The organism is Rhizobium sp. 05L429, assembly GCF_056397645.1.
In genome coordinates this window covers 55,637-111,360 of sequence record NZ_JBFTNV010000005.1, presented here as the reverse complement: position 1 = coordinate 111,360, position 55,724 = coordinate 55,637, and the positions used below count along the sequence as shown (strand labels likewise).

The 55,724-nt window shown below is 60.3% G+C and carries 55 protein-coding genes and 1 tRNA gene (2 of these 56 running past the window's edge); 28 read left to right on the top strand and 28 right to left on the bottom strand.

All coding sequences use genetic code 11. From position 1 onward, the window contains the following. The 4 genes from fdhF to AC1DNW_RS06735 all read left to right on the top strand — a co-directional run. Positions 1-725: the final stretch of a formate dehydrogenase subunit alpha gene (gene fdhF, locus AC1DNW_RS06750; protein WP_113308249.1), read on the top strand. The gene continues 2,155 nt to the left of window position 1, outside the view; only the last 725 of its 2,880 coding nucleotides appear in the window; its start codon lies beyond the left edge, outside the window; the stop codon is at positions 723-725. After that, on the top strand, positions 725-1,552 hold the full coding sequence (fdhD, locus tag AC1DNW_RS06745) for a formate dehydrogenase accessory sulfurtransferase FdhD (RefSeq protein WP_113308248.1): 828 nt from the start codon (positions 725-727) through the stop codon (positions 1,550-1,552). The genes fdhF and fdhD overlap by 1 nt, the downstream gene beginning before the upstream one ends. Beyond that, positions 1,542-1,787 carry a formate dehydrogenase subunit delta gene (locus AC1DNW_RS06740; protein ID WP_113299133.1) on the top strand — a complete coding sequence of 82 codons (246 nt, stop codon included), beginning with the start codon at positions 1,542-1,544 and terminating at the stop codon, positions 1,785-1,787. The genes fdhD and AC1DNW_RS06740 overlap by 11 nt, the downstream gene beginning before the upstream one ends. 92 nt (positions 1,788-1,879) lie before the next feature. Beyond that, on the top strand, positions 1,880-3,538 hold the full coding sequence (locus AC1DNW_RS06735) for an OFA family MFS transporter (protein WP_113308247.1): 1,659 nt from the start codon (positions 1,880-1,882) through the stop codon (positions 3,536-3,538). A 238-nt stretch (positions 3,539-3,776) separates the two neighbouring features. Here the strand turns inward: AC1DNW_RS06735 and AC1DNW_RS06730 are convergent, their stop codons facing one another. The 5 genes from AC1DNW_RS06730 to rocF all read right to left on the bottom strand — a co-directional run bounded on the left by AC1DNW_RS06730 (position 3,777) and on the right by rocF (position 10,618). Then, positions 3,777-5,534, bottom strand: a complete 1,758-nt coding sequence (locus AC1DNW_RS06730) for a methyl-accepting chemotaxis protein (protein WP_113308246.1) — start codon at positions 5,532-5,534, stop codon at positions 3,777-3,779. A gap of 314 nt (positions 5,535-5,848) precedes the next feature. Beyond that, a complete protein-coding gene (locus tag AC1DNW_RS06725; protein WP_113299130.1) occupies positions 5,849-6,325 on the bottom strand; it encodes a chemotaxis protein CheW in 477 nt (158 codons plus the stop codon). Continuing rightward, positions 6,325-8,115 (bottom strand): methyl-accepting chemotaxis protein, encoded by a 1,791-nt coding sequence (locus tag AC1DNW_RS06720; protein WP_113308245.1) that lies wholly within the window; start codon positions 8,113-8,115, stop codon positions 6,325-6,327. Before AC1DNW_RS06720 ends, AC1DNW_RS06725 begins: the two co-directional genes overlap by 1 nt. A 354-nt stretch (positions 8,116-8,469) precedes the next feature. Then, positions 8,470-9,669, bottom strand: coding sequence for an ornithine--oxo-acid transaminase (rocD, locus tag AC1DNW_RS06715; protein ID WP_113299128.1), 1,200 nt, complete (start codon positions 9,667-9,669; stop codon positions 8,470-8,472). A gap of 13 nt (positions 9,670-9,682) precedes the next feature. After that, the gene (gene rocF, locus AC1DNW_RS06710; RefSeq protein ID WP_113308244.1) at positions 9,683-10,618 is read right to left on the bottom strand and encodes an arginase; all 936 of its coding nucleotides are present in this window, start codon (positions 10,616-10,618) and stop codon (positions 9,683-9,685) included. Between the two features lie 131 nt (positions 10,619-10,749). Here rocF and AC1DNW_RS06705 point away from each other — a divergent pair, with 131 nt between their 5' ends. After that, positions 10,750-11,178, top strand: a complete 429-nt coding sequence (locus tag AC1DNW_RS06705; RefSeq protein ID WP_113308243.1) for an Lrp/AsnC family transcriptional regulator — start codon at positions 10,750-10,752, stop codon at positions 11,176-11,178. Between the two features lie 7 nt (positions 11,179-11,185). On the opposite strand, the gene AC1DNW_RS06700 is transcribed toward AC1DNW_RS06705, so the two are convergent. The 3 genes from AC1DNW_RS06700 to AC1DNW_RS06690 all read right to left on the bottom strand — a co-directional run bounded on the left by AC1DNW_RS06700 (position 11,186) and on the right by AC1DNW_RS06690 (position 19,725). Continuing rightward, positions 11,186-17,293 (bottom strand): translocation/assembly module TamB domain-containing protein, encoded by a 6,108-nt coding sequence (locus tag AC1DNW_RS06700; protein ID WP_113308242.1) that lies wholly within the window; start codon positions 17,291-17,293, stop codon positions 11,186-11,188. Positions 17,294-17,371: 78 nt separating this feature from the next. Further along, the gene (locus AC1DNW_RS06695; RefSeq protein ID WP_477852248.1) at positions 17,372-19,297 is read right to left on the bottom strand and encodes an autotransporter assembly complex protein TamA; all 1,926 of its coding nucleotides are present in this window, start codon (positions 19,295-19,297) and stop codon (positions 17,372-17,374) included. Between the two features lie 173 nt (positions 19,298-19,470). Next, entirely contained in the window at positions 19,471-19,725 is a 255-nt protein-coding gene (locus AC1DNW_RS06690; RefSeq protein ID WP_007822262.1) for a YMGG-like glycine zipper-containing protein, read from the bottom strand. A 333-nt stretch (positions 19,726-20,058) separates the two neighbouring features. On the opposite strand from AC1DNW_RS06690, the gene hemA reads away from it, so the two are divergent. Then, positions 20,059-21,273, top strand: coding sequence for a 5-aminolevulinate synthase (gene hemA, locus AC1DNW_RS06685; RefSeq protein WP_113299123.1), 1,215 nt, complete (start codon positions 20,059-20,061; stop codon positions 21,271-21,273). Between the two features lie 33 nt (positions 21,274-21,306). On the opposite strand, the gene dxr is transcribed toward hemA, so the two are convergent. Continuing rightward, positions 21,307-22,482 carry a 1-deoxy-D-xylulose-5-phosphate reductoisomerase gene (dxr, locus tag AC1DNW_RS06680; RefSeq protein WP_113308240.1) on the bottom strand — a complete coding sequence of 392 codons (1,176 nt, stop codon included), beginning with the start codon at positions 22,480-22,482 and terminating at the stop codon, positions 21,307-21,309. 378 nt (positions 22,483-22,860) lie between these two features. Here dxr and AC1DNW_RS06675 point away from each other — a divergent pair, with 378 nt between their 5' ends. From AC1DNW_RS06675 to AC1DNW_RS06665, 3 genes are all read left to right on the top strand, one after another. Next, on the top strand, positions 22,861-23,508 hold the full coding sequence (locus AC1DNW_RS06675; protein ID WP_113308239.1) for a hypothetical protein: 648 nt from the start codon (positions 22,861-22,863) through the stop codon (positions 23,506-23,508). A gap of 56 nt (positions 23,509-23,564) precedes the next feature. Continuing rightward, a complete protein-coding gene (locus AC1DNW_RS06670; RefSeq protein ID WP_113308238.1) occupies positions 23,565-23,831 on the top strand; it encodes a BON domain-containing protein in 267 nt (88 codons plus the stop codon). Between the two features lie 129 nt (positions 23,832-23,960). Continuing rightward, the gene (locus tag AC1DNW_RS06665; RefSeq protein WP_477852246.1) at positions 23,961-24,749 is read left to right on the top strand and encodes a class I SAM-dependent methyltransferase; all 789 of its coding nucleotides are present in this window, start codon (positions 23,961-23,963) and stop codon (positions 24,747-24,749) included. Here the strand turns inward: AC1DNW_RS06665 and AC1DNW_RS06660 are convergent, their stop codons facing one another. Together AC1DNW_RS06660 and AC1DNW_RS06655 are read right to left on the bottom strand one after the other, a co-directional pair. Next, positions 24,750-24,911 (bottom strand): hypothetical protein, encoded by a 162-nt coding sequence (locus AC1DNW_RS06660; protein WP_477833731.1) that lies wholly within the window; start codon positions 24,909-24,911, stop codon positions 24,750-24,752. A 105-nt stretch (positions 24,912-25,016) separates the two neighbouring features. Then, a complete protein-coding gene (locus AC1DNW_RS06655; RefSeq protein WP_113308236.1) occupies positions 25,017-25,265 on the bottom strand; it encodes a hypothetical protein in 249 nt (82 codons plus the stop codon). 144 nt (positions 25,266-25,409) lie between these two features. On the opposite strand from AC1DNW_RS06655, the gene AC1DNW_RS06650 reads away from it, so the two are divergent. Then, positions 25,410-25,919: a DUF2937 family protein gene (locus tag AC1DNW_RS06650; protein WP_113308235.1), complete on the top strand. Its 510-nt coding sequence runs from the start codon at positions 25,410-25,412 to the stop codon at positions 25,917-25,919. Between the two features lie 5 nt (positions 25,920-25,924). On the opposite strand, the gene AC1DNW_RS06645 is transcribed toward AC1DNW_RS06650, so the two are convergent. Together AC1DNW_RS06645 and AC1DNW_RS06640 are read right to left on the bottom strand one after the other, a co-directional pair. Then, positions 25,925-26,001 (bottom strand) — tRNA-Arg (locus AC1DNW_RS06645). Between the two features lie 72 nt (positions 26,002-26,073). Next, positions 26,074-27,237 (bottom strand): M20 aminoacylase family protein, encoded by a 1,164-nt coding sequence (locus AC1DNW_RS06640; RefSeq protein WP_113308234.1) that lies wholly within the window; start codon positions 27,235-27,237, stop codon positions 26,074-26,076. Between the two features lie 153 nt (positions 27,238-27,390). Here AC1DNW_RS06640 and AC1DNW_RS06635 point away from each other — a divergent pair, with 153 nt between their 5' ends. Continuing rightward, positions 27,391-28,524: a D-alanyl-D-alanine carboxypeptidase family protein gene (locus tag AC1DNW_RS06635; RefSeq protein ID WP_113299115.1), complete on the top strand. Its 1,134-nt coding sequence runs from the start codon at positions 27,391-27,393 to the stop codon at positions 28,522-28,524. A 9-nt stretch (positions 28,525-28,533) separates the two neighbouring features. After that, positions 28,534-29,661: a CobW family GTP-binding protein gene (locus tag AC1DNW_RS06630; RefSeq protein WP_113308233.1), complete on the top strand. Its 1,128-nt coding sequence runs from the start codon at positions 28,534-28,536 to the stop codon at positions 29,659-29,661. 394 nt (positions 29,662-30,055) lie between these two features. Here AC1DNW_RS06630 and AC1DNW_RS06625 read toward each other — a convergent pair whose 3' ends face one another. The 5 genes from AC1DNW_RS06625 to AC1DNW_RS06605 all read right to left on the bottom strand — a co-directional run bounded on the left by AC1DNW_RS06625 (position 30,056) and on the right by AC1DNW_RS06605 (position 33,857). After that, positions 30,056-30,280, bottom strand: a complete 225-nt coding sequence (locus AC1DNW_RS06625) for a sulfurtransferase TusA family protein (protein ID WP_113308232.1) — start codon at positions 30,278-30,280, stop codon at positions 30,056-30,058. A 5-nt stretch (positions 30,281-30,285) separates the two neighbouring features. Then, the gene (locus tag AC1DNW_RS06620; protein WP_113299112.1) at positions 30,286-31,512 is read right to left on the bottom strand and encodes a L,D-transpeptidase family protein; all 1,227 of its coding nucleotides are present in this window, start codon (positions 31,510-31,512) and stop codon (positions 30,286-30,288) included. A gap of 194 nt (positions 31,513-31,706) precedes the next feature. After that, positions 31,707-32,660 (bottom strand): acetyl-CoA carboxylase carboxyltransferase subunit alpha, encoded by a 954-nt coding sequence (locus AC1DNW_RS06615; RefSeq protein WP_113299111.1) that lies wholly within the window; start codon positions 32,658-32,660, stop codon positions 31,707-31,709. A gap of 62 nt (positions 32,661-32,722) precedes the next feature. Further along, positions 32,723-33,676: a site-specific tyrosine recombinase XerD gene (gene xerD / locus AC1DNW_RS06610; RefSeq protein WP_113308231.1), complete on the bottom strand. Its 954-nt coding sequence runs from the start codon at positions 33,674-33,676 to the stop codon at positions 32,723-32,725. Between the two features lie 4 nt (positions 33,677-33,680). Next, complete coding sequence (locus AC1DNW_RS06605) at positions 33,681-33,857, bottom strand: hypothetical protein (RefSeq protein ID WP_477833694.1); 177 nt, start codon at positions 33,855-33,857, stop codon at positions 33,681-33,683. Positions 33,858-34,005: 148 nt separating this feature from the next. On the opposite strand from AC1DNW_RS06605, the gene AC1DNW_RS06600 reads away from it, so the two are divergent. From AC1DNW_RS06600 to AC1DNW_RS06585, 4 genes are read left to right on the top strand one after another with little or no spacing between them, the layout of a single operon-like run. Beyond that, positions 34,006-34,596 carry a shikimate kinase gene (locus AC1DNW_RS06600; protein WP_113299109.1) on the top strand — a complete coding sequence of 197 codons (591 nt, stop codon included), beginning with the start codon at positions 34,006-34,008 and terminating at the stop codon, positions 34,594-34,596. Then, entirely contained in the window at positions 34,593-35,723 is a 1,131-nt protein-coding gene (aroB, locus tag AC1DNW_RS06595; protein ID WP_113308230.1) for a 3-dehydroquinate synthase, read from the top strand. The genes AC1DNW_RS06600 and aroB overlap by 4 nt, the downstream gene beginning before the upstream one ends. Beyond that, entirely contained in the window at positions 35,723-37,033 is a 1,311-nt protein-coding gene (locus AC1DNW_RS06590) for an HlyC/CorC family transporter (protein WP_477833690.1), read from the top strand. Before aroB ends, AC1DNW_RS06590 begins: the two co-directional genes overlap by 1 nt. Before the next feature lie 60 nt (positions 37,034-37,093). Continuing rightward, positions 37,094-37,573 (top strand): DUF2938 domain-containing protein, encoded by a 480-nt coding sequence (locus AC1DNW_RS06585; RefSeq protein ID WP_113308228.1) that lies wholly within the window; start codon positions 37,094-37,096, stop codon positions 37,571-37,573. A gap of 54 nt (positions 37,574-37,627) precedes the next feature. Here the strand turns inward: AC1DNW_RS06585 and AC1DNW_RS06580 are convergent, their stop codons facing one another. Further along, positions 37,628-37,909: a BolA family protein gene (locus tag AC1DNW_RS06580; RefSeq protein WP_113308227.1), complete on the bottom strand. Its 282-nt coding sequence runs from the start codon at positions 37,907-37,909 to the stop codon at positions 37,628-37,630. A gap of 105 nt (positions 37,910-38,014) precedes the next feature. Between AC1DNW_RS06580 and AC1DNW_RS06575 the strand changes: the two genes are divergently transcribed. The 5 genes from AC1DNW_RS06575 to AC1DNW_RS06555 all read left to right on the top strand — a co-directional run bounded on the left by AC1DNW_RS06575 (position 38,015) and on the right by AC1DNW_RS06555 (position 43,510). Continuing rightward, positions 38,015-38,635: a J domain-containing protein gene (locus AC1DNW_RS06575; RefSeq protein ID WP_113299105.1), complete on the top strand. Its 621-nt coding sequence runs from the start codon at positions 38,015-38,017 to the stop codon at positions 38,633-38,635. 305 nt (positions 38,636-38,940) lie between these two features. After that, positions 38,941-39,933, top strand: a complete 993-nt coding sequence (gene cobS / locus AC1DNW_RS06570; protein WP_113299183.1) for a cobaltochelatase subunit CobS — start codon at positions 38,941-38,943, stop codon at positions 39,931-39,933. A 12-nt stretch (positions 39,934-39,945) separates the two neighbouring features. Further along, complete coding sequence (gene cobT / locus AC1DNW_RS06565; RefSeq protein ID WP_113308226.1) at positions 39,946-41,847, top strand: cobaltochelatase subunit CobT; 1,902 nt, start codon at positions 39,946-39,948, stop codon at positions 41,845-41,847. A 24-nt stretch (positions 41,848-41,871) separates the two neighbouring features. Further along, positions 41,872-42,870 carry an esterase-like activity of phytase family protein gene (locus AC1DNW_RS06560; protein ID WP_113299103.1) on the top strand — a complete coding sequence of 333 codons (999 nt, stop codon included), beginning with the start codon at positions 41,872-41,874 and terminating at the stop codon, positions 42,868-42,870. 76 nt (positions 42,871-42,946) lie between these two features. Continuing rightward, positions 42,947-43,510: an ATP-binding protein gene (locus tag AC1DNW_RS06555; protein WP_113308225.1), complete on the top strand. Its 564-nt coding sequence runs from the start codon at positions 42,947-42,949 to the stop codon at positions 43,508-43,510. Positions 43,511-43,760: 250 nt separating this feature from the next. Here AC1DNW_RS06555 and AC1DNW_RS06550 read toward each other — a convergent pair whose 3' ends face one another. Together AC1DNW_RS06550 and rpmB are read right to left on the bottom strand one after the other, a co-directional pair. Beyond that, positions 43,761-44,396, bottom strand: a complete 636-nt coding sequence (locus tag AC1DNW_RS06550; protein WP_113308224.1) for a VUT family protein — start codon at positions 44,394-44,396, stop codon at positions 43,761-43,763. A gap of 150 nt (positions 44,397-44,546) precedes the next feature. Then, the gene (rpmB, locus tag AC1DNW_RS06545; RefSeq protein WP_113299100.1) at positions 44,547-44,849 is read right to left on the bottom strand and encodes a 50S ribosomal protein L28; all 303 of its coding nucleotides are present in this window, start codon (positions 44,847-44,849) and stop codon (positions 44,547-44,549) included. A 241-nt stretch (positions 44,850-45,090) separates the two neighbouring features. Between rpmB and AC1DNW_RS06540 the strand changes: the two genes are divergently transcribed. After that, positions 45,091-45,870 carry a DUF3108 domain-containing protein gene (locus tag AC1DNW_RS06540; RefSeq protein ID WP_113308223.1) on the top strand — a complete coding sequence of 260 codons (780 nt, stop codon included), beginning with the start codon at positions 45,091-45,093 and terminating at the stop codon, positions 45,868-45,870. 33 nt (positions 45,871-45,903) lie between these two features. Then, positions 45,904-46,797 (top strand): aromatic amino acid exporter YddG, encoded by an 894-nt coding sequence (yddG, locus tag AC1DNW_RS06535; protein ID WP_113308222.1) that lies wholly within the window; start codon positions 45,904-45,906, stop codon positions 46,795-46,797. Here yddG and AC1DNW_RS06530 read toward each other — a convergent pair. After that, the gene (locus AC1DNW_RS06530) at positions 46,794-47,231 is read right to left on the bottom strand and encodes a cupin domain-containing protein (RefSeq protein ID WP_113308221.1); all 438 of its coding nucleotides are present in this window, start codon (positions 47,229-47,231) and stop codon (positions 46,794-46,796) included. The two genes, yddG and AC1DNW_RS06530, sit on opposite strands and share 4 nt — an antisense overlap. A 3-nt stretch (positions 47,232-47,234) precedes the next feature. Further along, positions 47,235-48,005, bottom strand: a complete 771-nt coding sequence (gene gloB, locus AC1DNW_RS06525; RefSeq protein WP_113299096.1) for a hydroxyacylglutathione hydrolase — start codon at positions 48,003-48,005, stop codon at positions 47,235-47,237. A 54-nt stretch (positions 48,006-48,059) separates the two neighbouring features. Between gloB and AC1DNW_RS06520 the strand changes: the two genes are divergently transcribed. The 4 genes from AC1DNW_RS06520 (at position 48,060) to AC1DNW_RS06505 (ending at position 51,380) form a co-directional block, all read left to right on the top strand. Next, the gene (locus AC1DNW_RS06520; protein ID WP_113299095.1) at positions 48,060-48,836 is read left to right on the top strand and encodes a class I SAM-dependent methyltransferase; all 777 of its coding nucleotides are present in this window, start codon (positions 48,060-48,062) and stop codon (positions 48,834-48,836) included. An 87-nt stretch (positions 48,837-48,923) separates the two neighbouring features. Beyond that, positions 48,924-50,033: a histidinol-phosphate transaminase gene (gene hisC, locus AC1DNW_RS06515; protein ID WP_113308220.1), complete on the top strand. Its 1,110-nt coding sequence runs from the start codon at positions 48,924-48,926 to the stop codon at positions 50,031-50,033. Further along, positions 50,030-50,956, top strand: a complete 927-nt coding sequence (locus tag AC1DNW_RS06510; RefSeq protein WP_113308219.1) for a prephenate/arogenate dehydrogenase family protein — start codon at positions 50,030-50,032, stop codon at positions 50,954-50,956. The genes hisC and AC1DNW_RS06510 overlap by 4 nt, the downstream gene beginning before the upstream one ends. A 4-nt stretch (positions 50,957-50,960) precedes the next feature. Continuing rightward, positions 50,961-51,380: a GNAT family N-acetyltransferase gene (locus AC1DNW_RS06505; protein WP_113308218.1), complete on the top strand. Its 420-nt coding sequence runs from the start codon at positions 50,961-50,963 to the stop codon at positions 51,378-51,380. Here the strand turns inward: AC1DNW_RS06505 and AC1DNW_RS06500 are convergent. After that, positions 51,377-52,393 (bottom strand): DUF2125 domain-containing protein, encoded by a 1,017-nt coding sequence (locus AC1DNW_RS06500; protein WP_113308217.1) that lies wholly within the window; start codon positions 52,391-52,393, stop codon positions 51,377-51,379. The two genes, AC1DNW_RS06505 and AC1DNW_RS06500, sit on opposite strands and share 4 nt — an antisense overlap. 50 nt (positions 52,394-52,443) lie before the next feature. On the opposite strand from AC1DNW_RS06500, the gene AC1DNW_RS06495 reads away from it, so the two are divergent. Further along, complete coding sequence (locus AC1DNW_RS06495) at positions 52,444-52,977, top strand: gamma-glutamylcyclotransferase (RefSeq protein WP_113308216.1); 534 nt, start codon at positions 52,444-52,446, stop codon at positions 52,975-52,977. On the opposite strand, the gene AC1DNW_RS06490 is transcribed toward AC1DNW_RS06495, so the two are convergent. The 4 genes from AC1DNW_RS06490 to ftsE form a co-directional block, all read right to left on the bottom strand. Then, positions 52,974-53,771, bottom strand: a complete 798-nt coding sequence (locus AC1DNW_RS06490) for a lysophospholipid acyltransferase family protein (RefSeq protein WP_113308215.1) — start codon at positions 53,769-53,771, stop codon at positions 52,974-52,976. The genes AC1DNW_RS06495 and AC1DNW_RS06490 overlap by 4 nt on opposite strands. Before the next feature lie 89 nt (positions 53,772-53,860). Then, on the bottom strand, positions 53,861-54,574 hold the full coding sequence (locus AC1DNW_RS06485) for a YdcF family protein (RefSeq protein WP_477852241.1): 714 nt from the start codon (positions 54,572-54,574) through the stop codon (positions 53,861-53,863). A 67-nt stretch (positions 54,575-54,641) separates the two neighbouring features. Then, positions 54,642-55,589, bottom strand: a complete 948-nt coding sequence (locus AC1DNW_RS06480) for a cell division protein FtsX (protein WP_477852280.1) — start codon at positions 55,587-55,589, stop codon at positions 54,642-54,644. Between the two features lie 70 nt (positions 55,590-55,659). Then, positions 55,660-55,724: the final stretch of a cell division ATP-binding protein FtsE gene (gene ftsE, locus AC1DNW_RS06475; RefSeq protein WP_113299088.1), read on the bottom strand. The gene runs 595 nt beyond the window's last position; only the last 65 of its 660 coding nucleotides appear in the window; its start codon lies beyond the right edge, outside the window — the gene reads right to left on this strand; its stop codon occupies positions 55,660-55,662.

Sequence of the window (55,724 nt, the reverse complement as noted above, 5' to 3'; positions counted from 1 at the left end):
TGACGCCGCGCAACGGCTATGCCGACTGGGAAGTGACGCAGAAGCTCGCTCAGGCCATGGGCCTTGACTGGCACTATGCGCATCCATCCGAGATCATGGACGAGATTGCTGCGACGACGCCGAGTTTCGCGTCCGTTTCCTATGATTATCTTGAAAAGATGGGCTCGGTTCAGTGGCCTTGCAACGAGACGCACCCGCTCGGCTCGCCGATCATGCATGTTGATGGGTTCGTGCGCGGCAAGGGCAAGTTTATCCGCACGGAATATGTGGCAACGGATGAGCGCACTGGCCCGCGCTTCCCGTTGCTTCTCACCACCGGCCGTATCCTGAGCCAGTACAATGTCGGGGCGCAGACGCGCCGTACCGACAATGTGGTCTGGCATTCCGAAGATCGGCTGGAAATCCATCCGCATGATGCCGAACAGCGCGGTATCCGCGATGGCGATTGGGTAAAGCTCGGCAGCCGCTCCGGCGACACGACACTTCGTGCGTTGATTACCGACCGGGTAGCACCCGGCGTCGTCTACACGACCTTTCATCATCCGGACACGCAGGCCAACGTCATCACGACAGACTTCTCCGACTGGGCGACAAACTGCCCGGAATACAAGGTCACTGCAGTGCAGGTCTCGCCCTCTAATGGTCCGTCCGACTGGCAGATCGAATATGACGAGCAGGCTCGCCAGTCCCGCCGCATCGCCGGCAAGATGGAGGCTGCCGAGTAATGACGGAAAGGTCTACTCGTGTAGCCGTCAAGGAGGTCGCCCGGAAGGGTGGTGTCATGATGCGGGGCGAGCGTATCGTGCCGGAGGAGGTGCCGATCGCCTTTTCCTATGGTGGCAGTTCGCATGCGGTCATGATGGGCACGCCTGACGATCTCGAGGATTTTGCCGTCGGCTTCAGCCTGACGGAAGGCATCATTACCGATCGCAGCCAGGTCGCAAGTATCGATATCGTCGAGGATGAGAAAGGTATCGATGTTCAGGTGACGCTTCTCGACGATGTCGAGGATGCGTTGAGGGCGCGGCGTCGTAGCATGGCGGGACCTGTGGGTTGCGGCCTCTGTGGTCTCGAGTCGATCGAGCAGGCGGTTCGCACGGTTCCCGACGTTTCCCAGGCTGAGCTGCCGCTTTCGCATGCCGATATCATCAAGGCGATCGCGCTGCTCAACGAGTCCCAACCGCTGCATCGTGAGACTCGAGCGGTTCATGGGGCCGGCTTCTACATCCCCGGCAAGGGGTTGATCGCCGTGCGCGAGGATGTCGGCCGGCACAATGCGCTCGACAAGCTATGCGGCGCAGTTATCAGAGCCGGTGAAAAAGGGGCTTCCGGCGCTGTCGCCGTCACCAGCCGACTGTCCGTCGAAATGGTTCAGAAGTCGGCAATCCTCGGCGCGCCCGTCCTGATCGCCATTTCCGCGCCAACGGCACTTGCCATCCGTACGGCCGAGGAAGCCGGGATGACGCTGATCGCTCTGGTGCGTGGCGAGGATTTTGAGATTTTCACCCACCCGCATCGCCTTTCGCCCGGAAGTATCGCCGATGTCGCATGATACCAAGACCAAGCTCGTCTACATGGCAAACCAGATCGCAACCTTCTTCAAGACCCAGCCTGAAAGCGAGGCTGCGCAGGGGGTCGCCACGCATATCAACAAATTTTGGGAGCCGCGCATGCGGCGGCAATTGTTTGAAATTCTGGAAAAGGAAGATAACGGCCTCGACGCACTCGTGCTGCAGGCCATGCCCCTGATCCGCAAACCGGAACCGGCAGAACAGCCGCTTCGATAAACCAACATCGGCGTATGAAAGAGGGGAGGCGGGGTCAACTCGCCTGCGCATGCGCCCATGACAGCAAAGTCTGAATCAAGGAGGAGTTGTTCATGACTGCAGCGGATACAAGTTCAGGCGGCATCCTGGCGGGCACGGGCCTGCTGGATCGCGAAAGGATTATCGCAAGGCCCGGTTTCAATCGGTGGCTCGTGCCGCCGGCCGCACTTGCCATCCATCTTTGCATCGGCATGGCCTATGGCTTCAGCGTGTTCTGGCTGCCACTCTCGAAATCCCTCGGCATCACGGCATCGACCGCCTGCCCGGACCTGACGCTTGTTTCGGCACTGTTCACCACCAGCTGCGACTGGCGTGTTGCCGATCTCGGCTGGATCTATACGCTGTTCTTCGTGCTGCTCGGATCGTCCGCTGCGATCTGGGGTGGCTGGCTGGAGCGGGTGGGCCCGCGCAAGGCCGGTGTCGTTTCGGCGTGCTGCTGGTGCGGCGGCATCGTCATCGCCGCTTTCGGTGTCTTTTCTCATCAGCTCTGGATCATGTGGGTCGGTGCGGGCGTGATCGGCGGAATCGGTCTCGGTCTCGGTTACATCTCGCCGGTGTCGACGCTCATCAAATGGTTCCCGGATCGGCGTGGCATGGCGACCGGCATGGCGATCATGGGCTTCGGTGGCGGTGCAATGATCGGTGCCCCGCTGGCCAACCTCCTGATGAACAGCTTCAAGACGGATACGTCCGTCGGCGTCTGGCAGACCTTCATCGTCATGGCGGCCATCTATTTCGTCTTCATGATCGGCGGCGCCTTCGGCTACCGCATCCCGCCGGCCGGCTGGCGCCCGGAAGGCTGGACGCCGCCTGCCGCCAAAAGCACGATGATCACCACCAAACACGTGCATCTGCGCAATGCACACAAGACGAAGCAGTTCTGGCTCATCTGGGCGGTGCTTTGCCTCAACGTGTCAGCCGGTATCGGCGTTATCGGCATGGCTTCGCCGATGCTGCAGGAAATCTTCGCTGGTTCGCTTATCGGCCTGCCGGATGTCGGCTTTGCACAGCTCGATGCCGGCCAGAAGGCGTCGATTGCGACCATTGCTGCCGGCTTTGCCGGTCTGCTGTCCCTCTTCAACATAGGCGGCCGATTCTTCTGGGCCTCTCTGTCAGACAAGATCGGCCGCAAGAACACCTATTATACGTTCTTCATCCTGGGCATCCTGCTCTATGCTGCCGCTCCGACACTGGCGGATATGGGCAACAAGGCCCTCTTCGTGCTTGCCTTCGGCATCATCCTGTCAATGTATGGCGGCGGCTTCGCCACCATCCCGGCTTATCTTGCAGATATTTTCGGCACGCAGTTCGTCGGGGCCATCCACGGCCGTCTGCTGACGGCATGGGCAACAGCCGGCATCGTCGGCCCTGTCGTCGTCAACTATATCCGCGAAGCGCAGATCGCTGCCGGCGTGGCGCCCGGACCGGCGCTATATACAGGGACGATGTATATCCTTGCCTGCATGCTGGCGCTCGGTTTGATTGCCAATGCCTTCGTCCGGCCGCTCTCCGACAAATGGTTCATGTCGGATGGGGAAGTCGCCGCGCTTCAGGCGAAGAGCGCTGCGGCCAATGCTGGTCCCATCGGCTCATTCGGCATCGGCACGGGTGGTCTCGACGCCAAGGCGGCGCTTGCCTGGGCGGTGGTCGGCATTCCCTTGCTCTGGGGCGTCTGGGTGACGTTGAAGGCAACATTGGCATTGTTCGGTTAAAAAGATCTCCTTGCGGGAGCGCGGGAGAACTGCAGTCGGATGATATCGGGCGGGAGGCATGCTTCCCCGCCCGATTCTTGAAGGATCAATTCACCGCAAGAACCATCTGCAGGGCTGACGAGACTGGCGTCGCCACCGGGCCATCCGCCGAAGCGTTCATACCGAGGCCAATGGGCGGCGCTATGAAAAGCTCACGCTGCCCTTCCCAGATGGCAAGAGACGGTTGAACAAGCCTGGTCTAGAATTCTTCCCAGCTTTCGGCAGCCGGTGCTGCTGCACCGTGAGCCCTGGCGACACGGGAAACAAGATGCAACGTCGGGGAACTGGCCGGTTTTGCATGTTGCCTGGCCGCGATATTTCCGCCGGGGAGCTTGAATTGTGTGAGCAGGGTGCGAAGTGCATCGGCTTCCACAGCGAGGTTATGACTGGCCGCCGTGCTTTCCTCTACCATGGCAGCGTTTTGCTGCGTCGACTGATCCATGGTGTTGACGGCCTGATTGATCTCCTTGAGACCAGTTGCCTGTTCCTTCGAGCCTTCGACGATGGCTGCGACGTTTGAATTGATGTTGGCGACCTGAACGACGATTTCTTCCAGCGCTTTACCAGTCTGGCCCACCAGCTCGACGCCGTTTTTCACCAGTTCGCTCGATGTATTGATCAGCGCCTTGATCTCTTTTGCAGCGCTTGCCGATCGCTGCGCGAGTTCACGGACCTCCTGGGCGACAACGGCAAAACCCTTGCCGGCTTCACCGGCACGGGCGGCTTCGACACCCGCGTTCAGCGCCAGGAGGTTGGTCTGGAAGGCGATGTCATCGATCACGCCGATGATGTTGGTAATCTCGCGGGAGGACTGCTCGATCTGATCCATGGCCGAGACTGCCTTGCGTACGACGGTGCCGGATTGCTCCGCGCTGTGCTTCGTCTGGGCGACAAGGCGACCGGCCTCGCCGGCGCGTTGGCTGGAATCGTTGACTGTGGTTGTGATCTCCTCGAGCGCTGCTGCGGTTTCCTCGATGGAAGCGGCCTGCTGTTCCGTGCGTTTGGAAAAGGAGTCGGCAGAAGAACCGATCTCGCGAGAACTATCGGCGATCGCAGTGGTGTTCTCGCCAATCGTCTTCAGCGTCTCGGAGAGCCTGTCGATCGTCGTGTTGAAGTCGTGGCGCAATTGCTCCATCGAAGGCACGAATGCCGAGTCCAGGGTCCGTGTCAGATCGCCTTCGGAAAGCTGGCGCAGCGCAGTGCCAAGAAGGGAAATCGCGCTCATGCGCTGTGTCACGTCGGTTGCGAATTTCACGACCTTGTAGATCCGGCCATCCGCATCTGCGATCGGATTGTAGGCGGCCTGGATCCATATCTCCCTGCCGCCCTTGCCGTAGCGGACGAATTCGTTGGCGATGAATTCACCCTTTGCCAGCCGCGGCCAGAATTGCTTGTATTCGTCGCTGCGGGCATAGGCTGGATCGCAGAACATGCTGTGATGCTTGCCAACGATCTCGGATAACGAGTAACCGAGGCCATTGCAGAAGTTCTGATTGGCCGTGAGGATTTCGCCAGTGGGGGTGAACTCGATCACCGCCTGCGAGCGCGAGATGGCATCGAGTTTACCGGCATCCTCGACGGCGCGCCTCTTTGCCTCGGTAATGTCGGAGGCAAATTTCACCACCTTGAAAGGCTTGCCATGCTTGAAGACGGCGTTGTAGGTCGCCTGGATCCAGATTTCGCGGCCGCCCTTCGCAAGGCGCTTATAGGCACCGGCATCGTATTCGCCACGACCCAGGCGGGCCCAGAAGTCGCGATAAGCCGAGGTTGCCGTATAGGCTGGATCGCAAAACATGCCGTGATGCTTGCCGGCAATTTCGTTCAGACTGTAACCGAGTGCCCTGCAGAAATTCTCATTCGCGGTCAGTACATTTCCGGTCAGGTCGAATTCGATGATTGCCTGCGATTTGGAAATGGCCTCAAGAATGTATTTCGAATCGGATGCTAAACCAAACATTCCCGTCCCCTCCTAATGGGAGCGCATGGGTTGCGCCCAGCCCCTTGAAACCGAAGACCAAACAGGCACAGGCTTGCGGCGCGAAAAAAGATAGCCGGGCAACGGCTCTAATTTCTCGCCTATCAGAAATCGTGTACGGTTGATGCTTCACAACCAATGATAATTAGGAGACGGTAAATATTAGGTATAGAAGTTTGTGCTAATAAATATGTATTTATGGATGAAAAATTATACCGCAGGCATGTACAGGAAGCCCGAACAATAAAAAACCGCCCTGTGAGGGCGGTTCTTCATTATGCCATTCTATGCGGCGATCAGGCGGCCAACTCGTCCGTCTCGTTCTCCTTGAACATCTTTGCGAGGTTCAGGAAGCAGATCATGCCGTTTTCGGAAGCGATGATGCCTTCGCAGAAAGCGCGGTCGAAGGAAGCGGTCACTTCCGGAACCGGCTGTACCTGACTGGAAGAGATTGTCAGGATGTCGGAAACGCGGTCGACCAGCATGCCGATGACCATACTGTGCACTTCGGCGACGACGATGGCGCTACGCTCGTTGGCGACGGTGCCCTTCATGCCGAGTTTGTAGGCGAGGTCGATAATCGGGATTACCGAACCGCGCAGGTTCATGACACCGATGACATCTGCCGGAGAGTGGGGGATCGGCGTTGACGGCGCCCAGCCGCGGATTTCGCGGATGGTCGTGGTCTTCACGCAGAATTCCTGATCGTGCAGGCGGAAGGCAATGATTTCGAGCGTGTCGCCGCTGAAGCTAGTAGAGTTGATCGTGGCCATTAGAATTCTTCCCAACTGTCATAAGCCAGGGCAGAAGCGGATGCGCCACCATTGGCGCGGACGAGCTTTGCCTTCACACCACGCGATGGCTTTGCACTTGGCGAAGCATCGTTACGGTTATCGACAACATTAGCGTAAGAGTGTTGCCCAAATCTAAACTGTGAGACGAGATTGCGAAGGTTTTCAGTCTCGGACGAAAGTCGGGCGCTTGCCGCTGTCGTCTCCTCCACCATGGCGGCATTCTGCTGCGTGCCCTGATCCATGATATTGACGGCCTTGTTGATTTCCACAAGCCCGGTCGATTGTTCGCGCGAGGACTCGACGATCGCCGTGACGTTGACGTCGATATTGCCGACCTGGCTGACGATCCGTTCCAGTGCCTGGCCGGTCTGGCCGACAAGGTCGACGCCGCTTTTCACGTGCTCCGAGGAAGCAGTAATGAGCGCCTTGATCTCCTTGGCGGCGCTGGCCGAGCGCTGTGCGAGTTCGCGCACCTCCTGGGCGACGACTGCAAAACCCTTGCCCGCCTCGCCGGCGCGGGCTGCCTCGACGCCCGCGTTCAGCGCCAGCAGGTTGGTCTGGAAGGCGATCTCGTCGATGACGCCGATGATATTGCTGATCTCACGCGAGGATTTCTCGATCTGACCCATGGCGTCGACCGCCTTACGGACGATACTGCCGGAATGTTCCGCGCCGCGCTTCGTTTCCGCGACAAGCCCGCCTGCTTCGGCGGCGCGACCGGCGCTGTCGGCAACGGTCTGGGTGATTTCATCGAGTGCGGCGGCGGTTTCCTCGACGGTTGCGGCCTGCTGTTCGGTGCGTTTGGACAGCACGTCGGCTGCTTCCTTCGTTTCGCGCGCACCGCTGGCGATCGCCTCGGCATTGTGGAGAACCGTGCGCATGGCGCTGCCGAGCCTGTCGATCGCGGCATTGAAGTCGGTGCGGACCTTCTCCAGCGCGGGCGGGAAAGGATTTTCGACCCGCTTCGTCAGATCGCCCTCGGCGAGCGCGGTCAAGCCGGTTGCCAGATCATCGACAGCACGGACGCGTTCAGTGACGTCGGTCGCGAATTTGACGACCTTGAAGATCCGGCCGCTCATGTCAAAGATAGGGTTATAGGATGCCTGGATCCAGACGACTTTGCCGCCCTTGCCGATGCGCATGAATTCCTCGGCGACGAACTGGCCGGCGGCAAGCTTCTTCCAGAATTGCGCATAGGCTTCGGAGCGCACATAGGCCGGCTCGCAGAATATGCTGTGGTGCTTGCCGCGGATCTCCTCCTGCCGGTAGCCCATGACCGCGAGGAAATTGTCGTTCGCCTGCAGGATCTCGCCGTCCGGCGTAAATTCGATGACGGCCTGAGCCCGCGAGAGGGCAGCGATCTTGCCTTCGGCATCGGCGGCTTTCAGCTTGGCGGCGGTCACGTCGCTTGCCAGTTTGACGATCTTGTAGGGTTTGCCGCCCGACATCAGCGGGTTATAGCTAGCCTGGATCCAGACCTCGCGTCCGTCCTTGCCGATGCGCTTGTATTCACCGGCGTCGAATTCGCCCCTGCCAAGCTTCTGCCAGAACTCCCGGTAGGCCGGGGAGGCGACATAATCCGGCTCGCAGAAGATGCTGTGATGCTTGCCGACAATGTCGCCGATCTTGTAGCCCAGCGCACGGCAGAAATTCTCGTTTGCGTTCAGGATCTTTCCTTGCAGGTCGAATTCAATCGTCGCCTGCGATTTCATGAGAGCTGTGACGATTGCACGTGAATCCGGCGTCGCACCCAGCGAAAACAATGACATTCCAATCCCCCGATGTGTGATGGCAACCAGCCGATTCTCAGAGAATGGTTCGGATTTCGGGTATGACGGAACCGCAGTAAGACTGCAGTATATCCGACAATACTTGAAAGTCCCTCCTGCCTCGCAAACGCGGCGGATCGGCTCAATTCATTCGTGAATCCCGCTCGTTGGCTCCTAAGATGCGGGACCAAGCTCTAATCGCATCAATTAAATATAATTTTATTGATTAAAAATGAGTAACCAAATCCATTTAGGATCGGTTTTTGATAGTTTTCCCATGGATTTTGGCAGATAAAATCCGGTTTTACCTGAAAGTAATTAGTACCGGTTGCAACGATAATCGCCAACTTTACTTTAGGTTATTGTTCTTTCAATTTGCGAGATCGCCCAATCGACCTGTTCCCTGGTGATGACCAGCGGCGGCGCGAAGCGAATCGTGTGGTCGTGCGTGTCCTTGGCGAGGAGACCGCGATCCTTCAGTGCATAGCAATATTGCCGGGCGCCACCGGCCTCTGGCTCCAATTCGACAGCCAGCATCAGGCCACGGCCGCGCACGTCCTTGACGATGTTGGAGCGGATGGAGCGCAGACCGTCGAGGAAATAGTCGCCCATCGTTTCGGCATTCTCGATCATTCCTTCTTCGGTCAGCACCTTCAGGGCCGCGCGGGCGACCGCACAGGCAAGCGGATTGCCGCCGAAGGTCGAGCCGTGCTGGCCAGGCTTGAGCACGCCCAGGACTTCCGAATTCGAAAGAACGGCGGAGACCGGATAGAAGCCGCCCGAAAGCGCCTTACCGATCAGCGTGACGTCGGCTTCGATGCCCTCATGCTCCTCGGCCAGTAGCTTGCCAGTGCGGCCGAGGCCGGTCTGGATCTCGTCGAGGATGAGTGTGACGTTGTTTGCCGTGCAGAGTTCGCGCACGCGGGTGAAGTAGCCGGCAGGCGGAATGATGACACCGGCTTCGCCCTGGATCGGCTCGATCAGTGCTGCGACCGTATTGGCATTGATCGCTGCCGCAAAGGCTTCGGCATCGCCGAAGGGAATGACGCGGAAACCGGGCGTATAGGGCCCAAAGCCAGTGCGGGCGTCAGGATCGGTGGAAAAGCTGATGATGCTCAGCGTACGGCCATGAAAATTATTGGCACAGACGATGATCTCCGCCTGGCCTTCCGGCACGCCCTTCACCTCGTAACCCCACTTGCGAACCGCCTTGATGGCGGTCTCGACGGCTTCTGCGCCTGAATTCATCGGCAGGATCTTATGGGAGCCGGTCAGCGCCGCCAGTTCCTCGTAGAGATAGGCGAGCTGGTCGTTGCGAAAGGCGCGCGAGGTGAGCGTCAGGCGGCCGGCCTGCTCGACCATGGCGGCAAGGATCTTCGGATGGCAGTGGCCCTGATTGACGGCGGAATAGGCCGAGAGGCAATCGAGGTAGCGCTTGCCATCCGTATCCCAGACATGAACACCTTCCCCTCGCGTCAGCACCACATCCAGCGGTTTGTAGTTATTGGCTCCAAGACGCTGTTCCGTGGCGATGAGGTTCGACGAGGTGTTCATGGCCGGTTCTCCCTTATGCGGCGCGCGTAGGACGATCGAAGATGCGGCGACCGAAGAGGCTTGCCGTCATCTCCACCATGATGCGGGCGCTCTTGCCGCGATCATCAAGGAAAGGATTGAGCTCGACGAGATCGAGCGAAGAGACGAGCCCGCTGTCGGACAGCATCTCCATGATCAGATGTGCTTCCCGGAAGGTCGCGCCACCAGGAACCGTGGTGCCAACGCCCGGCGCAAAATCGGGATCGAGGAAATCGACGTCAAAGCTGACATGCAGCAGGCCGTTTGCCCTTTCGACCGTTTCCAGGATCTGGCGGAGGATCACAGCCACGCCCTGTTCGTCGAGCGAGCGCATGTCGAAGACATTGACGCCATGCTTGCGGATTTCTACTCGCTCCGAGGCATCGACCGAGCGGATGCCCACCTGGAAGATCTTCCTCGGATCGACGAATGAACGCTCTTTAGGCAGGATCTCTGCAAAATCCGCCAGACCGCAGAAGAAGGCGACGGGCATGCCGTGAATATTGCCCGACGGAGAGGTCTCGGGCGTATTGAAATCCGAATGGGCGTCGAGCCACAGCACGAAGAGCGGGCGGCCCTTTTCGGCAGCAAAACGCGCCATGCCTGAGACGCTACCCATGGAAAGGCTGTGGTCTCCGCCAAGGATCAGCGGGAAGTGGCCGGCTTTCGCCGCATCATAGGTGGCTGCTTCGAGCGCGCGCGTATAGGCGCCGACGATGCGGAGATTATGCGCTTTCGGATGATTGGGCAGATCCCTGGCCGGGACAATGCTGAGATCACCCATGTCGACAGCAGTGTGGCCGAGATCGGTCAGCGCCTTGTCGATGCCCGCAATGCGCAATGCAGTCGGCCCCATGCCCGCGCCTCTACGACCAGAACCCTCTTCAAGGGGAACACCGATAAGAGCGACAGATCGAGATTGTACTTCCATTCCGAGGGCTCCGTTCTGAGGCCTGTTTTGGCCGATAGTGGGATAAAGTGGCGGCGGCAAATAGATGGAAAAATGTCAGAAATGGATTATGATTGCGCAGATTGATAAAGCTAATTTGACAAAGTGAAACCGTGGACGATCTCGATAACGAGCTTTTGAGCGCGCTTCGGCACAATTCGCGAATCTCCGTCTCGTCGCTTGCGGCGATGACAGGGGCTTCGCGGGCGACAGTTGCCGCACGCATCGACCGGCTGGTCGAAAACGGCACGATTGCCAGCTTCACCATCCGCACCGGTCACGAGACACGTTCGGCCGGCGTTCGGGCCATCGTCATGATCGAGGTGCTCGGCAAGCTGGCCGACAAGGTGGCGGCCCAGCTGCGTGGCCTGCCGCAGGTGCGCGCGCTTCACAGCACCAACGGAAAATGGGATTTCGTCGCGGAGCTCGAAGACCGCGACCTCGTCTCCTTCGACGAGACGCTTCGCCGCATACGCCTCGTCGACGGCATCAACTCGACCGAAACCAACATTCTCCTGAAGACCAGCAAGGCGAGTTTCTAGGCTAGCCTCAATATTCATGCTCATAGACGATGCCGGCTTCACCTGCACCATTGCCGCCGGCGGCACCCCGTAGCTTCACGCCGCGGCCGACATCGAGATTGATGATTGCCTTGGCGCCGGCTTTCCCGCCCTGCTGCAGTTCGAAATAGGTCCGTTCGTTGAGATAGCGGCCAACGCTGACGCTCGTCTGGCCCTTCTCATCCGTGCTGATGTCGAGGTCATCGACACCAAGCTGGTTGCGTAAGCCTTCGAAGAGTGAGGTTGAGCGATTGCCGGCCAGCTGGCTGACGGCGTCGGCCAGCTGGGCGATCTGTACCGGCGACAGGCGCGACATGGACTGGCCGAAGATGAGCTGGGCCAGCACCTCGTCCTGTGGCAGTGCGGGAGAGGACGAAAAAGTGATGGCAGGATCGGTCGCGAGGCCTGCTACATCCACCGTGAGCGTCGTCGTGCCCGTTGTGGAAGTCGCCTCCATATCGAGGGCAGGCGTCAGGTCGCCGGCAAAGGTGATGCGGCTACGATCGGAGAAATCGAGACGGCGGTTGAGGATCGTCAGACGGCCGCGGCGCATCGTGAAGGCGCCTGCGACTTCGGGCGCGGCAGCCGAGCCGCGGATCGTAATGTTACCGCCGACTTCGGCATCGATGCCACGGCCGCGCACGAAGATCTGAGAGGGTGCATCGAGCTGGATATCCAGCATGATGGTCGAAGATTTCTCCCGCGGCTGCTGCTGCCCATTGTTCTTGAGTTGGGCGAGCACGGCAGGTGGCGCATGGATATGGCGGATATCGATCTCACGCAGCGATGTCGGCAGCCTCTCCGGCACGGTGATCGAGGCCTTCTCGATGTCAAGCTTGCCGTTCAGCGTGGGATTGGAAAGCAGCGGCCCCCTGAGGCCGAGTGTGCCGTCCACTGTCGCGACAACCAGCGTGCCGTCGACATAGACCGCATGATCCAGACGGATGGAAAGATCGGCGGGGAAACTGCCGCTGATGCCAACCGAACCGCTCGCCGAGATCGAGCCGCCGCTTGCCAGTCTGCCGTTCAAGCGGGAAATGACGGCCTGCTGGCCGTTGAAGGTAATGGTCGCGCCGAGGCCTTCGAGGGCGAGATTGCGGCGCACGTCGATCAGCTTTGCGCCATCCGTCGTGACCGTCCCGTTGATGACAGGCACAGCTGTTGTGCCGCTCACTTCCAGATTCACATTGGCGACGCCTTCGGCAACGAGACCCTGCTGGGCGAGCTGTGCGCCGAGAACGGCGAAAGGAACGCTGCCGTTGAAACGCATCGACATGGCACGGTTGCCTGTCATCGCGAGGTTGCCGCCACCCTTCAGCGAAAGTCCGCCGTCTCCGGCGAGACTGGTGTCGAGCGTCAGGCGGTTGTCGGCCAGCTTGCCGCTTGCGCCGATAGTGAGCGGGGCGAGGCCGGCGCCCCTCGTATGGCTCGTTTCTGCATTCTTCCAGTCGACCTTGAAATCGACCGAGGGAAGGGGAAGCGATCCCGAGGCAGTGGCGGTTGCCGAGATGGCGCCTGCCGCACCCAGATTCGGGACAAAGCCATTGGCGACGGCCGCCGGCAGGTTGGCGACATCGGCCTTGACGTCGACGCCTTTGATGGTCGTGCCCGATATTTCCAGATTGCCCACCGCCTTCAGCGAGACGCCGCCGTTGCCGTTGAGATCGGCGTCAAAATCCAGCCGGTCTTTGCCGAGTTTGCCCGAAGCGGCGAGTGTCAGGCCAGAGAGGCCGGCGGTCTTGGTGTGTTTCGTTCCCGCGTTTTTCCAGTCGATCTTGAAATCGGCGGAGGGTGCGGTGAGCGAACCTGAGGCAGTCGCCGATGCCGTGATGGTGCCCTCGGCTCCAAGGTCCGGAACGAAACCGTTGGCGACGGCCGCTGGCAGGTTGGTTATATCGGCTTTTGCATCGATGCCCTGGATCGTGGTGCCGGTGAGCGCAAGATTGCCGGTGGCCTTTAGCGAGACGCCGCCCTTGCCATTCAGATTGGCATCGAAATCCAGTCGGTCACTGACATATTTGCCGGAAGCAGCGATTGCCAGGCCCGAGAGGCCGGCGGTCTTAGTATGGCGCGTTGCCGCGTTCATCCAGTCGAGCCTGAAATCGACCACCGGCTCCGTCGGTGTGCCTGAGGTGACGGCGGTGCCTGAGATCGTGCCTTCGGCGCCGAGACCGGGCACGAAGCCGTTGGCAATATTTGCCGGCAGGCCCGCAATGTCGGCATTGACTGCGAGATCGCGAATTGTCGTGCCGTCTATCGTCACGCCGCCATTTGCCTTCAGAAGTGCGCCGTTGTCACTGCCGAGATTAGCATCGAAATCGACCCTGTTATTTTCATATTTGCCGGTGGCCTTGACGGAGAGGCCGGTGAGCCCGTTGCTCTTCGTCTGGCGTGTTGCGGCATTCGCCCAGGCAAGATCGAAGGTGACTGATGGTGTGGGCAGCGAGCCGGAGGCGGATGCCTTGCCGGAAATCTTGCCCTCGGCGCCGAGATCGGGAACGAAGCCGTTGGCAAGGCCCGCAGGAAGATTGGCGAGCTCGGCATCGACCTCGATATTGCGGACATCCGCTCCAGAGAGCTCCACATTGCCCGTCGCTTTCAGCGAGAGGGCCTTCGGTCCGGCGAGGTTCGCATCGAAATCGAGTTTCTGTTCAGCAAAATGGCCGTTTGCTGTGAGGTCCAGCCCGGTCAAACCCGCGGTCTTAGTGTGCCGCGTCGTGGCGTCCTGCCAGGTTAGCTTGAAATCTGCAGCTGGTGCTGCCGGCGTGCCGGTTGCGGAGACGGTGCCCGATATCGCTCCGTCGGCGTCGAGATCTTTCACGAAGCCGTTGGCAATGCCAGCAGGCACGTTCGCCAGATCGGCATTCACCTTGATGTTGCCGATTGTGGCGCCTGAAATCGCGACGTTGCCGAGCGCTTTCAGCGATAGCCCGCCCTTGCCGGTGAGCGCCGTATCGAAATCGAGCTTGTTATCCGCAAACCTGCCGGATGCATTAAGGGACAGACCGATAAGCTTGGCACTCTTTGTCTGGCTCGTCGCGGCATTTTTCCAGTTCAGCTTGAAATCGGCTGATGGTGCAGCCGGCGTGCCCGACGCGGCGATCGTTCCTGAAACCGTGCCCTCGGCCGCAAGATCGGGGACGAAGCCATTGGCGATCTTTGCCGGCAGGCTGACGATATCGGCTTTCACATTGAGTGTCGGGGCATTCGGCGCCGCCAGACCGACATCACCCGCAGCTTTCAGGGAAAGACCATCGGCACCCGTGATATTGCCATCGAAGTTCAGCTTGTTGTCTGCGAAAGTGCCTGATGTCGCGATGCCGAGAGGTGCGATGCCGGCGCCCTTGGTATGGCTAGTGGCCGCATCCTTCCAGTCGAGCTTGAAGTTGACGGTGGGTACGGCCGGTGTTCCGGTCACGCCGACCGTTCCGGAAATGGTGCCGTCGGCGGAAAGATTAGGCACGAAACTGTTGGCAAGGCTTGCCGGCAAGTCGGTGATGACGGCATCGATCTTCAATGTCTCACCAGCAGAACCGGTGACGGATACCGAGCCGCTGCCGGTTTTGACCGTCAGTCCGTTCAGGCTGGCAACTCCCTTGGTGACGTTGATCTGCGCGGGCAACGCCAGTTCGACTGGAATATCGCGTGGGCGCGCGACGAAGCGGTCGAGGCTGAGATCAATCATGCCGCCTGCGGATTGCACATTGCCGGCCGCCTGCAGGGGATTGCCGTCGTATCCCGCATCGAGGTTGAAGTCGGTGCGGGTCTGCTGCTGGACGAAATCGAGCGCAATGCCGGTGAGCTTGTTGGTCCCGACGCCGAACTCGTCAGCCCGTATGGTGCCATTGGCTGCAAAAGCCTTGATGTCGCTGACGGTCACGTCGATCGTCGGTTTGGTGATCGTCAGCGTATCACGGTGAATACCGCTGCCGTTGGCGACGACCTTGAGCGCGATCTTGCCGTCATTGCCGGTGATATCGACGGAGCCTTTGAGGTCGCCGCCCGCCTTCTGGCCGCCGAGAGCGGCAAGCAGGCTTATATCAGGGAAGTCGAAGGTCAGCGCACCCGTGGGCGTCATGCCTGACGAAAGCGTGAGGTTACCCGCCAGACGATTGCTGCCGACATCGGCTGTCAGCGCGGGGATGGAAATCGTTCCGTTTTCGGATTTGACGTCGCCATTGATGCCGATTGGCTGACCATCTATCGTGCCGGTCGCGGCGATGCGGCCCTGCGGAGCGGCAGGATCGGCCGAGCCTGTCAGATCGATGTTGAGATCGTCGACCTTGCGATCGGCCATCTGCAGGCTGGTGGCTTTCACATTGGCGGTGAGCGCAAGTGCTGGAAGCGTGCCGCTTGCCTTGACGCTGTAGTCCGCTTCCCCACTCGTGCCTGACAGCAGCCTGCCGATATCGGGAAGCTTGCCGGCGAGATCTGCCGTCAGTACGTCGTCTTCGAGGGCGACATTGCCGCCCGCCTCGATGGTCGGCGATTTGACCGTAATGTTCGACAGCGTCACCTTGGAGGGGATCGTGCCTGCAATCTGGGTTTCGAGATTGATCGGTGCATCGAACTTTTCGGCGACGCCCGGCGGCAAGGCGGCGGGCTGGACAGTAAATTTAGCATTGCCGGTCAGCGTATTGTCGGCCAGGCGATAAGAGCCGTTGAGATCGGCGCCGATATTGGCGCTTTCAACGGTCGTGCCGTTGAAGCCGATGCCGTTGCGCGAAATCTGAAGCGGCGCGACAAGTGTGATTGGACCCCGAACGGCGCGGTTAAGGTTGGGCTCGGTGAAGGTGGCGTCACCCGCAACGAGGCGTAGCTGGATATCGCCGGCACCATTGGCGAGATTGAAGGCATCGCTCTTGGCCGTCAGCTTGACATTGCGGATATCGGCCTGTGGCATCGTGACGGAATCCAGCGATCCGCTGACGTTGATGCGAACGGCCTGGGCCTGCCCCGTCATCGCCAGATTAAGGCCCGAAATCATGGAGCGTGCTTCGCCATCGGCGAGCGGCCAGCGGAAGTCGACCGGACCCGAGGTGCCGAGCACATTGGCGTTCAGGCTGTTGTTGCCGGCAGGATCCAGCGTGCCGGAGGCGGCGATGACGACGCTGCCGGTCGCGAGATTGCCGGTCTGGATATCGATCTTGCCGTGATCGTCGAAGGTCGCGGATACATCGATATTCGTCTGGCCTGCAAAGAGCGGCCGGAACGCCATGGGAAGCAGCGAACTCACATCACCGCCGCCCTTGAGATCCAGATGATGCAGGCCGTCCGGCGTAATCGCGTGCTTGCCTTCCAGCGAGGCACGTTGCTGGCCGTCTAGCGCGGCCTGCAGCTTGCCGTTCCAGTCAGAAATCGGGCCTTCGCCGTTGAGTGCGATATTGACAGCGGGGCTGCCGGGTAGGCCGAGGAAGCCGGCAAGCAGGCCACCCTGCGGTTCGGAAAGCTGGGCATTCAGCCGTAGCCGGCTGTTTGCCGGGGTAAAGGCGACGTCGGCGGAAAGTTTCGCGTCGGGAACCTGATGGCGGTTGACGTTGATCATCGCTTCTCCGCCGTCGCTGTCGGCTTTCAGGCTGCCTGCAGCGGCAAGCGAGAAGGCGCGACCCGTTAGCGGCTCTGCCAGAGAAATGTCGGGCAGGGCGAGATGTTCGATATCGATCTTCAACGGAAGACGGAAGCCACCCGAACTCTGCTCCTCCGGTGTCGCCAACCTGGAGGGCAGGGTCCGTACCGGCCTGCGGCGCACGTCGATGGACGCGACCGAGACCTGCTTGGCGTGGAAGGTGCCGGTCAACAGCGCCAGAGGATTCCAGTCGATGGCGATGCCGCGGATTTCCGCGAACGTGCCGCGCGTATCCGACAGCGTGATCTCGGCTGCGCGCAGCCCGCCGGTCAGCAAGCCTTCCGGTTCGCGCACCGATATCGTCATATCGCGATTGGAAAGGGCGGAAGCGACGTTTTCGGTGATGATGCGAGCGCCGAAGGAGGTGAAGCCGAAGATCGCCAGCGCAATCACGGCAAGGATGATCGCTGCGCCAAGGCCGTAGCCGATGAGCCGCATCATCCAGTTCATGATTTTCGCCAACATTTGCATAGGAGAGGACATTATCCCGTTTTCATGACAGCCCACAGGTCGGAAAACACTGCGAAATCGGCATTCCTTGTAACTGGCCTAGAATGACTGGCCTATGCCGGCATAAATTCCATAATCCGTCCCACCATCGTACTTGTTCAGCGGTACGGCGAAATCAAGCCGCAGAGGGCCAAAAGGCGTTGCATAGCGGATACCGGCGCCCGCGCCGGCCCTGATATCGGAGAAATCAGGCGTAATGCTGTCCGAAACCGTGCCGATATCGATGAAGGGCACGACGCCGATCGTATCGGTGATCTTGATGCGCGCCTCGAAGGAGCTGGTCACATAGGAGCGGCCGCCGGTCGCATCACCGTTTTCATTATAGGGCGAGATTTCCTGATAGCCGTAGCCACGCACAGAACCGCCGCCGCCGGCAAAGAAGCGCTGGGTGGCGGGAATATCCTGAACGCCATCGCCGCCGATCAGCGTGCCGGCCGCGACCTTGCCGGCGAGGACGATGCCGTCTTCGGCGCCAAGGCCGAGATAGCCGGAAATTGAGCCTTCGAAGGCCGAGTAGACCGTGCCGTTCATGAACTCATAGCCCGGCTTTGCCGAAAGCGTGGCGTGGTAACCCCCGGTCGGATTGAATTTGTCGTCGCGGGCGTCGCGATCATAGGTGATCGGCAGCGTAAAGGTCAGATAATTGTTGTTGCCGAAGGCGTCGTCATCATTCTCGAAGCTCACCTCGCCGGCTGCGGAGATGGTGTCCTGATCCGTCAATTCATAGGAGAGGCCGAGCGAGGCGGTAACAAGCTTCGCATTATAAGCATCCGGATTTTCCGTCTTGGCGACGATGCCGGCCTTCAGCGTAGCGGATGGATGGATGAAGCCCGGCTTCGTGAAGAGGATACCGGCGGAATAATCGAGATCGCCGACGTCGGACGCTTCGCCGAGGCGCGAGACGGCGCCTTCGATACGCAGCGATTCTGCTCCGCCGAACAGATTGCGATGACCCCAGTAGCCGTTGACGCCGAAGCCGTCGATCGTCGAATATTGTGCGCCGACGCCGAGATAGCGCCGTTTGCCTTCGGAAACCTCGATCGTCATGGGCAAGGTACCATCGGAGGCCAGCGCGTCGCCTTCGTGGATCGTCACACTGGAGAACACGCCAAGCGCGCGCAGGCGCTCACCTGCCTTCCTCAGCGCCTCCGGCGAATAGGCTTCGCCCTTCTGCAGGCGGGAGTAGCGCTGGATGAATTCCGGCTTGACCCTTTCCTCCCCAGTCACGCCGACGTCGCCGATCGGAGCAACCGGACCACCTTCGGCAGCGAGAACGACATCGACGGTGTTCTTGCTGTGGTCGGCGACCACACGGCGTTCGGTCAGTTTGGCAAAGGGCCTGCCCTCGCTCTTCAACTGGTCGACGATCGTATCACCGGCCTTGATGATGGCGAGCGAGCCGGCCCGTTCGCCTGGAGCGAGATCGTAATCGGCAGGGTTGCGGTGTGCAGCATCGCCGCCGAACTGCACTTCATTGACAGTGAAGACCGGGCCAGGCGCTATATCCACCTTGACCGGAATGGGCTTCGAGCGATCGAAAGTCGGGTTCGGCGGCAGATCGTCTATGTTGCGGCCGTCGATGGTAATCGTCACCACGCCGCCGTAGCGTGCCTTTTCGTAAAGTGTGGCGATCAGCCTGTCGCGGTCGTCGCGGGCTTTCACGACGACGCCCAGATCGCCTGAAACCGCGCGGTTCTTGTCGCCGACGAGGCGGGAGCTGTTCTCCAGCGCCTCCTTGAGGTCGCTATCGGCTGTCCCGGCTTCGAGGTCGACGTCATAGCGCACAGGATCGGGCACCTGCAGGTTCTCGTCCTCGTCCTTGCCGAATATGGTGATGCCAAAAAGCTTGAATGCGTAGGCATTGCCCACGAGGACTGGTGAAAATGCAGCCGCCGCTGCGACCACCACCATGGCGCCTGCTCGATACGCAATACCAGTTCTCAGGCCCGTCCCTCTAATCCGCATCCGCCGCTTTTGGGTTACATTAAAATGAAGCTCTGCGTTGCCCAGCCGATAACAAGCTTAGCGGCAAAATCGCGCCACGTGTACCAATTTAAACTGCAGGCGCACTAATTTAGTACAAAAAAATCCCGGACGAGGGTCCGGGATTTCCATTTTCCCCATTCTGATTGCTGATCTCAGCGGCAATCATCGATGTAGCGGCGACCATACCGGTCGCGGTAGTAGCATTGGCCAGGCTGCTCTGCGACCCTACCGATAAGCGCACCCGAAACGCCGCCAATCGCTGCGCCAACTGCCGCGCCGCGCACGTCGCCGGTGACTACGCCGCCGATAACGGCACCAGACGCAGCGCCGATACCGGCACCCTGTTGGGTGGGTGTGCAGCTTGCGATCGAAAGGCCGATCAATGCGAGTACGAGGACTTTTTTCATCTCTTTTCTCCGAGGTTTTTGGCGCCCCAGCGGGCGGATGTCGTCCCTAACCTATTTTTTCTTAGGCTAGCCCGGAAACTATGTCGCAAGAAGGGCTTGTCCACCATCAACAAGCTTTTTTTCGTAAGGCGAGAGTTTCTTTCCACGATTAAAAGCGAATTTGTCGCCGGAATTGACGTCGATCAATTTCCCTGATCGCGACTGGCGTATTTTTTACCTGGAATCATTCAAAAGTCTGCGCCTTTTGCCGCAGTTGATGTTAAATCAGGGACGAAAGGGTTGACGTTCGGTTGCCGTCTCAGCAAGAAACAGCCGTACGAACTGGAGCATATGATGGATTTCGAAGCGTTTTTCAAAAGCGAGCTGGACGGGCTTCACACTGAGGGCCGTTACCGCGTTTTTGCCGATCTGGAGCGCCATCGCGGTAACTTTCCGCGTGCGACCCGCCACACGGCGAATGGCGAACAGGAAGTAACCGTCTGGTGCTCCAACGACTATCTCGGCATGGGCCAGCACCCCAAGGTGATCGAGGCGATGAAGGAAGCCATCGATCACTGTGGCGCGGGTGCGGGAGGCACCCGGAATATCTCTGGTACCAACCACTACCATGTTCTGCTCGAGCAGGAGCTCGCCGATCTGCATGGCAAGGAAGCCGCGCTGACCTTCACATCCGGCTATGTTTCGAACTGGGCAGCACTCGGCACACTCGGCGCCAAGATCCCCGGCCTCATCATCTTCTCCGATGCTTTCAACCATGCCTCGATGATCGAGGGCATCCGCTACGCCAAGTGCGAGAAGGTCATCTGGAAGCACAATGACGTCGCCGATCTCGAGGCCAAGCTCGCTGCTGCCGATCCCAAGGCGCCGAAGCTTATCGCCTTCGAATCCGTCTATTCGATGGATGGTGATATCGCACCGATCAAGGAAATCTGCGATCTCGCTGACAAGTATGGCGCGATGACCTATCTCGACGAAGTGCATGCCGTCGGCATGTATGGTCCGCGCGGCGGCGGCATTGCCGAGCGCGAAGGCCTGATGGACCGCATCACCGTCATCGAAGGCACGCTTGCCAAGGCTTTTGGCGTCATGGGCGGTTATATCGCCGCTTCCGCTGCTCTCTGCGATTTCATCCGCTCATTTGCGTCGGGCTTCATCTTCACGACGTCGCTGCCGCCTGCGCTCGCTGCCGGCTCGGTCGCGTCGATACGGCATCTGAAGGCAAGCCCCTTCGAGCGGGCTCGCCATCAGGACCGTGTGCGAAAGTTGCGCACGCTGCTTGACCAGCAGGGCATTCCGCATATGCCGAACCCGAGCCATATCGTGCCGGTCATGGTTGGCGATGCCGCCAAGTGTAAGTGGATCTCAGATCTGCTGCTCGATAATTTCGGCGTCTATGTGCAGCCGATCAACTATCCGACGGTGCCGAAGAAGACCGAGCGCCTGCGCATCACGCCGACGCCACTGCATTCGGATACCGATATCGAGCATCTGGTCGGCGCGCTGCATTCGCTCTGGTCGCGCTGCGCGCTCGCCCGTCACGTCGCTTGACGTCACGGCGCCTGATTTTTCAGGAAAATTTCTTTATTGGATCAGCCCGGCAGCCCGCTGCCGGGCTTCCTTGTCTGCGGCAAAGACATCGTCCATCGTTGTCGCCGCCGGCAAGCCGACGAGCTCATCCATCACCCTTTCGGTGATTTCAGCCATAGCGAGGAATGGCAGGCGGCCTTCGATGAAGGCTTCGAGCGCGACTTCCTTGGCGCCGTTCAGCACCGCGCCTTGTACACCGCCGCGCGTCATCGCCAGTCGGGCAAGCCTTAGCGCAGGGAAACGTTTTTCGTCCGGCGCCTCGAAATCGAGCCGCGCGAGTTTGGCGAAATCCAGCCGTTCGATCGGCAGGTTCGCGCGGCGCGGGTGAGACAGGGCGTAGCCGATTGCGGTGCGCATATCGGGCGCGCCGAGCTGCGCCAGCACCGAGCCATCCGTATAGCCGACCATGGAATGGATGATCGACTGCGGATGGACGATCACCTCCACCTGCTCAGGACGCAGGTCGAAGAGGTGCTTCGCCTCGATCATCTCCAGCGCCTTGTTGAAGAGCGAGGCGCTGTCGATGGAAATCTTCAAGCCCATCGACCATTTGGGATGGGCGCGTGCGGCTTCGACCGTGACATTGGCCATCTCCTCACGCGAGGATGTGCGGAAGGGGCCGCCCGATGCCGTCAGGATGATGCGCTCCAGGGCATGGCGCTGATTCTCCTCCAGCACCTGGAAGATCGCGTTATGTTCGCTATCGACTGGCAGAAGCTTGCCGCCGCCGTTTTTCACCGCCTCGATGAAAAGATCGCCGGCCGCGACCAGGCACTCCTTGTTGGCAAGCGCGATATCCGCTCCGCGTCGCGCTGCAGCCAGTGTCGGTGCAAGGCCGGCCGTGCCGACGATGGCGGCCATCACCCAATCCGCTTCGCGGTCTGCGGCTTCCATCAGCCCGGATTTACCGGCGGCGACTGCGATGCCGCTGCCCGAAAGCTCGCTCTTCAGCGATTCGTAATGGCGGTCATTGGCGATGACGGCGAGCCGGGCGCCGGCGGATTTTGCCTGCTGGGCCAGCAGTTCCACATTGCCATTGCCGGTCAGGACGGAAACTTCGAAATTTTGCCGACCGCCCAGATGACCGACGACATCAAGCGTATTTTGGCCGACCGAGCCAGTCGAACCGAAAATACTAAGGCGCCGAGGCGCGATTTTGCCCGTCATCATGGTCGATTTCGTAAGAAATTGCACATTTGCCACCGGCTCTACAGGGGATCGGAAGGGGCAGCAAGTGTGCGGTGCAGCAAATTTCAACTCCAGAGGGGTTTACATAGCTTCGCCGTGATGTGATCCTGATAACAGTCCTCGTGGGGACGAATATTGCCGCGGCCAGTTGCTGGCCGCAAAGGCAATTCCGCTGGGTGCCGAGGCGCCTGACGAGCAACCGGCAATTATGCCACTGGCCATGGGCCAAGCAAAAATCGAAGACCAAGCCGGGATTGCGTGTTTGCGCCATCCTTCATTGCGTTCGACGCGAGCGCTTCCACGTCCGCTCTGCGCCTATCGGCGTGTGACAGGAGTGCGAGTTCAAAACGATCGAAAATCATGTCCAGAATAAAGATCGCATGCTTTGTTTTTGCTCTATTTCCACTGGTGAAGCCGGCATTTGCCGATGACCTGCTGATCTGGTCGCCGGTGAAGGTCTCCAGCCGGTCCTACAAGGCGACGGTCGGGTTTCGCCTGCCGATGGAATGGGAGACCAGCGCCGGCGCAGATCTGGCGCTTGCCTCCGACAAAAGCGGAGCGCCGCTGCCGGATTCAGGGCAGGCGATGCTGTGGGGCAGGCTGCAAAAGGTGAGCGCCACGCCTGCCACCCGTGCGCAGCAGGATGTGACGCTGCAAGTCGATACTCTGCGCGGCAGCGGCGCGCTGATGCTCAGCCGTTCGCGAAGCTGGATCCTGTCGGATTCTCTCGACATGCAGACGACGCGTGCCGTCAGTCTCGGCTACAACGCTATCGATACGCGGCAGGCGACGATATCTGCTTCACAGGCGGTCAAGCTGATCTATCCGTGGACCGGCACCTCGATTTCGGCCGGCAGCAGCGTCAGCGATTTCAACGGCGATTTCTCCAGCACTGTCGCCGTCAGCCAGAATATATTGCCCGACCTCGGCTTGACCGCTTCGATATCCGATCCGCTGTCGACGGGACGGACGGGAAATATCAATCTGAACTATCAGCTTCGCTGGTAGGCGAAACCAAGTCCATTGCCGGGCGTTTCTTCCGCATCATTACGGAGGACAGGACAATGGTTTTCAAGGAACCGACATTTCACGGGCGTGAACCGGAAGCGGAGGCGGAATATGCCAATCGCGCGACGCTGGAGGCCGCCGTTGCCAATGCGCTGGCAATCGCCGGCGGTATCGACGCCGCCGATGTCGAGGTAACAGCCGAAGGCGATGAGATCGTGTTGAGCGGCAGCGTCGGCACTGTCGGCGAAATCGAGCGGGCGACTTCGGTCGCAAAAACCGTCGAGGGCGTGCACACGGTGCACAACCGTATCCTGCTCGGCTGACCCAAAAGCAACGCCCGGCGTTAACCTTAACGAAACATTAACGTTACGTAAGTTTACCGGCTTCGGCACCTGACCTACGCTCGGGCCTAGTCCATAGCCCCCGGAAAGTCAGGTTTTTCGATGCATCAGATGGAAGTGATCAATCGCCGGACATGGAGCAATCCGCTCTCCCGGCGCGACTATCGTAATAGTAACGGCTTCATCAATGAAGGCGAACGCACGGTGCTGAGCATTGGCCTTGCGAATGCCAAGGGTGGCCGCATCCTCGATATTGGCGTCGGCGGCGGCCGCACGGCGGCGCTCATCGCCAAGGAGGCCGGCGATTATGTCGGTATCGACTACACGCCTGAAATGGTCACGCTCGCACGCTCCAATTATCCGGGCCTTCGTTTCGAACATATGGATGCGCGCGATCTTTCGGCCTTCGAAAGCGGTTCCTTCGATCTGGTGGTGTTCAGCTATAATGGTATCGATTCAGTCGATGCCGATGGTCGGAAATCGGTCCTGCGTGAAGTCTCGCGCGTGCTGAAGGCCGGCGGCACGTTCGCCTTTTCGACCTTCAATCGCAATTGGCATGGTTTTGGCGAAAATCGCGCGCGCTCCTCGATCGTCTGGTCCAACCATCCGGTGAAGCTGAGCTTCCGGCTCCTCAAGCATGCGGTGGGGCTGGTGCGCGAGCGTCGCTTTGCGCCACTGGAGCAGCGGCATGGCGAGCATGCGATCCTGCTGCATCGCGCCCATGATTTCGGCATCATGGTCTATGCCACGACGCCAGGCCAACTGCGTTCGCAACTTTCTGAAAGTGGCTTCATCGGCGAGCAGCTGCTCTTTTCGGTCGAGGGTCGGCCGCTCGGTGGTGAGACGCTGGCCGAAGAGGAATATTTCCATGTCGTGGCGCGCAAGCCTTCGCTCAGCTGATCAGCCGGCAAAACGTTCCGGCAGAAAGCCGGCCGGAGCCTTTTCGCCGACAAGGCGATCGGTCTTGGCTGCTGTAGCGGGACCTTGCGGCTGATGGACGATGGCCAGCATCAGGCCACTGACGACGAAACCGATTGCAAGCAAAATCATTCGAATACGCATGGCGGATACTCCTGTTCTGTCGCTTAAACGCAGAGAAAATTCCGAAGTTCCTCATGCTTCAAAAAAGTAAAACCCGGCTGGATATCCAGCCGGGTTTTATCGCCTTTAGCGGCAGACCTGGGTCTTCTTGACTACGACATGCCCGTGACTGTGGATCCGCTCCGTCCGGGTGACGCAGTCATGTGAAACGCGACGTGCCGGCATATGGTGACGGTAGTACCGTTGATCATCGGCACGGTGATAGCCCCGGCCGCCATTGTCGGTGGTAATGGTGACGCTGGCTGCCTGCGAGGGCAGTGCGCCTGCAAAAATGGAAGCTGCAGCAAGCGTGGAAGCAATGATAATGTTCTTCATGACAAATCTCTCTTTCTGAGTTGGTCGGCTGATGAACTCGGACGAAGCCCAATCGGTTCAATCACATAGCGTTAACGATTGTGTCAGCGGCAACCTTTGCCCTTTCAAAATCGTTCTGGTGTAGGAACAGCTGGAGGCATCCTCATGGGACCGATCGGAAGGGGCATCACACTGGTCGTCGGGCTTGCCGGCGGCACGCTTTTTTCGCAGGCGCCGGAGTTTGCCCAGCAGTATCGCCAGCGCATCGGCGGGGCGATCGACGAACTCAGGATCATCGTCGACGACTTCACGAAACAGGCCACCGACCACCATCTCGATCGCCAGCAGGCACTTGATGCCTACACGCGTTCACCTGACGATTTCCTGCGCGATCGCGGCATCTCCATGCGCAGCACGCTGGAGCGCTACGAGCGCCTCATCACCCAGCAATCGGATCTCGGCAGCGCCGCGCCGGTCGCCAAGCCCTTCGTGCTGATGCGCAATGCCGATGAGGGGATCCTTGCCAATACCTGGCGCGATTTCGTGCCCGGCGTGCCCGTCAGCTTCGCCGGCCTCGTCTGGGCGGCGATCGGCTTCATTGGCGGGTGGATCCTGGTGGCGGTGTCAGGGGCCGGCGCAAAACGCGCAGTTCAGTGGCGGCCCAGATATCGGTGAAAGAATGGTGATCCCGACGCGATTCGAACGCGTGACCCCCAGATTAGGAATCTGGTGCTCTATCCTGCTGAGCTACGGGACCACTTGGATGCCATGCATACAAAAGGCTTGGCGTTAAGCCAAGCCTTTTTGCAGTCTCTCATGTCGTTTCGTCTCAGGCGCCGAGGCGCTGTTCGGCTAGGCGCACCCAGTAGGAAATTCCGTGGGCGATCGCCTCGTCGTTGAAGTCGTAGGCGGGGTTGTGCAGGCCGGCGGTGTCGCCGTTGCCGATGAAGATGAAGGCGCCGGGGCGGGCGTTCAGCATGTAAGAGAAATCCTCGCCGCCCATCATCGGGTCGACCTCGGGATTGACGTTGGCTTCGCCGGCAATATCGGTTGCGATGGCAACGGCGTGCTCCGTTTCATCCGCGTGGTTGAAGGTGACGGGGTAGTTGCGGTGGAAGTTGATGTCGGCTGTGGCGCCATGGGCAGCGCAGATGCCTTCCACGACTTCGCGCAGGCGCGCTTCCGCCTGGGCGCGCACCTCGTCATCAAGCGTGCGGATTGTGCCGGCGAAGGTCGCGTCATTAGGGATGACGTTGTGGGCGAAGCCGGCATTGAATTTCGTGACGGATACGACGACCGAACGCAGCGGATTGACACTGCGCGAGGCGATCAGCTGCAGGTTCGAAACGATCTGCGCGCCTATTGCGATCGGGTCGATCGTGCTGTGCGGCTGCGCCGCGTGGCCGCCGCGGCCCTTGATGGTGACGGTAAACTCGTCGGTCGCCGCCATGATGGAGCCTTTGCGGGTGGCGAACTGGCCGACGGGCAGGCCCGGCAGGTTGTGCATGCCGTAGACCTCTTCGATGCCGAAGCGCTCCATCATGCCGTCCTTGACCATCAGGTTGCCGCCGCCACCGCCTTCTTCGGCCGGCTGGAAGATCACGGCGACATTGCCGTTGAAGTTGCGGGTCTCTGCGAGATATTTCGCGGCACCGAGCAGCATGGCGGTGTGGCCGTCATGGCCGCAGGCGTGCATCTTGCCAGGTGTTTTCGAAGCCCAGGGCTTGCCGGTGATTTCGGTGAGCGGCAGGGCGTCCATATCGGCGCGCAGACCGACCGTGCGGGCGCCTTCGCCCTTACCCCTGATGAGCCCCACGACGCCGGTGCGGCCGATGCCGGTAACGATCTCGTCGACGCCAAATTCCTTAAGTTTTTCAGCAACGAAGGCAGCCGTGTTTTCGACTGCGAAGAGAAGTTCCGGCCGCGCATGGATGTGACGGCGCCACTCAGCAACTTCGTCCTGAAGTTCGGCGGCTCTATTCAGAATCGGCATTCTTGGCTTCCTGTGAATGAAATGCTGGGGCCTGTCTGAGCATCACAAGGGTGTGATGCCTTGGAAATAACTTAGTCAATGACCTTTGCCATGTCATAGCCATATAGGGTAAATAGGGGAAGGTTTCGAGATAATTCCCTGAAGGACGAGCACTTGTCGACGCGCCACGATCGTTTGTTCGCCGCTTTGCGGCCCTTTTCTTTTATAGCGACAGCAACAGCGGTTCTTGTCTCGTCCGTTACACTTGCTGAGGCCAATCCGCATATTCTGGTCGACGTGCAGACCGGTCGCGTACTGGAGCATGAGGAAGCCTTCCGCAAATGGTATCCGGCTTCGCTGACCAAGCTGATGACCGTCTATACGGTCTTCGATGCGATCCGCTCCGGCCAGATCAGCCTCGATACGCCCGTCGTCATGAGCAAGCGGGCCGCCGCCGAGCCGCCGGCCAAGATGGGCTTTAAACCGGGCCAGAAGTTCACGCTCGACAGCGCGCTCAAGATCCTGATGGTCAAGTCGGCCAATGACATTGCCGTTGCCGTTGCGGAGGCGGTCAGCGGCACGCAGGAAGCGTTCGTCGTCCGCATGAATGCAGAAGCGGTGAAACTTGGCATGTCGGATTCGCATTTCGTCAATCCGAACGGCCTGCCGGGCAAGGGACAGTACACGACGGCGCGCGATCTCGCGATCCTGTCGGTGGCGCTGCGCCGCGACTTCCCGCAATATGCCGGCTATTTCTCGCTGGAAGGCTTCACGAACGGCAAGCAGAACGTCCCGAACATCAATATGCTGATCGGCCGTTTTGCCGGCGCCGACGGCATGAAGACCGGCTTTATCTGTGCCTCGGGCTTCAACCAGATCGGTTCTGCGACGCGCAGCGGCCGGACGCTGGTGTCCGTCGTGCTCGGCACCGACAGCCTGGCGGCTCGCGCCGATGCTACCGCGAACCTTCTGCAAAAGGGCTTCACCTCGCAGTTTGCGGCAAATGATACGCTGGGCTCGCTGAAGCCTTACGGGCCCGGGCAGGACCAAGTGAACGACATCACGGCCGATATCTGCAGCGCCAAGGGCGCCAAGGTGCGCAGTGAAACGCGCGACGAGGTCGGCCGCATGAAGGTGCAGTCGCCCTATATCCATGAAATGGATCACGAGCCGCAATTCGTATTCGCCGGCCTCATTCCCGGGCAGGATCCGCAGCCGGTCGCGCAGAACGACAAGACCGCCAAGGGCGATGCTGTGGAAGCGCTCGCCAATGTTCCTGTTCCGCTCCCGCGGCCGAAATCCTTCTGAGGAAAAACCATGAGTACGCTTAGCGACAAGATCCCGGTCACGATCCTGACCGGCTTTCTCGGCGCCGGTAAATCGACGCTTCTGAACCGCATCCTCAAAGATCCCGCCATGAAGGATGCGGCCGTCATCATCAACGAATTCGGCGATGTCGGCATCGACCATCTGCTGGTCGAAAGCTCCGGCGATTCCATCATCGAGCTTTCCGACGGCTGCCTCTGCTGCACCGTGCGCGGGGAACTGGTCGACACCCTTGCAAACCTGATTGATGCGGTGCAGACGGGCCGCGTGAAGCCGGTCAAACGCGCGGTCATCGAGACGACCGGCCTTGCCGATCCGGCTCCTGTCATGCAGGCAATCATGGGCAATCCGATCATCGCGCAGAATTTCGAGCTCGACGGTGTCGTCACTGTCGTCGATGCCGTGAATGGTCTGCAGACGCTCGACAATCACGAGGAGGCGCGCAAGCAGGCGGCTGTTGCCGATCGGCTGATTGTCTCGAAAAAGAGCATAGAAGGCGATACGGATGCGCTGATGGCGCGTTTGCGCGGTCTCAATCCGTACGCGGCTTTCATGGATGCCGACAGCGATGAAGCCGGCTCGGCACGCGTGCTCGTGAACGGGCTTTACGACCCAGCGACGAAGATCGCCGATGTCCGCCGCTGGCTGCATGATGAGGATGAGCACGAGGGGCATCATCATGGCCACGATCACGATCATCATGGCCACGAGCATCAGGACCCGCACGACATCAATCGTCACGATGCGTCGATCCGTTCCTTCTCGATCATCGAGGAAAAGGCAATCGATCCGATGGCGCTCGAAATGTTCATCGATCTCCTGCGTTCGGCGCACGGAGAGAAGCTTCTGCGCATGAAGGCGATCATCGCCACATCAGACCGGCCGGAGCGCCCGCTGGTGCTGCACGGCGTCCAGAGCATCTTCCATCCGCCGGTGCGGCTTGCCGCCTGGCCGGACCCTGAGGATCGGCGCACGCGCATGGTGCTGATCACCAAGGATCTGCCTGAGGCTTTCGTGAAAGATCTCTTCGATGCCTTCCTCGGCAAGCCGCGCATTGATACACCGGATCGCGCCGCGCTCAGTGACAATCCGCTCGCCATTCCGGGCATGCGGATCTGAAAGATCGCGACGCGCTTTGAAGCGTTGCGTCGGCCCGGATCATCAAGAACCGCGCGATTGGATCGCGGAGGGGGCCGGAGGGAGCATTTCCAAGACTCTCCGCAAGCGTCGTGCGTACCGCCTGTATCAATGCCGGCATAAGTGGCTTCCGGCATGTTTGAGCAAATCGCTCCTCCGCCCCCTCCACTTGTTTAAATGCATATATTTCAATTGGTTGAACCGGAGGGTGCGGCACCCTCCATTGAAGGTTCGCCCCCTCCACCGAGAGCACCGAGCGCCCGTTCGGACGCATAAGGGACACTCTCTCTTCCTGAATCTGGGCATTTTGCGGAGGGGGCTCCCTCCGGAGGGGGCTCGATGCGAAGGGGGCACCCTCCACTTCAATAGGGCTGTTCTAGCCCTTACGGATCAGGAAGCGGTGGCCGCGTTCGGTCTTTTCTGTGCTGACGAGCTCGTGGCCGTCTTCATTGCAGAAATGCGGGATATCGATGACGGCAAGCGGATCGCTGGTATCGACGAGGATCAGCGCGCCGCTCGGCATGGCCGTCAGCTTCTTGCGTGTCTTGATGACCGGAAGCGGGCATTTCAGCCCGCGCAGATCGTAGAGAATGGCGTCCAAGCCAATCAGTTCCTGGCCCAGAACTTCCAGAACGGCTTCTTGGTAGCGTCGGCGGTTTCCTGCGGCGCGGGCTCGGGCGCGGCATAGGCCAGCGGGTTCTGCATCGGTACCGGGATGTTTGCCGGCAGTGCTGCGGCAACGGTCGTGGCCTGAGCCTGCGTCGTCGGCGTAGCGGCAGCTGCGGTCTTTGCAGCCACGCTCTTTGCGGCCTGATTGGCCATCATGTCTTCGAGTTCGGCAACCTTGACCATGCGGCCGGCCTCAAGCGACGTGCCGGTCGGCGCATATGCGAGTTCGCGGCCCTTGCGCTGCTTGGCGACCACAGCCTTGCGTTCGGCTTCCGTCGGGTCGTACCAGGCAAGCCCGTCGTATTTCTTCAGCGCCGTCTGATAATCGGCATCATACGTCTTGCCGTAGGAGGCGAGCGCCGCCGTCAGCGCCGGCGGCGTAGACATGGCCGGGCAGGCGCCGGCCGGATTGAAGCTGCCGCCGCTCGTGGCCTGCTGGTTGAAGACGTATTTCTTCTCGCAGACATTCACTTCCGGCGGGCGCTTGGTGACTTCGAAATTGTCGTAGCCGACCTTCAGCATCTTCCAGAAATCGTAATTCGTATCGAGGCGGTGCTTGACCATGTTCTCGGCGGTCATGCGGAATGGGAAGGCCTGAAGCTGCACGCTGTCCTGGCCGCCCTTGAAGGCGTCACGGGCAAAGGCGTAGATTTCCAGAACCTGCTGGTCGGTCATGGAGTAGCAGCCTGACGACGAGCAGGCGCCATGGATCATCAGATCGCTGCCGGAGCGGCCGTTGACGGCATCATACCGGTTCGGGAAACCGGTGTTGATGGCGAGATAATATTTGGAATTGGGGTTCAGGTTGGCGCGGCTCAGGTTGTAGAAACCTTCCGGCGCCTGCCGGTCGCCGGTCTTGACCTTCGGGCCGAGCTTGCCAGACCAGGCGCAGATCTTGTAGCCGGCGATCTTCTCAAACCGATTGTCCGTCTTCGCCTTCCAGACTTCCAGCGCACCTTCTTCCTTGAAGATGCGGATCATGATCGGCGAGTTGCGATCCATGCCCTTGGCCGACATGTCTGCAAGGATACGGGCGGGAAGCGGCTGCTCCACCTTGTTCTTGACGGTCGAAAGGTCGACGCCCTGGGCCGATTCCAATGCGTCATTGCAGCCGGTCAGAGCCAGCGCCATAAGCGAAACATAGGCAAGATGACGTATGCGCATTCAATCAGCCCATCAATAATGCGACCCAACCCGCTTACGGAAACCGGGCTCAGCGCGGAATCATAGGCGGCTTATACTTGATAAATCCTTACCAGCCTATGACTTGCGCGGACGTGTCCTGCAAGCGCTGATGTTACAGATAACATTATTGTGGCCAAGGTTTGGCCTCAATCGGCTGGAACGGCCTGTGGATTTTACAGATTGCGGCCCATGGCAAGGAACTTCTGGCGGCGATCGTTGCGCAGCTGCTCGCCCGAGCGGGAGGCCATTTCGCCTAGTGCATTGGCGATGACGTCGCCCGTTGCGGCGATAACGCTGTCGGGATCGCGATGCGCACCGCCGAGCGGCTCGGGGATGATGCCGTCGATGACGCCGAGCGACTTCAGGTCCTCGGCGGTGATCTTCATGTTGGTCGCAGCTTCCTTGGCGCGGGTGGAGTCACGCCAGAGGATGGAGGCTGCACCTTCCGGCGAGATGACGCTGTAGATCGAATGCTCGAGCATGTAGACGCGATTGCCGGTGGCAATCGCGATCGCGCCGCCCGAGCCGCCTTCGCCGATGACGATCGAGATCAACGGCACCTTCACGCCGAGACACATTTCCGTCGAACGGGCGATGGCTTCTGCCTGACCGCGTTCTTCGGCGCCGACACCCGGATAGGCGCCTGCGGTATCGACAAGGGTGATGACCGGAAGCTGGAAGCGGTCGGCCATTTCGAGGATGCGGATCGCTTTGCGGTAACCTTCGGGACGGGCGCTGCCGAAATTGTGCTTCAGGCGGCTCTTGGTGTCGTTGCCCTTTTCCTGGCCGATGACGGCGACCGGCTGGCCGCGGAAGCGGGCAAGGCCAGCCTGGATGGCGGCATCCTCGGAAAACTTGCGGTCGCCGGCAAGCGGCGTGAATTCCTGAAAGAGGGTCTTGGCATAGTCGACGAAATGCGGACGCTGCGGGTGGCGCGCGACCTGCGTCTTCTGCCAGGCGTTCAGCTTCGAATAGATCTCGACGATTGCCTCGCGGACGCGGACTTCGAGCCTGCCGACTTCGTCGGATGTGTCGATGCTTTCGTCTTCCGTCGCCAGCTTCTTAAGCTCGATGATCTTACCTTCGAGGTCGGAGATCGGCTTTTCGAAGTCGAGATAGTTGTGCATGAGGTGCGTTTCCGTTCCTTGTGCGCGGGGCAGTTTCCTGGTTCCGCCCCTTGTCGCCGGTCCTATTCGTGCTTTTTCGCCTGTTTTGCAAGGGGGTGGTGCGTATGGACGAGTTGCTGGAGCCGTTCTTCCAGAACATGCGTATAGATTTGTGTCGTCGAAATGTCTGAATGGCCGAGGAGTTCCTGCACCACGCGCAGGTCGGCGCCATTGGCCAGAAGATGGCTGGCGAAGGCATGCCGCATGACGTGCGGCGAAATCATCGATGGTGTGAGGCCGGCTCGGATTGCCAGATTCTTGAGATCGCGGGCGAAGACCTGTCGCGGCAGGTATCCCTCTTTCGAGGCGGCCGGAAAGAGCCAGGGGCTCTCCTGCGGCTGTTTTGATGCGGCGTTTTCAGACGCCAGCATGCGGCCGTAGGATTTCAGAGCGGCAATGGCCGATTGCGAAAGCGGTACCAGCCGCTCCTTGTTGCCCTTACCGCGGATCATCAGGAAGCGGCCCTCCTGATCGAGAACGCGGGCGGGCAGCGAGACGAGTTCGCTGACACGCATGCCGGTGGCGTAGAGAAGTTCCAGGAGCGCCAGCATGCGCAGACGATGAAGCTGGCCGGGGTTGAGGTCGGCGGCCTCGGCTTCTGCCTGGGTCAGCAGCTTTGTCACTTCCTCGACGCCCATTGTTTTCGGCAAGGGGCGGCCCTTCTTTGGGGCGTCGAGAATACCGGTCGGATCGTCGGTGCGCAGGCCCTCGGCATAGAGGAATTTATAGAACTGGCGCATGGCGGCAAGCCGGCGGGCCTGCGAGGAGGGCTTGAAGCCCCGCGCGGACAGCGAGGCGAGATAGGCGCCAAGATCGCCCGATGCTGCCTCCGTCAGACGGATGCTGCGGCCGTGCAGGAAAGAGCGCAGGTCGTCGAGATCGTGCTCGTAAGACTGCAGCGTATTGACCGCGGCACCGCGCTCGGCACTCATCATTTCAAGAAATGATTCTACATGGACGCGGCCGAGATCCTTCATCGCGTCACTTCTTCGTGGTGTTGATCGTGCCCGTCGAGGGCGGGTTCACCCGCTCGGAGGGGATGCGGATCGTCACGTCTCGCTGCTGCGGCTCGACGAAGGTGGCGAGCGCCCACATCGCTCCATAGATCAGTCCGGCGATGACCGCCAGAACGGACAGGAAACGGATCAGGCTCGGCATCCGGCTACTCCCTAGAACTCTGCCTCTGTTATAAGAAGCGTGTTTGCAAGTGCAAGAAGCGGCAGTGAGACCATGATTCCCTTGCCCGCGACTTGACGCTACACCCGCATTTGTCGATACCGTTTGCAAACAAAGTGTGAATGGACCGATGAGTGAGCCCCCAGTTTCCGTTGCAGACAGTCTGAAAGACAGAGCTCGCGCCGCGCTCGGTTCACGCAATCTCATCCTTGTCGGCCTCATGGGCGCCGGAAAATCTTCCGTCGGCCGCCTTGTCGCGCAGCAGCTCGGCATCCCTTTCGTCGATAGCGATATCGAGATCGAGCGCGTTTCGCGGATGACGATCACGGAGCTTTTTGCTGCCTATGGAGAAGAAGAGTTCCGGGCGCTCGAAACGCGGGTGATGAAGCGCCTGCTGAAGGGCGGCCCGCGCGTCGTCTCCACCGGCGGCGGCGCTTTCATCAACGACCGCACCCGCAGGCATATCAAGAAGGGCGGCCTCTCGGTCTGGCTCAAGGCCGATCTCGACGTGCTCTGGGACCGGGTCAACAAGCGCGATACACGTCCGTTGCTGAAGTCCGAAAACCCGAAGCAGACGCTCGAAAATCTGATGAATGCCCGATACCCCGTTTATGCCGAGGCCGATCTCACGGTGCTTTCGCGCGACGTGCGAAAGGAAGTCATGGCCGATGAAGTGCTGAGAGCCATGGTCGAGGCCCAGAAAGAAAGCGCATTATCATGAACGCGATCACTCCCGCTTCCGCCGTCCGCAAGGTCCATGTGCCGCTTGGCGAGCGGGCCTATGATATCCTGATCGGGCCGGGCCTGATCGCCAGCGCCGGCGGCGAGATCGCTTCGCGGCTCAAGGGCCGTAAGGCGGCCATCATCACCGACGAACATGTGGCGCAGCTTTATCTCGATGCATTGAAGGCAAGCCTGGATGCCGCGGGCATCGCCTCGGCAGAGGTTGTCTTGCCGGCCGGCGAGAAGACCAAGAGTTTTGAACATCTGATCAATGTCTGCGACAAGGTTCTCGAGGCCCGCGTCGAACGCAATGATTATGTCATCGCCCTCGGCGGTGGCGTCATCGGCGACCTCTCGGGTTTTGCGGCCGGCATCATCAGGCGCGGGGTGCGCTTCGTGCAGGTGCCGACCTCGCTGCTCGCCCAGGTGGATTCCTCCGTCGGCGGCAAGACCGGCATCAACAGCCGCCACGGCAAGAACCTCATCGGCGTTTTCCATCAGCCGGATCTCGTGCTCGCCGATACGGATGTTTTGAATTCTCTGAGCAAGCGCGAATTTCGCGCCGGCTATGCCGAAGTCGCGAAATACGGACTGATCGACAAGCCGGATTTCTTCGCCTGGCTGGAGAACAACTGGCAGGCGGTCTTTGCAGGTGGTTCGGCCCGCATCGAAGCGATTGCAATTAGCTGTCAGGCCAAGGCGGATGTCGTCGTCGCCGACGAGCGGGAAAACGGCCAGCGGGCGCTGCTCAATCTCGGCCATACGTTCGGCCATGCGCTGGAGGCTGCGACCGCCTATGACAGCAGCCGTCTGGTCCATGGCGAAGGCGTTTCGATCGGCATGGTGCTGGCGCATGAATTTTCGGCGCGCATGAACCTTGCAAGCCCCGATGACGCCCGCCGTGTCGAGGCGCATCTGAGGGCGGTCGGCCTGCCGACCCGTGTGTCGGAAATTCCGGGCACTCTGCCGCCGGCGGAGGTGCTGATGGATGCGATCGCGCAGGACAAGAAGGTCAAGGGCGGCAAGCTCACCTTCATTCTGACGCGCGGCATCGGCCAGTCCTTCGTCGCGGACAACGTGCCGGCTTCCGAAGTGATCAGCTTTCTCAAGGAAAAGCATCCCTGATGACAGTCGAAGGCACTCTGGCGTTTTTATCGGTCTACTGGCCGGAGATCGTTTCGATCGTGGCCCTAGTGCTGATGTCTGCCTTCTTTTCGGGGTCCGAAACCGCGCTGACCGCTGTTTCGAGAAGCCGCATCCATACGCTGGAAGCCAATGGCGACGAACGCGCCGGTCTTGTGCGAATCCTCATCGAGCGCCGCGACCGGCTGATCGGTGCGCTGCTGATCGGCAACAATCTCGCCAACATTCTCTCCTCGTCGCTGGCGACAAGCATATTTCTGGGGATCTTCGGCAATTCCGGTGTGGCGCTGGCAACACTTGCCATGACCATCATCCTCGTCATCTTCGCGGAGGTTCTGCCGAAGAGCTGGGCGATCTCCACGCCTGAGCGTTTTGCGCTCAATGTTGCAATACCGACCCGCCTCTTCGTCGCCGTTGTCGGACCGCTTTCCTCCTTCATCAACGCAATCGTACGCCAGATCCTCGGTCTCTTCGGCATCACCCTGTCGCGCGAAGTCTCGATGCTGTCGGCTCATGAGGAACTGCGCGGTGCCGTCGACCTGTTGCATCGCGAAGGCTCGGTGGTGAAGGCCGACCGCGACCGCCTCGGCGGCGTGCTCGATCTCGGCGAGCTCGAGCTTTCCGACATCATGGTTCACCGTACGGCGATGCGGGCGATTAACGCCGACGATCCGCCGGAATCCGTGGTCCGGGCCATCCTCGAAAGCCCTTACACGCGCATGCCGCTCTGGCGCGGTACGATCGACAACATCATCGGCGTCGTACATGCCAAGGACCTGCTGCGGGCGCTCGCCGAACCGAACATGGAAGCGCAGCAGCTCGACATCGTGAAGATCGCCCAGAAGCCCTGGTTCGTGCCCGACAGCACCAATCTCGAAGATCAGCTCAATGCCTTCCTGCGCCGCAAGCAGCATTTCGCCGTCGTCGTCGATGAATATGGCGAGGTGCAGGGCATCGTGACGCTGGAGGACATTCTGGAGGAGATCGTCGGCGATATCTCCGACGAGCACGATATCGACATGCAAGGTGTGAGGCAGGAGGCCGATGGCTCCATCGTCGTCGATGGCGGCGTGCCGATCCGCGATCTCAACCGCGCACTCGATTGGAACCTGCCCGACGAGGAGGCGACGACGATCGCCGGCCTCGTCATCCATGAATCAATGACCATTCCCGAAGAGCGGCAGGCCTTTACCTTCCACGGCAAGCGCTTCGTCGTCATGAAGCGGGAAAAGAACCGCATCACCAAGCTGCGCATCCGCCCCGCCGGGGAAGACGAGACGAAACCCGCCTGATTATGATCTCCATTGCCGGCATGGAAGTTCCAGATGCCGGCTCATTCCACAGGATCTGACATGTTCGACATCATTTGGCGATCCGTCGCCATCGGCATCGGGGCGACCGTCCTGATGGATATTTGGGCAATCCTGCTCGCAAAGCTCGGTGTGACGTCGTCGCCGAACTGGGCGCCTGCCGGCCGCTGGTTCTGGCATCTCGGCAAGGGCAAGGTCTTTCACGACGATATCGGTGATGCCGCGCCCTATGCCAACGAGCTGGCGCTCGGCTGGATCGGCCACTATGCGGTCGGCATTCTCTACGGCATCCTGCTGGCGATCTTCGTCGGCCCGGCCTGGTTTGCCGCACCAACCTTCCTGCCGGCCTGGATCCTCGGCATCGTCACGGTCGGCGCAGGCTGGTTTCTGATGCAGCCGGGTCTCGGCCTTGGCTGGGCGGCTTCTAAGACGCCGAATCCCACGAAGGTGCGGGTGCTGAACCTGCTCGCCCACACCGTCTTCGGTTTCGGGCTCTACGCCACGGCGCTGATCATCCGCTAAGAGCAATTCCAGCAAAAGTCTGCAGCGGCTTTGCGTCTGGAAATGCTTTAAGAGTTACCAGCGCGTCGGTTCGCCCGGTGCTGCCGGCTCGACGGCCAGCGCATGAAGCCCTGCGTCCAGCTCGGGCTTCAATAGGTCGGTGATCGCCCTGTGGCGCTGCAGCCGAGACATGCCGGCGAATTTTGCAGAAACGATGCGAACGCGCATATGTGTCTCGCCGGTGCCCGTGATGTCCGGCTGGTGGCCGACATGCAGATGGCTCTCGTTGATGACGAAGAGGCGTTCGGGTGCAAAGGTCGCCTTGAGCTTCTCTTCGATGCTGGTCTGGAGTGTCATCACCGGGTCTTCTGAGTTCGCGAAAAAGGTTCCCACCAAGCCAGCAACATTCCCGTTTGTCAATTCTTGTTGTCATCAGTCAGCAGCCCCATAATTAGCGCCGTCATGAGACTTGATTCCAAATATTTCGATCGCATCCGAACGCGCCGCAGACGAGAGCAGGAGCCCGAGCAGGCGCCTCCAAGCTGCCAGTGGGACGGCTGCGACAAAAAAGGCACGCATCGCGCTCCTGTGGGACGCAATGCGGAAGGTCAATTCTTCTTGTTCTGCTTCGAGCACGTCAAGGACTACAACAAGGGCTACAATTATTTCTCCGGCCTGTCGGACGGTGAGATCGCGCGCTACCAGAAGGAGGCGATCACCGGCCATCGCCCCACCTGGACCGTTGGCGTCAACAAGGATGCCAAGAACAGCCCGCTGCATGCCGAGGTTCGCTCCGGCGCCTATTCGCGTGTGCGTGATCCGTTCGGCTTCGTGAAGGAAAGTGGCGGCAAGGGCAGCGGCCCGCGTTTCCCGCAGGCCCGCAAGCTGAAATCGCTGGAAGCCAAGGCTTTCGATACGATGGGACTTGCCGCGAACGCCACCTCCGCAGAGATCAAGAGCAGGTACAAGGAACTGGTCAAGAAGCATCACCCCGATGCGAATGGCGGCGACCGCGGCTCGGAAGAGCGTTTCCGTGCCGTCATCCAGGCCTATCAATTATTGAAGCAGAACGGTTTTTGTTAGTTCCCGTCCTTGCTCTTAAGCTTCAATCGGGTATGGTCCACATCGGCTGAGGCCGCAGGCAATCGCGGCATATATTTGTGCGTTTTCCCGACATCGCCTCTGCCGACCTTCCGGACGCGGCATTTCTTGTCCGGGACTCTTTCTAGAATGCTCGCCAGCGGTCATCATCCCGCCGAGGTTTCGTTTCAGTCCCGGAGAAGTATCGCCGACGTTCCCACCTGACAGGCGCGGAATATCGCGGCGTCATGGTTGCGAAATGGCTTGAGACAGTATGGCCGGGTGCCATCACCCGCCTTGGAGACATGATGAGCAAGATCGAACTTGATATTTCCGAACTGCCCGATACCACCGTTTCGGTCCGCGAGGCCTTCGGCATCGATTCCGACATCCGCGTTCCCGCCTACAGCAAGGGCGACGCCTATGTGCCGGATCTCGACACCGACTATCTCTTCGACCGCGAGACGACGCTCGCGATCCTCGCCGGCTTCGCCCATAACCGACGCGTGATGATCTCCGGCTACCACGGCACGGGCAAGTCTTCCCATATCGAGCAGGTCGCCGCCCGCCTCAACTGGCCTTGCGTGCGCATCAACCTCGACAGCCATGTCAGCCGTATCGATCTCGTCGGCAAGGATGCGATCGTCGTCAAGGACGGCCTGCAGGTCACCGAATTCAAGGACGGCATCCTGCCCTGGGCCTATCAGCACAATGTCGCGCTCGTCTTCGACGAATATGATGCCGGCCGCCCGGACGTGATGTTCGTCATTCAGCGCGTGCTGGAATCTTCCGGCCGCCTGACGTTGCTCGACCAGAGCCGCGTCATCCGTCCTCACCCGGCCTTCCGCCTGTTTGCGACCGCCAACACCATCGGTCTCGGCGATACGACAGGCCTCTATCACGGCACGCAGCAGATCAACCAGGCGCAGATGGACCGTTGGTCGATCGTCTCGACGCTGAACTATCTGCCGCATGACCATGAAGTGAATATCGTCGCTGCCAAGGTGAAGAGCTTCGGCAAGGACAAGGAAGGCCGTGATACGGTTTCCAAGATGGTCCGCGTTGCCGATCTCACGCGCGCTTCCTTCATGAACGGCGATCTTTCCACCGTCATGAGCCCGCGTACTGTCATCACCTGGGCCGAGAATGCCGAGATCTTCGGTGATCTCGCCTTCGCCTTCCGAGTGACCTTCCTCAACAAGTGCGACGAGCTTGAGCGTCCGCTGGTGGCCGAGCACTATCAGCGCGCCTTTGGTGTGGAGCTGAAGGAAAGCGCTGCCAACATCGTGCTGGGGGCATAAGGCCAGTCGATCATGGCATCTCGTGGTGACAATTCGAAAGCAAAGCCCGGCGCGCCTGTCGATGTCGAGCCGTTGCGGCGTGCGATAACCGGTTGCGTACGCGCAATCGCCGGCGACGATCAGGTCGAGGTGGCTTTCGCCAATGAACGCCCCGGCATGACGGGCGAACGCATCCGCCTGCCGGAGCTTTCCAAGCGTCCGACAGCGCATGAGCTGGCGGTTACGCGCGGCCTTGGCGATTCCATGGCGCTGCGCATCGCCTGTCACGACGAGAAGGTGCATTCGACCATGGCGCCGCAGGGCTCCGACGCGCGGATCATCTTCGACGCCGTCGAGCAGGCGCGCGTCGAATCGATCGGTTCGCTGCGCATGGAGGGCATGGCCGCAAACCTGCGCTCCATGACGGAAGAGAAATATGCCAAGGCAAATTTCACCGGCATCGAACGGCAGGAAGATGCGCCGATCGGCGAAGCCGTCGCCATGATGGTGCGCGAGAAGCTTACCGGCCAGAAGGCGCCTGCTTCGGCCGGTAAGGTGCTTGATCTCTGGCGTTCCTTTATCCAGGAAAAGGCCGGCAGCGAGCTCGACAATCTCTCCGGCGTCATCAACGACCAGCAGGCCTTCTCGAAGGTCATCCGCAATATGCTGTCGGCCATGGAAATGGCCGAGGAATATGGCGATGACGACAGCGATCCGGACTCCGACGATCAGTCCAACGAGGATGATCAGCCGACGGGCGACGAGCAGAACGAGGATGAGGTCGACGAGGACGCCGGCAGCGATGCCGCGCCCGTCGAAGACAGCGAAGTCTCCGACGAGCAGATGGAGGACGGCGAAACTGAAGGCGCCGAAATCTCCGACGACGACATGATGGAAGAAGGCGAGGACGATTCCGAGACGCCGGGTGAGACCCGCCGTCCGAACACGCCCTTTGCCGATTTCAACGAAAAGGTCGATTACCACATCTATACGGAAGAGTTCGACGAAATCATCAAGGCCGAGGAGCTGTGTGATGCCGCCGAACTGGAGCGACTGCGCGCCTTCCTCGACAAACAGCTGGCCCATCTCCAGGGCGCAGTCGGGCGGCTTGCGAACCGCCTGCAGCGCAAGCTGATGGCACAGCAGAACCGCTCCTGGGATTTCGATCTCGAGGAAGGGTATCTGGACTCGGCCCGCTTGCAGCGCATCATCATCGATCCGACGCAGGCGCTCTCCTTCAAGATGGAGCGCGACACGCAGTTCCGCGATACGGTTGTGACGCTTCTGATCGACAATTCCGGTTCCATGCGAGGCCGGCCGATCACGGTTGCCGCCACCTGCGCCGATATTCTGGCGCGCACGCTGGAGCGTTGCGGCGTCAAGGTCGAGATTCTCGGCTTCACGACCAAGGCCTGGAAGGGCGGGCAGGCGCGTGAAAGCTGGCTGGCCAATGGCAAGCCGCAGACGCCGGGCCGTCTCAACGACCTGCGACACATCATCTATAAGTCGGCCGATGCTCCCTGGCGACGCGTACGGCCCAATCTCGGCCTGATGATGCGCGAGGGGCTGCTGAAGGAAAATATCGACGGCGAGGCGCTGATCTGGGCGCATAACCGCCTGCTCGCACGTCGCGAGCAGCGCCGCATCCTGATGATGATTTCGGATGGTGCGCCGGTGGACGATTCCACGCTGTCGGTCAATCCAGGTAATTATCTGGAACGGCATCTGCGTGCGGTAATCGAGCAGATTGAGACGCGCTCGCCCGTCGAGCTTCTCGCAATCGGCATCGGTCATGACGTGACGCGTTACTATCGCCGTGCCGTGACGATCGTCGATGCGGACGAGCTTGCCGGCGCCATGACCGAGCAGCTTGCAGAACTGTTCGAGGATCACGCCGCCCAGCCGCGCGGTGGTCGCCTGCGCCGCGCCGGCTGATGCGATCTCGGGGAAACACTCCGCATGGCGTTTGAAAATCTGTCTCGCGCGGCTCTGGTCGTCCTTGCCCTCGCGACGGGGTTGTCCGGCGCTTATGCGGGCGAGCCTGCGAAGATCATCAGCCGCAAGATTTCTGATTTCCATATCGGTCGCGACGAAACCCGCTTCGGCCCTTTGGAATTTATCGGCGGGCTGGAGATGGTGTCGAGCAATTCCCTCTTCGGCTCCCTTTCCTCCATCCGCATGCGTCCTGACGGCAAGAGTTTCGTCGGCGTTCTCGATACCGGGCACTGGCTGACCGGCAGCATCGAACGCGATGCCAAGGGCAGGCTTTCGGGCCTTTCCGGCGTCGAGATCACGGCGATGAGGAATCGCGTCGGCCGGACCTATGAGGGCAAGGGGCCTATGGATGCCGAAGGCCTCGCACTGGATGGCGACCGGATTCTTGTTTCCTTCGAGCAGGACCATCGCGTCGACATCTATCCGGACCCCGGCTTTCTCGACTCGCGATCCTTATCGACGGTCGGGATCCTCATTCCCCGGGACGAGATGCGGGCAAACCGTGGCATTGAAACCGTTGTCGTAGCCTCCGCCTCGAGCCCATTGAAAGGCGCGCCCGTGATTGTGACGGAGCGAAGCCTCGACGAGGATGGCAACCGGCTTGCGGCTATTCTGGACGGGCCGCTAAAGGGGCAGTTCGCGGTCGAGAAGGATGGCAGCTTCGATGTGACCGACGGTGCCTTCCTGCCGGGCGGAGACCTGCTTCTGTTGGAGCGGCGCTTCAATATGGCCGAAGGTATCGGCATGCGCATTCGCCGCATCAAGGGAGCAGATATCAAGCCCGGCGCCATCGTGAACGGTGAGCTGCTCGTCGAGGGTAACTTCAATTACAATATCGACAATATGGAAGGGATCGATACCTTCCAGGCCGCCGATGGCACGACGCATGTCATCCTGGTGTCTGACGACAATCACTCCATCCTGCAGAGAAATCTGATGCTGGAGTTCCGACTGGTCGATTGAGCGGCCGTCGAACGGCTGTCATAACTCTGCGCTATCCGGTCCATTCCTTCGCGGATATTACCCCTTAAGAGAGCGTATCATGCGTATCCATATCACGGGAGCCTCGGGTTCCGGCACGACCACGCTTGGCCTGGCGCTGGCCGAACAGCTTGATGTCCGTCATCTCGATACCGACCATTTCTTCTGGATGCCGACCGATCCGCCCTTCACGATGCAGCGCGAGGTCGGGGCTCGCGTTGCGATGCTCAGGCAAGAGGCGTTGCCCGATGCCGATTGGGTGCTTTCCGGCTCGGCGATCAAATGGGGCGCGGAATTCGAGCCGCTTTACGACCTGGTGGTGTTCCTGACGGTCGATCCCATGGTGCGTATGGAGCGTATCCGCCGGCGCGAGGAGGCCCGCTATGGCGAAAGGATCAGGCCCGGTGGCGACATGGCGGCGCAAAGCCGTGAATTCATGGAATGGGCGGAGAGCTACGATACGGCAGGGGCGGAGCGTCGCAGTCTCGTTGCACATGAGGAGTGGTTGATGACGATGACAAAGCCGGTTTTGCGGCTAGATTCATTGCTACCTGTTGAACAGCTTGTTGCGGAGGTGCTCTGGCATCCCGCCATCGTCGCAAAGAGACATCCGGTCTGCTGACGTCGGTATTCGACGCTTCCTTTGTCCGGCGAAGAGAGAGGAAGGACATCCGTCAGGAAGACTGGCTGCAGAGGGGACCGCAGCCAGTCCATCCATCCTTCATGGTCGGAGCGTTTTCCTGGATCGCTTGACCAGAAGTGGCTCTCGCCGAACCGAGCGGCGAGGATACAAAGCATGGATTGGTAAACAGGAGCGATCTGGTGCCGAAGGCCCTGTCGCCGATCCAACGATGAGGGATCGCGGCGCGACGTTACCGCGTTGTGGCCGCCTGCACAGGACGCAGCACGTTCATCAGCGCGCCATAGGGCAGCAGCATCACCAGGCCGACGAGCATCTTCACCGAGAAATCACCAAGCGCCCAGGAGATCCAGCGCGGAGCTTCCGCCGAGAGGACGCCGAAGATCGGCGCGTTTTCCAGCGCAAAGGGCTCGTTCGGACCGAGGAAAACGAAGAAGGCGGCAAAGGACAGCGAGAAGAACATCACCGTATCCAGCGCCGAGCCGATCAGCGAGCCGACGAGCGGCGCGCGCCACCAGGCCTGACGACGCAGGTGGTTGAAGACGGCGATATCGAGAAGCTGGCCGGCAAGATAGGCCGAGCCGGAGGCGATTGCGATACGCGGAACCGAGGTGAAAAAGGAAAGGGCGACACCGACGACAAAGCCGGCGAAGACCACCCTGCGCGCAGCCTGCGGACCGAACTGGCGGTTCGTCAGGTCGGTGATCAGGAAGGCGATCGGATAGGAGAAGGCGCCCCAGGTGAGGATGTCGGCGAGATTGATGCCGGCAACCGTGGCGTTCAGCGGAAACTGAACGAGAAAGTTGGAGGCGACGACGACGAGCGTCATCAGGGCGACATAGATAAGGGTATGGCGGGTCGTCAGCATTTTTTTATCCTGGGTGATGCCACCAGTTCGAGTGAGATTTCAGCCTGGAATTAGAGCCAGGCCGGCAAAGCAAAAGGCTCGTGCGGATATTATCCGTTCAAGCCTTTGAAAGCCTTTGGAAGACTTGGGTAGCGGCTTTGGGGCCGAACCTTAAGCAGCAGCAACTGCCGCTTCTGCGGTCTTCTTGACGATCTGACGACGCAGCAGCCGAGCGCGCATCGAAAGTTCGCCTTCGTTAGCCTTCAGCAGGAAGGCATCGAGGCCGCCACGATGCTCGACGGAACGAAGAGCAGCAGCCGAAACGCGAAGACGGTAACGCTGGCCGAGCGCGTCGGAGATCAGCGTAACCTGGCACAGGTTCGGGAGGAACCGGCGCTTGGTCTTGTTGTTGGCATGGCTGACATTGTTACCAGTCAGGACTGCCTTGCCGGACAATTCGCACACGCGGGACATGGAACACCTATTCTTGTTTTTCTCGGGCCATCGAATGACAATCCGGCAAAAACCGACTGCGCAATCCATCAGGCCATGATTGGAAAGTTGCGGTTCTATAGTCAGGCAGGCCGCGCGCGTCAAGCCAAACCTTGGCCTTTCCCGCAATTCTGTCAAAAAGCTGCTGTTTTCTTCGCAATGCGGCAGGAGTATAGACCGAAGTGCAAGGGCGCAAGCAGCCCGGCAAGACAAGGCGCTCACCATGGCTCATCTGGGCAGACGGATTCTAGTTTCGGCACTTGCGGCTCTTCTGGCCTTGCCGGCCGGTGCGAGCGAAATACAGCACCGTACGGAATACAGGGTGGCCCTTGCCGGCCTGACGATTGCGCGGGCGGCCTTTCTTACCAAGATAGAAGACGATCACAGCTACAAAATCGACGGCGACATCAAATCGGCCGGCCTTGCTGATCTCGTCACCGATATTCTGGCCAAGACCAGCGTTACCGGGGTGGTGCGCGATGACCGGCTGCAGGCTGCAAAATACGTCCTCTATTACAAGACCGGCAAAAAGGTTCGCACCTATGAGGTCAGCTACCGCAACGGCAATATCGTTTCGGCCACGACGACACCGGAGCCGCGCCGGCCAAAGGAATGGATTCCGGTAACAGAGGGCGATATGCGCGCCGTGCTTGACCCGATCTCAGGCCTTATCTTCACGGGCGATACCGACGTCTGCTCACAGAAGCTGCCGATCTTCGATGGCGAGACGCGCATGGACCTCGTGCTTTCGCCGAAGGGCGATGAGAATTTTTCGACCGACGGCTTCAAGGGCAAGGCGACCGTCTGCGGCGTGCGCTTCATTCCGCGCTCCGGCTACAAAAAGGGCCGCAAGGATCTCGTCTACCTCAGCAAGAGCAATCGCATGGAAATCTGGTTTGCCAAGGCGCAGGCGGCAAATGTATATGCTCCGGTCTACGTCCGCATTCCCACGGAATACGGGACGGTGACGATCACGGCTGTGAAATACGGCGGGAACAGCTGACGGAGCCTTCGTAAGTCTCCGCGAGGGGGACGAGTGAAACTTCGGGCGACGTTGATCGGTTTTACGGCCATTCTGATGTGGTCATTCCTGGCGCTTTTTACGGCCGCCTCCGGCAAGATGCCACCGTTCCAGCTTTCGACCATCTGTTTTGCCATCGGCAGTATTCCCGGCATTCTCGTGCTCATCCTCAATCCGTCGCGTATCGCCCTCCTGAAGCAGCCGGCAAAGGTCTGGATCACGGGCATTGCCGGTCTGTTCGGCTATCACTTCCTCTATTTCACGGCGCTCAGGAATGCGCCGGCCGTCGAGGCGGGTTTGATTGCCTATCTTTGGCCATTGCTGATCGTCGTCGGTTCGGCGCTGCTGCCGGGCGAGAGGCTGCGCTGGTATCACATTGTCGGCGCTCTGGCCGGTCTATGCGGCACCTTCATGATCGTCGGGCGCAACGGCATCGATTTCGATGGCGCCTATGCCGTCGGTTATGGGGCGGCTTTCCTCTGTGCCTTCACCTGGTCCGGCTATTCGCTGCTGACGCGGCGTTTCGACGCCGTCTCGACCGATGTCGTCACCGGCTTCTGCCTTGCGACATCGGTACTTTCGCTGTTCTGCCATCTGGGACTTGAGACAACGGTGTGGCCGGAGACAAACTTCGAATGGCTTGCCGTGGTCGGCCTCGGCCTTTTCCCCGTTGGGGCCGCCTTCTATGCCTGGGATTATGGCGTCAAGAACGGCGATATCCAGATCCTCGGTGCCGCAAGTTATGCCGCGCCGCTGCTGTCGACGCTGATCCTGACCGTCTTCGGTATTGCCGAGCCCAGTTGGCGTATTGTGCTTGCCTGCCTGCTGATCACCGGCGGCGCGGTGCTGGCAGCGCAAGAAATGTTCCGCCGCAAGCCGCAGGTGCAGCCGGTGGCGGAACAAGCTTAAGCGCCGGGCTTCCAGTCAGGCGGCGCCATCTCGAATTTGGAGAATTCGAAGCCGGGCGCCACCGTGCAGCCGACCAGCGTATAGTCGCCGAGCGTTTCGGCCGATTGCCACCAATTGGCAGGGATGATGGCCTGTGGCCGCTCACCGCCGGCAATATCCGTGCCGAGCTTCAGCGTCTCGCTGTGGCGACCGTCTCCGGAGCGGTGCAGCGCGAGCGGGGCGCCGGCATAGTAGTGCCAGACCTCTGCCGCATCATGGACACGGTGCCAGTGCGAGCGCTCTCCCCTTGCGAGCAAATAATAGATCGCCGTCGAATGGCCGCGTTCGCCGCCATTGGTATCGCGGAAGGTCTGTGCATACCAGCCGCCTTCGGGGTGCGGCTGCATGCTAAGCTCGCGGATGATCTTCTCGGGGGTGAGCTCTTTTCCGGTCATGTCCTAGAAATTGTCCTTGCGCTTGCGGATTTCGGTAAAGACCTCTTCGTTGGTCTTGCCCTCCATCAGCAGGTTGCGGCGGATGGCAGGATCGGCCGCACGCAGGAAGGGATTGGTTTCCTTTTCGAGCGCCAGCGTTGTCGGAATGGTGAACTTGCCTTCGGCGCGCAATGCCTCGATTTCCGCCGCACGGCTTTTCAGGCGCTCGTTACCGGGATCGATGGTGACCGCAAAACGGGCGTTGGAAAGCGTATATTCATGGCCGAAATAAACGGCAGTTTCGTCCGGCAGGACCGCAAGCTTCTGCAGCGAATGCCACATGTCGGCAGCGGGACGCTCGAACAGACGGCCGCAGCCGAGCGCAAACAGCGTGTCGGCGGCAAAGAGCAGCTTGTCGTCGGCAAAGTGGTAGCAGATATGGCCTGCCGTATGGCCGGGCGTTTCGATGACGTTGATCGTGTGATCGCCAAAGAGGAAGCTGTCGCCATCGCCCATCGTCTTGTCGAGGCCGGGGATTGCCACCGCTTCGTTGACCGGACCGATGATCTCCAGGCCGTACTGTTCCTTCAGCGCCAGATTGCCTTCCACATGGTCGATATGGTGATGGGTCGTGAAGATATGGGTGATGTTCCAGCCGCGGCGCACGGCAGCGGCTTCGACGGCCGCCGCATCGGGCGCATCGATCGAGGCGGTCTGTCCGGTTTCAGGGTCGTGGACGAGAACGCCGAAATTGTCGCTGCGGCAGAGAAAAACTTCTAATTCCAAAGGTTTCATCGTTCAAATAGTCCCTTATCCCTCGAACTGACCGGGAATGTAGAGGTTCCGGCCTTGAAGTCCAACCGGTCACTGATAACATTTGGCATAATGCACGCCGATATCGTCGACCTTCGCCAATTCTATCATTCTGAGCTTGGACACATGGCCGAGCAGTCGATTGCCATGGCGCTGTCGTCGCTCTGGGTGCGCCTGCCGCAGGAGCGGCTTGTGGGCATTGGTTATTCCGTGCCCTTCCTCGACCGGTTCCAGGCCGACACGGAACGCACCTTCGCTTTCATGCCCGCGGGACAAGGGGCCGTGAACTGGCCTGTCGGTTCGCTTTCTTCCACCGCATTGATCTTTGACGAGGAATTGCCGCTGCCGGATTCCTCGATCGACCGGGTGCTGATGGTGCATTCCCTGGAATTTGCCGAAAGCCCACGCGAGACCCTGAAGGAACTCTGGCGGGTGCTGGCGCCGGGCGGGCGGCTCGTGATCGTCGTGCCAAACCGCCGCGGGGTCTGGGCGCGCATGGAACATACACCTTTCGGTTCGGGTCGACCCTATTCGCGCGGCCAGCTGACCCATCTGCTGCGCGAGACCAACTTCACGCCGGGCGCCACAGCCGAGGCGCTATTCTTCCCGCCGTCGAAACTGCGCGCCGTGCTGCGCCTGCGCCGCGGCTTCGAGCGGATCGGCCGCACGCTCTGGCCGGCTTTTTCGGGCGTCATCATCGTCGAGGCGCAGAAGCGGCTCTATCAGGGCCTGCCGGTCGCCGCACGCGCCTCGCGACGTGTTTTTGTGCCCGTGCTTGCGCCGCACGGGGTGCCGACCACACGCAGCCGCTAAGCGCTGCAGCACTCGACAAAATCGCCATTCCGCTTTAATTGCACTCAAGTCTTTCGCCGGCTTTGCGGCAATTTCCAAGGTCGATCCATGAGCATTGAGAAGAGCAAGCCCGTTCCGCGTCCCGGTATTCTTGAAATCGCTGCCTATGTGCCCGGCAAGGAGCATGCGCCGGGCGTGGCCCGCGTCTACAAGCTCTCCTCCAACGAGACGCCACTCGGTGCGAGCCCCAAAGCGATCGCCGCATTCAAGGCGGCCGCAGACAATCTCGAGCGCTATCCTGATGGACAGGCGCGTGAGCTGCGTGGGGCGATTGCCGCCGTGCATGGCCTCAACCCGGCAAACATCCTTTGCGGCAATGGTTCCGACGAATTGCTCGGCCTGCTCTGCCATGTCTATCTCGGTCCCGGCGACGAGAGCATCGTAACCGAGCACGGCTTCCTCATCTATAAGATCCAGACCATGGCGGCAGGTGCGACGCCTGTTGTGGTCAAGGAAAAAGACCATACCGTGGACGTGGATTCGATCCTTGCGGCGGTGACGGAGAAGACGAAGATCGTTTTCATCGCCAATCCCGGCAATCCGACGGGCACCTATATTCCGGTCAGCGAAATCCGCCGCCTGCAGGCCGGGTTGCCGAAGCACGTTATCCTCGTGCTCGATGCGGCCTATGCGGAATATGTCCGCCGCAACGATTACGAGGCCGGTATCGAGGTCGTCTCCTCGAATGCAAACGTCGTCATGACCCGCACCTTCTCGAAGGCCTATGGCCTCGCGGCGCTGCGCATCGGCTGGATTTATGCGCCGGCCGATATCGTCGATGCGCTGCAGCGTGTGCGCGCGCCATTCAACATGAATGCGCCGGCGATCGCGGCGGGCGCTGCAGCGATCCGCGACCAATCCTTCGTTCAGGACGCTGTGTCCTTCAATCAGCTGTGGATAGAGAAGCTGACGGATGCTTTTGAAGCTCTCGGCCTCAAGGTCACCCCGTCGGTCACCAATTTCGTTCTCATTCATTTCCCTGATGCCGATGGCAAGCGGGCCGCCGATGCCGATGCATTCCTGACGGGCCGCGGCTATATTCTGCGCGCGGTTCGCGCATACGGCTTTCCGAACTCTCTACGTATGAGCATCGGTCCTGAAGAGGCCAATCGCGGTGTCATCGAGGCGCTCGGCGAATTCATGGGACGCAAGGCATGACAGTCCAGTTTAATCGCATCACCCTGATCGGTATCGGCCTGATCGGCTCCTCCCTTGCCCATGACATCAGGCGCCTGGGCCTTGCCAATGAAATCGTCGTTGCTACGCGGAGCGCCGAGACGCTGAAGCGCGCCGAAGAGCTTGATCTCGGCGATCGTTACACGACCTCCTCTGCCGACGCGGTAAAGGACGCTGATCTCGTTATCGTATCGGTGCCGGTCGGCGCTTCCGAAAGCGTGGCGAAGGAGATCGCCAATACCCTCAAGCCTGGCGCGATCGTCACTGACGTCGGTTCCACGAAGGCTTCCGTGATCGCGCAGATGCAGCCGCATATGCCTGACTACGTGCATTTCATTGCCGGCCACCCGATCGCAGGTACGGAAAAGTCCGGCCCGGATGCAGGCTTTCCCGGCCTGTTCGAGGGACGCTGGTGCATCTTGACGCCGCTCGAAGGAACCGATCCGACCGCGCTGAAGACGCTTCGCAGCTTCTGGGAAGCGCTCGGCTCCAAGGTCGATGAGATGGACGCCCAGCACCACGACAAGGTGCTCGCCATCGTCTCCCATCTCCCACATCTCATAGCCTACAATATTGTCGGCACGGCTGACGATCTTGAGACCGTAACGGAATCGGAAGTCATCAAATATTCCGCCTCCGGCTTCCGCGATTTCACGCGTCTCGCAGCCTCCGATCCGACGATGTGGCGCGATGTCTGCCTGCATAACCGCGATGCGATCCTGGAAATGCTGGCGCGTTTCTCGGAGGACCTTGCCTATCTGCAGCGGGCGATCCGCTGGGGCGAGGGCGACAAGATCTTCGAACTCTTTACCCGCACCCGCGCCATCCGCCGCTCGATCGTCCAGGCGGGCCAGGATGTGGATGCGCCGGACTTCGGTCGTCCGCATCTGCTGGAAAAGAAATAGTCTCGTGGTGGAGATCGCGAAACCGGGCCGGAAAGACAAGGAATGGCTGTTCCGCGAAGACAGCCATGTCGGCGAGGCCTGGATTTCTCGCTGCATCGATCTCGGCGAATATCTGATCGCCCGCGAGCAGGCTGAGATTGTCGGCTTCCTGCGTTTCTCCCGCTTTTGGGGCAGGATCCCCTACATGGAAATGATCCGCGTGCTGGATGGCCATCGCCGGTCCGGCGTCGGGACGGCACTGTTTCTCACCTGGGAGAAGGAAATGCGCGAGAGCGGCGCGCGTCTCCTGATGACGTCGAGCGAATGCGACGAGAGCCGCCCGCAGGACTGGCATCGGCGCAACGGCTTTTCCGAGACAGGATCGATCGGACTCCCCGGCATCCAGACGGTGCCGGAAGTGTTTTTCCTCAAGACGATCGGTTAGATCGGCGGGATCTTGCCGAGCGGGATGAAGCCGCTCACCGTTGCGTTGCCGTGATCGACGACGAGATCGACGGAAACCTTGTCGCCACCGCCGGCAAGTGCCTTCAGGAGCTTCGTTGCCGTATCGACGGTCGAAGCCACCTCGGGAAAGGCTTGCTTGATGCTTGTGCCCCACGGGCCGAGCTGTTCGATCTCCAGCTTGAACTTGCCGGAAAGGAAGCCCTGTTCGTCGAAGGCGAAGGGGCCGGAGACGGTCATCACCTTGCCGTCGCCGATATCGGCGACGATCCGGCGAAGCTCACCCTGCGAGCCGTGGATACCCTCTTTGTCGGTGCCGTCGATCATACCGGCTTTGCCTGTTAGCGTCAGATCGGCGCTGGCGGAGAATTTCGGGAAGACCTGGGGCCAGTCCTTGATCGCGGCATTGGAGTTTTCGACCGAGATTGCGCCGTCGAGATCCGCTCCGTTCTGCCGCAGGTGGATTTCGGTGCGGGCGGCATCGAAATTCACGGTCTGTCCGGTGAAGGAGGAGACGGCCACCGCTTTCAATCCATCAATCACGGTCGAGGTGCGGTCGATGCCCTGCGCCTTGGTCGTGAGGCTCGATTGCAGATTGTCCCATTGGGCATTGACCGTCAGGCCCTGCGCGGTGCGGATTTCGGCCGGCGCGTCGAGTTCCCAGACGATATGGCCGGGGGCATAGACCTGGGCGGCGGAGCGAAGCGCCCCGAAGGTGGCCGAGATGCCGTTCACATTATCGTCCACATCCACCTTGGAGCAAAAAAGTCCGATGCGGAAAGGAAAGCCGCGGAATTCGATGCCGGAGCACTCGCCACTGACGCCAGCATCGGCGCGGGGTGCGATTGCGGTCAGCACGGTCTGTTTCAGCGCGGAGGCCGCATAGAACCAGCCGCCCGTATAAAGCGCGATCACCAGAAGAATGGCGCCGCCCAGCAACCAGAATTTCCTACCGCTGCGGTATTGGCCGCTGCCGGATTGGCTTGACGCTGCCATGATGTTCTCCAATGGTGAAAACGAAATCTGATTTTGATCTGGCGTGCGATATGGACGAATTTTGGGTATTTGGCTACGGCTCGTTGATGTGGAATCCGGGCTTCGAATTCGTAGAGCGATCGCAAGCCCTGGTTTACGGCTATCGGCGCTCGCTTTGCGTCCGTTCTTTCGTTCATCGCGGCAGCCGTGAAAATCCCGGTCTCGTTCTTGGCCTCGACAGGGGCGGCGCCTGCCGCGGCATGGCTTTTCGCGTCGCACCGGAAAAGTGGGACGAGGTCATCGACTATCTGCGCGCCCGCGAACTCGTCACCAATGTCTACCTGGAAAAGCATTTGCGGCTGCAACTTCCGGAAGGCCGCAGCGCGCAGGCGGTCGCCTATGTCGTCGACCGCGCCCATGAGCAATACGCCGGCGCGCTGGATGCGTTTGCCGCAGCGCGGGTCGTCAATGTGTCGGTCGGCCAGTCAGGGCCGAACGATGCCTATGTCTTCAATACACTTTCCCATCTGAAGGACATGGGTATTCGCGACCAGTGGCTGGAACAGGTGGTCGAGGAAGTCACGCGGCTGCGCGCCGCCGCTTAAGCCGTTGCAGCCTTTGCCTTGCGCAGCTGGGCTAGCCGTTCCACCGCCGTCGGTGGCAGCGGCACATGCGGGTTGCGTTCGACCGTGTCGATCAGAAGCTGGTCGCTGGCGCTTTCCGTCACGTCGATCAGATGGGCAAAGAAGGCGTCGGGATCCATGCCGGGCATGATGGGCGGCAGGATCTGCACCTTGAAATGACCGGGATAACGCATGGTGCTGCGGCGGGGCCAGAACAGGCCGGGATGCATGACGATGGGTACGACAGGAAGCTGCAGGTCGCGATACATGCGGGCGATGCCATATTTGTACATTGGCTCGGCGCCCGGCGGGCGGCGCGTGCCCTCGGGATAGATGATGAGCTGGCGGCCGGTCGCAAGTTCTTCCTTGGTCCGCTTCAGCACCTCCACCATCACCTTGCCGCGGGCGCCGCGGTCGACCGGGATCATGCGCTGCCTCTTGGCATACCAGCCGAAAAGCGGGATCCACATCAGCTCGCGCTTGAGGATATAGACCGGGTCCTTGAGGTTGGGCAGCAGCGCATAAGTGTCCCAGAAGGACTGGTGCTTCGGTGAAATGATGTAGCTGCCGTCAGGCAGGTTCTCCAGGCCTTCGATCTCGAACGTGGTGCCGACGATCACTCGCATCAGCCAGTGGTTCGAGCGCGCCCAGTTCTTGGGAACGCTGTAGGCGATCTTGCGCGGCGCGATGAAGTAAAAGGGGGAGAGCACGATCATCCTGATGATGAGGTTGGCGTAGAAGATCGTGTTGAACAGAACGGAACGCAGGGCGATCATGAAACTTTCCCGAGGCACGGTCACGCCGACCGACCTACACGATATTGCCCGCCATAAAAAGCGTCTGATTGCCGGAGCGGGTAAAAGCCTCAGCTCTGGCCGGTCAGGTTGGCAGAACGCAAGCCCGTATGACGCAGGCCGACGATGTTGCGCGCACCTGCCAGCAGCAACTTGGCGTATTCGGCCAGCATGACGCGTAGTGCGTTCGGATCGGTGAACCAATCGCGCGTCTTCAGATCGGAATTGACGACAGGATAGGGGATGAATTGAATGTCGGGATCGACATAGGAGAGCTCGGCGAGGCTGCGCGGCATATGGTAGTTGTTGGTGACGACCAAAATGCTCCTGTAGCCCTTGGCATGAATCCAGTTCGAGGCTTCCTCTGCATTGCCGATCGTATCGAGCGCGTCGTAACCGATGTCGACGCAGCAGGAGAAGAGATCGGCCGAGCCTTGAGTCATCTTGCGGATCTGCGTTGGCGTGGTGGAGGGGTGCGCGCCCGATATCAACAGCCGCTTGCCTGCGCCTTTCTGCAGGAGTTCTACGGCCTGATCGATGCGCTGGTAGCCGCCGGTCAGCACGATGATCGCGTCGGCCCGCGGCTCGGCAGGTGGCTTCAGGGTCGTCACCGAATCTGCAAAGCGCAAAAAGCCGCCGAAGATCAGCGCGGCGATCAACACGCAGGAAAAGCCCAGCCAGCGCAAGACGCGGCGAATCGGGCCACGCCGCGGCGAGACGCTATCGGGGCCATCCAGCTCCGGGTCCGGGCGAATCGGATTGCGTGTCGTATGGCCCATCGTCATGAGTCGTGATTATACGCTGATTGCGGCGCAGAACAGACGCTTTCATGGCAAAACGGCATGGCGGTATCTAATTCGCGATACCGTCCGCACGCGTCGGATCGGAGCGCAATGTATCGATTTCATAGATCGTGCGCATGACGGTGAGCCGTGCGGTCACGGTCGTCAGCAATGCGATTACAATCATAGTCGCGAAGATGCCGAGATAGCCGAGCGCCCCGACCGAAAAGGTGCCGAAAAGAGCTGTCGCCTGATCGGTCTCGGGTGTGGCGATGGTCCTGCTCTGCAGAAAGCCTGCTGCGGCGAAGAAGAGTGCGGCCAGTGCGCTGCCGATTGCCGAGCCTTTGAGGCTGATCTTCAGGAAATGCTTCTGGAATTCCGTTGCGACGAAGGAGCTCTCCGCGCCGACGAAATGCAGCACTTCGATGATGTGGCGGTTGCCGGAGAGTACCCCGCGTGTGGCGAAGACCACCGTCAGCACCATGGCGGTGAAGACGAGCAGCAGGATGCCGGTGCCGATCATGACGGTGGTGCGGGCCATCGCAACCAGGCGGTCAACCCAGGTGCGGTGATCGTCGAGAAAAGCCTGCGGAATGCTCTCTTTCAGAAGATCCCGCATCGCTGCGAAGTCCGGCGGACGGCTCTCATCGATGGTGATGATGACGAGACGCGGCACGGGCAGTTCCTTGATATCCAGTCCGCTGCCGAGCCAGGGCTCGAGAAGGCGCGCCGTGGCGGCCTCGTCAACGATCTGGCCGCTCTTGGTGCCGACGAAGGTCAGGGCAATATCGCGGGCCTTAATCAGGGCCTTGTCCATATCCAGATTATCGTCAGGTTTGATCTGGATGGTAATCTCCCGGGAAATCTGGCTTTCCCAACTCGCCGCCGTCGAGCGGACCATGCTGACGCCGCCGAGTGTCAGGCAGGCCAGGAAAGCCATGATGGCGATCACCACCATCAGCGCATTGCCCTGAATATTCGTCGGCGGCAGGATCGGCGCCGTCGGGCGCACGCGCATCTCCGGCCGCTTGGGCTGCTGGGCAGCAACGGCGGCAGGTGCCTTTTTCGCGCGGGTCCTGGTGGGCGTCTTAGTCATAAATATCGAGATGCCCTTCCGAGAGAATCATGCGGCGGGCTTCCACCTGGTCCATCA

Excerpts from the sequence above, each read along its gene's own strand:
- fdhD (WP_113308248.1), top strand. The coding sequence starts at position 725 with ATGACGGAAAGGTCTACTCGTGTAGCCGTCAAGGAGGTCGCCCGGAAG.
- AC1DNW_RS06740 (WP_113299133.1), top strand. The coding sequence starts at position 1,542 with ATGTCGCATGATACCAAGACCAAGCTCGTCTACATGGCAAACCAGATC.
- AC1DNW_RS06735 (WP_113308247.1), top strand. The coding sequence starts at position 1,880 with ATGACTGCAGCGGATACAAGTTCAGGCGGCATCCTGGCGGGCACGGGC.
- AC1DNW_RS06730 (WP_113308246.1), bottom strand. The coding sequence starts at position 5,534 with ATGTTTGGTTTAGCATCCGATTCGAAATACATTCTTGAGGCCATTTCC.
- AC1DNW_RS06725 (WP_113299130.1), bottom strand. The coding sequence starts at position 6,325 with ATGGCCACGATCAACTCTACTAGCTTCAGCGGCGACACGCTCGAAATC.
- AC1DNW_RS06720 (WP_113308245.1), bottom strand. The coding sequence starts at position 8,115 with ATGTCATTGTTTTCGCTGGGTGCGACGCCGGATTCACGTGCAATCGTC.
- rocD (WP_113299128.1), bottom strand. The coding sequence starts at position 9,669 with ATGAACACCTCGTCGAACCTCATCGCCACGGAACAGCGTCTTGGAGCC.
- rocF (WP_113308244.1), bottom strand. The coding sequence starts at position 10,618 with ATGGAAGTACAATCTCGATCTGTCGCTCTTATCGGTGTTCCCCTTGAA.
- AC1DNW_RS06700 (WP_113308242.1), bottom strand. The coding sequence starts at position 17,293 with ATGCAAATGTTGGCGAAAATCATGAACTGGATGATGCGGCTCATCGGC.
- AC1DNW_RS06695 (WP_477852248.1), bottom strand. The coding sequence starts at position 19,297 with ATGCGGATTAGAGGGACGGGCCTGAGAACTGGTATTGCGTATCGAGCA.
- AC1DNW_RS06690 (WP_007822262.1), bottom strand. The coding sequence starts at position 19,725 with ATGAAAAAAGTCCTCGTACTCGCATTGATCGGCCTTTCGATCGCAAGC.
- hemA (WP_113299123.1), top strand. The coding sequence starts at position 20,059 with ATGGATTTCGAAGCGTTTTTCAAAAGCGAGCTGGACGGGCTTCACACT.
- dxr (WP_113308240.1), bottom strand. The coding sequence starts at position 22,482 with ATGATGACGGGCAAAATCGCGCCTCGGCGCCTTAGTATTTTCGGTTCG.
- AC1DNW_RS06675 (WP_113308239.1), top strand. The coding sequence starts at position 22,861 with ATGTCCAGAATAAAGATCGCATGCTTTGTTTTTGCTCTATTTCCACTG.
- AC1DNW_RS06670 (WP_113308238.1), top strand. The coding sequence starts at position 23,565 with ATGGTTTTCAAGGAACCGACATTTCACGGGCGTGAACCGGAAGCGGAG.
- AC1DNW_RS06665 (WP_477852246.1), top strand. The coding sequence starts at position 23,961 with ATGGAAGTGATCAATCGCCGGACATGGAGCAATCCGCTCTCCCGGCGC.
- AC1DNW_RS06660 (WP_477833731.1), bottom strand. The coding sequence starts at position 24,911 with ATGCGTATTCGAATGATTTTGCTTGCAATCGGTTTCGTCGTCAGTGGC.
- AC1DNW_RS06655 (WP_113308236.1), bottom strand. The coding sequence starts at position 25,265 with ATGAAGAACATTATCATTGCTTCCACGCTTGCTGCAGCTTCCATTTTT.
- AC1DNW_RS06650 (WP_113308235.1), top strand. The coding sequence starts at position 25,410 with ATGGGACCGATCGGAAGGGGCATCACACTGGTCGTCGGGCTTGCCGGC.
- AC1DNW_RS06640 (WP_113308234.1), bottom strand. The coding sequence starts at position 27,237 with ATGCCGATTCTGAATAGAGCCGCCGAACTTCAGGACGAAGTTGCTGAG.
- AC1DNW_RS06630 (WP_113308233.1), top strand. The coding sequence starts at position 28,534 with ATGAGTACGCTTAGCGACAAGATCCCGGTCACGATCCTGACCGGCTTT.
- AC1DNW_RS06620 (WP_113299112.1), bottom strand. The coding sequence starts at position 31,512 with ATGCGCATACGTCATCTTGCCTATGTTTCGCTTATGGCGCTGGCTCTG.
- AC1DNW_RS06615 (WP_113299111.1), bottom strand. The coding sequence starts at position 32,660 with ATGCACAACTATCTCGACTTCGAAAAGCCGATCTCCGACCTCGAAGGT.
- xerD (WP_113308231.1), bottom strand. The coding sequence starts at position 33,676 with ATGAAGGATCTCGGCCGCGTCCATGTAGAATCATTTCTTGAAATGATG.
- AC1DNW_RS06605 (WP_477833694.1), bottom strand. The coding sequence starts at position 33,857 with ATGCCGAGCCTGATCCGTTTCCTGTCCGTTCTGGCGGTCATCGCCGGA.
- AC1DNW_RS06600 (WP_113299109.1), top strand. The coding sequence starts at position 34,006 with ATGAGTGAGCCCCCAGTTTCCGTTGCAGACAGTCTGAAAGACAGAGCT.
- aroB (WP_113308230.1), top strand. The coding sequence starts at position 34,593 with ATGAACGCGATCACTCCCGCTTCCGCCGTCCGCAAGGTCCATGTGCCG.
- AC1DNW_RS06590 (WP_477833690.1), top strand. The coding sequence starts at position 35,723 with ATGACAGTCGAAGGCACTCTGGCGTTTTTATCGGTCTACTGGCCGGAG.
- AC1DNW_RS06585 (WP_113308228.1), top strand. The coding sequence starts at position 37,094 with ATGTTCGACATCATTTGGCGATCCGTCGCCATCGGCATCGGGGCGACC.
- AC1DNW_RS06580 (WP_113308227.1), bottom strand. The coding sequence starts at position 37,909 with ATGACACTCCAGACCAGCATCGAAGAGAAGCTCAAGGCGACCTTTGCA.
- AC1DNW_RS06575 (WP_113299105.1), top strand. The coding sequence starts at position 38,015 with ATGAGACTTGATTCCAAATATTTCGATCGCATCCGAACGCGCCGCAGA.
- cobS (WP_113299183.1), top strand. The coding sequence starts at position 38,941 with ATGAGCAAGATCGAACTTGATATTTCCGAACTGCCCGATACCACCGTT.
- cobT (WP_113308226.1), top strand. The coding sequence starts at position 39,946 with ATGGCATCTCGTGGTGACAATTCGAAAGCAAAGCCCGGCGCGCCTGTC.
- AC1DNW_RS06560 (WP_113299103.1), top strand. The coding sequence starts at position 41,872 with ATGGCGTTTGAAAATCTGTCTCGCGCGGCTCTGGTCGTCCTTGCCCTC.
- AC1DNW_RS06550 (WP_113308224.1), bottom strand. The coding sequence starts at position 44,396 with ATGCTGACGACCCGCCATACCCTTATCTATGTCGCCCTGATGACGCTC.
- rpmB (WP_113299100.1), bottom strand. The coding sequence starts at position 44,849 with ATGTCCCGCGTGTGCGAATTGTCCGGCAAGGCAGTCCTGACTGGTAAC.
- AC1DNW_RS06540 (WP_113308223.1), top strand. The coding sequence starts at position 45,091 with ATGGCTCATCTGGGCAGACGGATTCTAGTTTCGGCACTTGCGGCTCTT.
- AC1DNW_RS06530 (WP_113308221.1), bottom strand. The coding sequence starts at position 47,231 with ATGACCGGAAAAGAGCTCACCCCCGAGAAGATCATCCGCGAGCTTAGC.
- gloB (WP_113299096.1), bottom strand. The coding sequence starts at position 48,005 with ATGAAACCTTTGGAATTAGAAGTTTTTCTCTGCCGCAGCGACAATTTC.
- hisC (WP_113308220.1), top strand. The coding sequence starts at position 48,924 with ATGAGCATTGAGAAGAGCAAGCCCGTTCCGCGTCCCGGTATTCTTGAA.
- AC1DNW_RS06510 (WP_113308219.1), top strand. The coding sequence starts at position 50,030 with ATGACAGTCCAGTTTAATCGCATCACCCTGATCGGTATCGGCCTGATC.
- AC1DNW_RS06500 (WP_113308217.1), bottom strand. The coding sequence starts at position 52,393 with ATGGCAGCGTCAAGCCAATCCGGCAGCGGCCAATACCGCAGCGGTAGG.
- AC1DNW_RS06495 (WP_113308216.1), top strand. The coding sequence starts at position 52,444 with ATGGACGAATTTTGGGTATTTGGCTACGGCTCGTTGATGTGGAATCCG.
- AC1DNW_RS06490 (WP_113308215.1), bottom strand. The coding sequence starts at position 53,771 with ATGATCGCCCTGCGTTCCGTTCTGTTCAACACGATCTTCTACGCCAAC.
- AC1DNW_RS06485 (WP_477852241.1), bottom strand. The coding sequence starts at position 54,574 with ATGACGATGGGCCATACGACACGCAATCCGATTCGCCCGGACCCGGAG.
- AC1DNW_RS06480 (WP_477852280.1), bottom strand. The coding sequence starts at position 55,589 with ATGCGCGTGCGCCCGACGGCGCCGATCCTGCCGCCGACGAATATTCAG.